The organism is Arthrobacter sp. ISL-65, from assembly GCF_018613795.1.
Classification (GTDB): domain Bacteria; phylum Actinomycetota; class Actinomycetes; order Actinomycetales; family Micrococcaceae; genus Arthrobacter.
Window position 1 is genome coordinate 1 of record NZ_JAGGPN010000050.1, and the last position, 43,788, is coordinate 43,788.

Consider the following 43,788-nt stretch of genomic DNA (forward strand, 5'->3'; position numbering starts at 1 on the left):
GTGGCCACCGTGATGCCCGTGCCCGGGTTGTCGGCGAGGAACGCCCCGATGGCCTGTTCGCTGCGGCCGTCCCCGTAGACGTCCGCCGTGTCGAAGAAGGTCACGCCGGCCACAGCAGACGCCGCGAGGATGGCCTGTGCCTGTGCCGGGTCAACGTTGCCCCAGTCCGCGCCGAGCTGCCAGGTTCCCAGTCCAACGACTGAAACGTTCCGTCCGGTCTTGCCTAAGATGCGCTGTTCCATCCCCCGACTATATGTTGCCAACGCCGCGCGGGCTCACTTCGCGCGCCCGTCGCGGTTCATGGGGCGCAAAGTGACTCCGCGTTGCCCGGACCAGCGGAAATGCTCTCACCAGCGGGAACACCGTCAGCCGCAGGAACTAGCCCCGCCTCCTTCAGCCCGAGGTAGATCCTGTCCCGGGCTATCGGCAGCTCTGCGAACCGCACGCCGGTGGCATTCCGGATGGCATTGGCCAGCGCCGGCGCCACGGGGTTGAAGGGGCTTTCGCTCATGGACTTGGCTCCCAGCGGTCCCAGCGCATCGTTGGTGTCGGCGAAGTACACCTCGCTGCGCGGCACGTCGGCGAAGGACGGGATGTGGTACTGCCGGAGGATGTCCGTGGTGACCCGGCCGGCGTCGTCCACGCGGACCTCCTCGTAGAGTGCGGCACCCAGCGCCTGGGCGATGCCGCCCTCGATCTGGCCCCGGCACTGCCGCGGGTTCACCACGACGCCGGCATCGGCCGCCTGCACGCTCTGCAGGATCCGCAGCTCACCGGTCCCAGTGTTCACGGCCACGCGGAAGCCGTGGACGTTGAAGGCCACCGAGCGCGGCGTTCCGCCCCAGCGCCCCTCGGCCTCGAGTTCGACGCCGGCCTGCCGGGCGGCGTCGAACAGTTCACTAAGCGGCACCCTGGTTCCTTCGCAGACGACGGCATCGCCGTCGAGCACGCATCCGGACGACTGGATTTGCCGGACGCCGGCGGCGAACGCCCGGATCCGGACGGCCAGTTCTTCGGCCGCGGCGAGCGTGGCTTTGCCGGCCACCACGGTGCCGGCCGAGCCAAAGGCGCCGGTGTCGTGCTCGATCAGGTCCGTGTCGGACTGCCGGACCGCGACCCGCGCGGCCACGGTGGACAGCGCCGTCGCCGCCAGCTGCGCGTGCACCGTGGTGGTGCCGTTGCCGAATTCGGCGGTTCCGACGTCGGCGGCGTACGTTCCGTCGGCCAGGAGCCGGATCTTCGAATGGGCGAAGTGGCCCCGCGGCGGCACGGTGTCGATCATGGACAGCGCCGTGCCCTCCCCCGTAACCCAGTCCGGCCCCAGGTCATCGAGGCCGGCAGCCCGGTAGCGTTCGCGGCCGCGTTCCAATGCGTCCTGCACCAGGCGCGTGCATTGGTCCAGCCCGTAGCTTCCGTAGTGGACGTCCTCCTCCGGTTCGGAATGGGTGGACAGCATGTCGTCGCCCTCGCGGACCATGTTGCGGCGGCGGAACTCCAGCGGGTCCATGCCGATGCCGGCGGCCAGTTCGTCGATGGCCGATTCGATGGCGAAGATCATCTGGCTGAGCCCGTAGCCGCGGAACGCTCCGGAGGGCACGGTGTTGGTGTAAACGGCGAGCGCGTCGACCTTCTTGTTGGCGCACTTGTACACGGCAAGGGATTCGCCGCAGCCGTGGAACATGACGCCGGGGGCGTGGTTGCCGTAGGCGCCCGTGTTGGTGAGGACGTCCAGCTGCAGCGCCGTGAGCCTGCCGTCACTGCTGGCGCCCGCCTTGAGCTTGATGGTGAACGGGTGCCGCGTGGTGCTGGCGGTGAACTGCTCGGTCCGGGTGAACTCCAGCTGCACGGGGCGCCGCAGCTTCAAGGCTGCGAGGGCGGCGATGTCCTCAGTCAGGACTTCCTGCTTTCCGCCGAAACCGCCGCCCACCCGGCCCGCCACCACGTGGACCTGCTCCTCGGGCAGCCCGAACACGCGGCAGAGCGTGCGGCGCACCAGGAACGGAACCTGGCTGGACGTGCGCACCTGCAGCCGGCCGTCGTCGTCCACCGAAGCGATCGCAGCGTGTGTTTCCAGCGCCACGTGCTGGACGCGCTGGGTCCGGTAGGTCTGCTCGTGGATGAAGTCCGCCGCCGCGAAGCCGTCGCTGACGCTGCCAAGTTCGGTGTGCAGCCCCGCCACAATGTTCCGCTCGGGCTGGGCGATCCGCGCCATGCCGGCGTCCTTGTCCCCGTGCACGGCGGGGGCACCGGGCCGGATGGCATCCTGCGGGGTGAACACCGCGGGCAGTTCCTCGTACTCAACGCGGACCGCGCGCACGCCCGCTTCCGCCGCGCCCACCGATTCGGCGACGACGGCGGCCACCCGCTGGCCGCGGAACCTCACCACGGTGTCCAACAGCCGGGTGTCGTCGGGGTCGTCGGTGTAGAGCTCGTGCTGGGCGCTGGAATACAGCTGGGCGGGGGCGTCCTCGGCGGTGAGGACGGCCACCACTCCAGGCACCTCCATGGCACCCGCGGTGTCGATGGACAGGACCCGGGCGTGCGCATGCGGCGAGCGCACGAGCTTCAGGTGCAGCAGGCCGGGCAGCGCCTCGGCCGGGACGTCCAGCGTGTAGCGCGCCTGCCCCGTGACCACTGCGCGGCTGGCCGGGGCCGGAACGTTGTCGCCCAACCGGCCGGGCTCCGGGGCGGGCTGCCCCTCGCCGGCGATCCCCGAACCGGGGCCCTCCGGGGCCGGGTGGCCTTCGTGGCCGCAGACGGCGTCCGCGATGGCCCGGTACCCGGTGCAGCGGCACAGGTTTCCCTTCAGGTTGCGCGGCAGGTTTCCCTTCTGCGCGTCGTCGAACGTGGCCGCCGTCATCACCATGCCCGCCGTGCAAAAGCCGCACTGGAAGCCCTGGCGGTCCAGGAACTGCTGCTGCACCGGGTGCAGGTCAGCTCCCTCGCTCGTGGCTGGGAGGCCTTCGATGGTGGTGACGGCATGGCCTTCGGCGCGCACGGCCGGGTAGATGCAGCTGTGCACCGGAGTGCCGTCCACGTGCACAGTGCAGGCACCGCAGTCGCCGCCGTCGCAGCCCTTCTTCACGCCGAGGTTGCCCTGCTCCCGGAGGAACGTGCGCAGGCACTGGCCGGGCCACGGCTGTGCCTCTACCGGCGCACCGTTAATTTCCATGGCCATGCTCAGGCCTCTCTCTTCGTCTGCCGGGTTGGCTGCGTCTGCCGGGCCGGCTGCTGTGTCATTTCCGGTGGCCAGAAGTCGCCGGACACTGCTGCCGGCGCCCCTGCCGGCATGCCCAGTTCTGCCCGGATTTCCTCCGCGAGCCGGCCCGTCATGTCGTGGCGCCACGCTGGCAGCCCGTGGATATCGTCGTGATAGAGGCCCGCCGGGATGGCGGCCTCGAGTTCGCCCGCCAGTTCCGGCGCGTCCGGCAGGGATCCGAACCGGAGCTGCACGGGCCGCTTCGTGGCGGCGGTGACGGTGAGCGCAAACCGGCCGTCGCCGTCGAGCCTTCCGATCAGCAGCACCCCCGACCTGCCGAGGTTGCTCAGCGAGAGCCGGCGGAACGCCACCCGGGAGGACAGGGCCGACGCCGGCAGGTTGACGCTGCGGAGCAGCTCGCCGGGCGCCAGTGCGTTTTGCCCGTCCCCGGTGATGAAGTCGGCCACCGGGAGTTCCCGGCGGGATCCTCCCGGGCCGAGGACCGTGGCCGTGCCGTCCAACCCGGCGCACAGCGAGATCATGGGCCCGGCGGGCAGGGATGTGCACAGGTTGCCGCCCACGGTGGACATGTTCCAGACCTTGAAGGACGCCACGAAGGAGTCGCAGCAGGGCCGGACCAGGTCCAGGCCGGGCCAGTCCCTCGTGCCCTGTTCTGCCAGCTTCTCCGGGAGCGCGTACAGTTCGGCGACGGTGCAGGTGGCGGCCAGCTCGATGCCGTTCGCGGTCACGGTGACGGCTTGCCAGCCGGCCGAGCCGAGATCCAGCAGGCGCCGCAGCGGCTCCGGACCGAAAGCCGTGCTGCCATAGGAAAAGAGGACGGTGCCGCCCGCGAGCCAGGCGTCGCCGTCGCGCCAGTCGGCGGGGTCGGTGGTGCGGACCACCGCCTCGATGGTGTTCATGTCCATGCGATCTCCTGAGGTGCCTGTTCTGTATTTGATGCCGGTGCCCTGCTGGCTGCCGGTTCTGCCTGGGGTGCTTGTTCCGGGCCGGCGCTCCCGCCGGCGGGCATCGAATGGATAGGGCCGGTGCCGTCCCGCAGCGGGGCGCAGGCGGCGGCACCGGTGCGGGACGCGATCAGCTCGGCCGTAATGGAGACCGCCACTTCCGCCGGTGTGACGGCACCAAGATCCAGTCCGATCGGCGAATGCAGCCGTGCCAGCCGCTCCGGTGCCACGCCGGCCTCGAGCAGCCCGTCGATGCGGTGCCGGTGGCTGCGGCGCGAGCCCATGGCGCCGACGAAGGCAACGTCCAGCCCCAGTGCTTCCTGCAGCAGCGGGATGTCGAACTTGGGGTCGTGGGTGAGGACGCAGATGACAGTGCGGGAGTCGATGCGCCCCGCCACGGCTTCCGCGGCGAGATACCGGTGCGGCCAGTCGGTGGCCACCTCGTCTGCCGCGGCGAAACGCTCCTGCGCAGAGAACGCCGGCCGGGCATCGCACAGCGTGACGCGGTAGCCGAGCAGCTTGGCGGCCGGCACCAGGGCGGCGCCAAAGTCGTTGGCACCGAACACCAGCAGCCGGGCCTGTGGCAGGCGGCTCTCCACCAGCAGGGTCACTGGCTCGGGCGATGTCGCCCCACCCTCCATACCGTGACCCTCCGTACTGCGGGCACCCCGGACAGAAACGCCACAGCCCTGCGGCGGCGCCAGCCGGACCAGTCCCGTCCGGCCCCCGCGCAGCAGCGGTTCGAGCTGGGCCGCGGCCGCCAGGAGTGCTTCCTGTCTGGCCCCAGCGTCCAGGTTCAGAGCGTCCAGGCCCAGCAGTGCCGCGAGCTCCGCCGATTCCGCCGCCCGGAAGCTCCCCGGATCAGGAATCACGACGACGGCGGGCGGCTGGGCGGCCGCAACACCCATTTTCCCGGCAGCCCCCAGTGCACTGCCGGACAGGGTTCCGCCGGTCCCGCTGTCGATGCGCCGGATCAGTGCCAGCGGCCGTTCGGGGTCCCCGCCCGCGAACTTCCAGAGGACCCCGAGCCCGGCGGCACTGCCGTCCAGGGGCTGAATGTGGACCTCCAGCTCACCGCCGCAGGTGAGCCCGACGGCGAATGCGTCCTCGCTGCTGAAGCCGAACGCCTCAAGGCGGGTGCCGCCGTCGGCCATCACTTCCAGCGCCGAGGCAACCACGGCACCCTCAACACAGCCGCCGGAGAGGCTGCCGAGGATCTCGCCCGACTCGGACACCAGCATGGAGGTCCCGGGCGGGCGCGGCACGGAGCCGCTGGCGGTGATGATGGTGGCGACGGCGCACCGTTCCCCGGAGGCCGCCGGGCGCCAGCCGGCCAGAGAAGGCATCAGATCCAGCATGGCAGCACTCCCTCTTCCCGTGCGATGGTGCCCATATTCTCGTTCCTATCCTTGGTTGTGGAAAGCGTACGACGCCGGTCCAGCCCGGCGACGCGCAAACGGTCCGGGGATGCGCGGATTCCCGTATCGTCCGGCCGTTTGCGCGTCGCCGGCATTTTCCGCGTCCCTAAGCCCCGGTGCCTACGCCCCGAGCAGGGCGCTGACCGGACCCCGCGCGAAGTAGACCACGAAGCCCACGGTCACCACCCACATCAGCGGGTGGATCTTCTTCGCCTTGCCGGAGGCCGCGCCGATGACGGCCCAGCTCACGAAGCCCACGCCGATCCCGTTGGCGATCGAGTAGCTCAGCGGCATGGTGACGATCGTCAGAAAGGCAGGCAGTGCCACCGCGAACTTGGTGAACTTGATCTCGCGGATTTGCGCCATCATCATCGCGCCCACAACCACCAGGGCGGCGGCCGCCACCTCTAGCGGCACCACGCTGGTCAGCGGGGTGAGGAACATGGAGCCCAGGAACAGCGCGCCGGTGACCACCGAGGCGAGCCCGGTGCGCGCCCCCTCGCCGATCCCCGCAGCGGAGTCGATGTACACGGTGTTGGAGGAACCTGACGTGGCGCCGCCAACCACTGCGCCGACGCCTTCGACGATGAAGGCGGACTTGAGCCGGGGGAACGTGCCGTTCTTGTGCGCCACGCCTGCGCTCTTCGCGAGCCCGGTCATGGTGCCCATGGCGTCGAAGAAGTTGGTGAAGACGAGCGTGAACACCAGCATGGTGGCCGCGAGTCCGCCGATTCGGCCGAAGGCGCCGAACAGGTCGAACTGCCCCACGAGGCCGAGGTCCGGCGCGGAGACCAGGTGGCCCGACAGCACCGGTGTGTTCAGGTGCCAGCCGCCGGGGTTGGTTTCGCTGGCGGGGCCGATGTGCAGGATTGCCTCGACGACGGCGGCGAGCGCCGTGGTGGCCACGATGCCGATGAGCAGGCCGCCCTGGACCTTCCGTGCCACCAGGATGCCCATGACCAGCAGGCCCACGATGAACACCATGGTGGGGATGGAGGTGATGGAGCCGTTGTCGCCGAGCTGGACCGGCGGGCCGCCGGTGGTGGCCTTGACGAAGCCGGAGTCCACGAAGCCGATGAAGGCGATGAACAGCCCGATGCCCACCGTGATGGCGGCCTTCAGCTCCTTGGGCACGGCCCTGAAAATCGCGGTCCGTGCGCCGGTGACGCCAAACAGGACGATCAGGATGCCGTTGATGACCACCAGGCCCATGGCCTCGGCCCAGGTGACTTCCTGGATCACGGCCACCGCGAGGAAGGAGTTGATGCCAAGTCCCGCGGCCAGGCCGAACGGGAGGTTGGCGATCAGGCCGAACGCGATGGTCATGACCCCGGCTGTCAGCCCGGTGACCGCGCCCACCTGTGCCGCCGAAAGCCAGCCGCCGGCGACGTCCGTCGGGGCGTTGTCCGCGCTGAAGCCGCCGAGGATCAGCGGATTCAGGATGACGATGTAGGCCATCGTGAAGAAAGTGACCAGCCCGCCCCGCACCTCGCGGGCCACGGTGGAACCGCGCCGGGTGATGTGGAAGAAGCGGTCAAGGAACGAGTTCGACGCCGGGGGCCTGGGGCTGTTGCTCCGCTGGGCTTTGCCGGGTGCCGGGTTCTGCCCTGTCTGCCCTGCGCCCGGAAGCGCAGCCTGCTGTTCAGCGGTATTGTCCAGGATTGTCATGTCAGCCACCGGGCCCTAGTAGTCAATCCTGGAGTCGAGCGTGTTCCAGGTGTTGAACGGTTCCAGGATGGCCGGCGCTTCGGGGTGGCCCAGCTCGAGCTTGGAGACCGGCATCAGGGCGTGCCGGTCCTCGTTGTCGAAGTACTCGTAGAAGACGGCGTCGTCGAAGCCCACGGAGGCGGCGTCGTGCCGGTCCGCGGCGAAGACCACGCGGTCGATGCGGGCCCACAGCGCCGAAGCGAGGCACATGGGGCATGGCTCGCAGCTGCTGTAGAGGGTGGCTCCGCGGAGGTCGAAGGTGTCAAGCCCGCTGCACGCGCGGCGGATGGCCGTGACCTCGGCGTGGGCGGTGGGATCGTTGTCGGCGGTGACCCGGTTGACGCCGTCGAACGCCTGACCGTCGGCGGTGACGATCACTGCTCCGAACGGTCCGCCGCTGTTTAGGACGTTGGCGGTTGCCAACCGGATGGACCTGGCCAGGAATGCCTCGGCCGTGACGGTGGTACTCATGATGCGACTCCCTTTGCTGTGGAAGCCGGTACCCCGCGGGCGGAACGGAAAGGACCAGATGCGACGGTTACCAGGCTTCAGCATGTGCTTTTGAAGGTTAAGTTGCGCCTGGTAGATAGCTTCCCCGGAGTCCGGGTGCCCGCCTTTGGCAACTTGAGATTAGCACCGGAATGTGGTTCACGCCATAGTTTTCTGGAAACTTAATTTCGCAATGTGAAATGCGTGTTTCTGGCGGCTCACGACTGGCTGCTTCCGGGGGGCCACTTCCCGTTGTCACAAAGCGCGCCCATTGACCGCGCTCCCGCGCCCGCCTACGCTGGTGCCGACTCGCTGCCGTCGGGCAGCATATCCCCTGGATCAGCAGACAGGACTACTGAGCTGGAAAATCAGCACGCTCAGACAAGGACCCTCATGACCCAGATCTTTGACCTTCCATCGACGCACCCGGCCGCCGAATCCCGGCTCTGGATCCGGAACCCGCTGGCGGCCTTCACCGCCAACAGCCTCGACGCATCGGGCGGACTGGTGGTGAGCGGCGGCAGGATTGTGGAGGTACTTGGCGCCGGACAGACGCCGTCGGATCCCTGCCAGCAGACCTTCGACGCCGGCAACCACGTCCTGCTGCCCGGCCTGATCAACACCCATCACCACTTCTACCAAACGCTTACCCGCGCCTGGGGCCCGGTGGCCAACGCTCCCCTGTTCCCCTGGCTGCAGAACCTCTACCCGGTCTGGGCCAGGCTGACTCCTCGGGATCTTGAACTCGCAGCCACCGTGGCCCTCGCCGAACTGCTGCTCTCCGGCTGCACCACCGCTGCCGACCACCACTATCTCTTCCCCGCAGGCATGGAGGACGCGATTGACGTCGAAATCAGCGCCGTCCGGCGCCTCGGCATGCGGGCCACGCTGACCCGGGGTTCCATGACACTGGGAGAGGACGACGGCGGGCTGCCGCCGCAGTCGACGGTGCAGGCACCGGAGGCGGTGCTGGCGGACAGCGAACGGCTGGTCCGCGAGTACCACGAGCGCGGGGAGGGTGCCGTGATCCAGATTGCGCTGGCGCCCTGCTCGCCGTTTTCCGTCACCAAGGAGATCATGGCCGAGAGCGCCGCGCTGGCAGAGCGGCATGACGTCCGGCTCCACACCCATCTCGCGGAAACCCTCGATGAGGAGCAGTTCTGCATCGAGACGTTCGGGCTGCGCACAGTGGACTACCTGGACAGCGTGGGCTGGCTGACGGACAGGACATGGCTGGGCCACGGCATCCATTTCAGCGATGCTGAAATCGCCCGGCTGGGAGCGGCGGGAACCGCCGTCGCCCACTGCCCGACGTCGAACATGCGACTCGCGTCCGGCACAGCACGGGTGCTCGAACTGGAGGAAGCGGGAGTGCCCGTGGGGCTGGGAGTGGACGGATCGGCGTCGAACGATGCCTCCAACATGATTCTCGAGGCGCGGCAGGCGCTGTACCTGCAGCGGCTGCGCTACGGCGCGCACGTGCCGGTGGAGCGGGCACTGGGCTGGGCGACGCGCGGATCCGCGGCGGTGCTGGGCCGGCCGGACCTGGGCCAGCTGGCACCCGGGATGCAGGCGGACCTGGCCCTGTTCCGGCTGGACGACCTGCGGTTCTCCGGCAGCCACGATCCCCTCGCCGCCCTGCTGCTGTGCGCCGCCGACCGCGCCGATCGCGTGATGGTGGGCGGCGAGTGGCGGGTGATCGACGGGCAGATTCCCGGACTGGACGTGGCCGGCCTGATCGCGGAGCATTCGGCGGCGGCGCGGCGGCTCGTGAACGGCTGACGCCCCGCCGTTCCGGTGAGGTTTGCCAACTGCTAGCGTGGCGCCATGACTCCGTCGAAGACGCCGGCCGAAATCCTCGACATTGCCGGCACCGAGGTCCGCATCTCAAGCCCGGACAAGGTGGTGTTCCCGGAGCCCGGACTGACGAAGCTCGACCTCGTGCGCTACTACCTGGCCGTCGCGGATGGTGCGCTGCGCGGGGCATGCGGCCGGCCAATGGTGCTCAAGCGCTTCCCGAAGGGGATCGACGGGGAGGCGTTCTTCCAGAAGCGCGTGCCCGACAACCATCCCGATTTCATCGACACCACGACGCTGCACTACGCGTCGGGGACGTCCGCGGAGGAGGCGGTCATCCGGGATGCCGCGGGCCTGGCCTGGGTGGTGAATCTTGGCTGTCTCGACCTCAACCCGCATCCGGTGCGCGCCGAGGACCTCGAACATCCGGACGAGCTGCGGGTGGACCTGGATCCGATGCCGGGGGTCGACTGGTCCCAGATCGTTGACGTCGCGTATGTGGCGCGGGAGGTGCTCGACGACGCCGGGCTCGTGGGGTGGCCGAAGACGAGCGGGTCGCGGGGTCTTCACATTCTGGTGCGCATCGCGCCGGAGTGGTCTTACCGCGATGTGCGGCTCGCTGCCGAGACCCTCGCCCGGGAGGTCGAAAACCGCGCCCCCGGCCTCGCCACCGCGCGGTGGTGGAAGGAGGAGCGCGGTGAGAGTGTGTTCGTCGACTTCAACCAGAACGCGAAGGACCGCACCGTGGCATCGGCGTACTCAATCCGGCCGCTGCCTGACGCCCGGGTCTCGACGCCGCTCACCTGGGACGAGGTCCGCTCCGCCAGGCCGGAACAGTTCACGGTGCTCACAGTGCCGGAGCGCTTCGCCGGGGCGGGCGACCCACACACCGGCATCGACGACGCCGTCGGTAGGCTCGATGGGCTTCTCGCCTTGGCCGCCGAGCTCGGCCCCGCCGAGAAGGCGCCACGCGCGGGCAACGGCTCCGGCCGCCGGCAGTCCATAATGCCGCTCATTGAGGTGGCCCGCACTAAAACCAAACCGGAAGCACTCGCCGCGCTCGGCGAATGGAAGTCCCGGCACACGGACGTGGTGCCGTCGTTGCATCCGGCCGATGTGCTGGTCGACGGAATGCGCGGGTCAAGCTCGCTCTGGTACAGGGTGCGGGTGAACCTCCAGCATGTCCCCGAGGCGGAGCGTCCCCCGCAGGAGGAGCTCATCGCCGACTACGACCCGTGGGCCGGCAAGGAGTGGCCGGGCCGTCCCGGATCCTGACAGCCCTGGCAACGCGGACGTTACCGGAAAACGCGGAAATGGTCTGGCGACACAGAAATGGTCCGGCGACACCTGTATTCGGGTGTCGCCGGACCATTTGCGCATCGCGCGGCGGATACTGCGTCTTTGGCTGCGGCTATGGCCGCCTGCCGAAGACGGGAAGCGCCCGGAGCCACCGCGACAGGCCGCCGGAGCGCCGGTCGCAGTCGGCCGGGATGTAGAAGTCGGGATCCGTGGCGCCGAACGGCAGGTACAGCTCCTGGCCGGGTGCCGGAAATTCCGCGACGTTGTTCTGATCCTGCGAGTCCATCTGTTCCTCCTCGTTTCTTGCCTTGCCCGCTTTATATTTTCATAGAACGGAAATTAGTTTTTGATATGTGAAATCTTAGGGACACGCTCGAGGGTGCGTCAAGACCCCCAGCCGTAGCGTTCCGCACCAGCCCGGTCACAATCCGTTTTTTGAATTTGTGATGTACACCACCGGCATGCTGCGCTACGCTTTAGGTTAATTCGTGGCGCACGTCACGTAACCTGGGAGCAGCAGGCAGGGTCGTAATGAGCTGGCATCAACTACTGATGTCGGCTCATTTTTTGTTTGGGTCGACGCCACACGAAATGCGTGGGAAACACGCACTTAATTTCTATGTGGGACTTTCGTTCCACATACGGGAAGTTGGGAACAGACCATGAGCAACAAGATCGTCCTCGGCCACAACCAGTACGGCAAGGCCGAAGTCCGCGTCGTCAAGATCACCCGCGACACCGACCGCCATGAGATCGAGGATCTGAACGTCACCTCGCAGCTCCGCGGTGACTTCGAAGCTGCCCACCTTGAGGGCGACAACGCCCACGTGGTGGCCACCGACACCCAGAAGAACACCATCTACGCCTTCGCCCGCGAAGGGGTCGGCTCCCCCGAGGCGTTCCTGCTGCGCCTCGGCGAGCACTTCACCTCCAGCTTCGACTGGGTCACCGGCGGCCGCTGGGAAGCCGAGTCCTACGCCTGGGAACGCATCCAGGCGCACGGCAGCGCACACGACCACTCCTTCGTCCGCAAGGGCCAGGAAGTCCGCACCGCCGTCCTGGTCAGGGAGGGGGCAGCCACCCACCTGATCTCCGGGCTCAAGGACCTGACCGTCCTGAAGTCCACGCAGTCCGGCTTCGTCGGCTACCCGAAGGACAAGTACACCACCCTGCCCGAGACCACTGACCGCATTCTGGCCACCGACGTCTCGGCCCGCTGGCGCTTCAAGGCCGGCACCGATTTCAGCTCTCTGGACTTCAACAAGAGCTACGAGGACGTCAAGAGCCTCCTGCTTGAGGGCTTCACCGAGAACTACTCCCACGCCCTCCAGCAGACCCTGTTCGACATGGGCGCCAAGGTCCTGGAAGCCCACAGCGAGATCGAGGAAATCAAGTTCTCGATGCCCAACAAGCACCACTTCCTCGTGGACCTCTCGCCGTTCGGCCTGGACAACCCCAACGAGGTCTTTTTCGCAGCCGACCGCCCGTACGGACTCATCGAGGCCACCGTCCTGCGTGACGACGCCGAAGCAGCCGACGCCGCCTGGTCAGGCATCGCCGGCTTCTGCTAAACCGCAGCCAGCGGGCCCGCGGACACCACGCTCCGCGGGCCGGCCGGCCGGCACCAGCATTACCCCAAGGGTCCCGGGTTTTTGTACAGATATCGCGATTTAGACACCCCTTAGCCCCCGATAAGTGGACAAAGACTCCGGCCCCGGCCCGCACCACAAAACTCAAATTGTTAGCCAGACATTGTTAGCCAGACGAAGGCGTCTGCCATGAACCAAGAAAGTCTGCCATGAACATCACCAAGAAAAGCCGCCCAGCGGCAACCCGCCCGGAAGATCAGCGCCTCTCCATCGGCAGCACTTTCGCCTACGGATTCCAGCACGTCCTCACCATGTACGGCGGCATCATTGCCCCGCCCCTCATCATCGGCGCCGCGGCCGGCATGTCGTCCCAGGACATCGGCCTGCTGATCGCAGCCTGCCTCTTCGTCGGCGGCCTGGCCACCATCCTCCAGACGGTCGGCATCCGGTTCTTCGGCTCCCAGCTCCCGCTCGTCCAGGGCGTCTCCTTCGCCGGCGTCTCCACGATGGTGGCGATTGTCCACGGCGGCGGCGGAATCCAGGCGGTCTTCGGTTCGGTGATCGCGGCATCGCTGATCGGGCTGCTCATTACTCCGCTGTTCTCCAAGATCATCAAGTTCTTCCCGCCGGTCGTCACAGGCACGGTCATCACCACCATCGGCCTCACCCTGATGCCGGTGGCCGCCAACTGGGCCATGGGCGGCAACAAGGCCGCCCCCAACTACGGCAGCATGGCCAACATCGGCCTGGCCGCCGCCACCATGGCGATCGTCCTGCTGCTGAGCAAGGTGGGCAACGCCGCCATCTCCCGGCTGTCCATCCTGCTCGCCATGGTTCTCGGGACCCTCATCGCCTTCGCCTTTGGCATGGCTGACTTCTCCAAGGTGGGCACGGGCGAGATCGTCGCGTTTCCCACCCCGTTCGCCTTTGGACCGCCAACGTTCGAGATCGCGGCCATCATCTCCATGCTGATCGTCATCCTGGTGACGCTCACCGAGACCTCCGCGGACATCATCGCCGTGGGCGAGATCGTGGGCACCAAAGTCGATTCCAAGCGGATCGGCGACGGACTGCGGGCCGACATGCTCTCCAGCGCCATCTCCCCGCTGTTCAACTCCTTCACCCAGAGCGCCTTTGCGCAGAACGTGGGCCTCGTGGCCATCACCGGCGTCAAGAGCCGGTTCGTCGTCAGCGCCGGCGGCCTGATCCTGGTCATTCTCGGCCTCCTTCCGGTCCTTGGCCGGGTGGTCGCGGCGGTGCCGACGCCCGTCCTGGGCGGGGCCGGCGTCGTTCTCTTTGGAACTGTTGCCGCCAGCGGCATCCGGACGCTCTCCAAGGTGGAGTACCGCAACAACATGAACCTGATCATCGTGGCAGCGTCCATCGGCTTCGGCATGATCCCGATCGCGGCGCCGGCCTTCTACGACCAGTTCCCGTCCTGGTTCAGCACCATCTTCCACTCCGGCATCAGCTCCGCAGCGATCATGGCCATCCTGCTGAACCTGCTCTTCAACCACTTCAAGGCAGGCAACTCGGACAACCAGTCCGTCTTTGTGGCCGGCACCGGGCGGGTCGTCAAGGAGGAGGACCTGCACTGCCTGTCCAACGGGGACCGCTTCGAAGGCGGGAAACTGATCGACTGCGACGGCAAGGAAGTCCCCATCCAGACGTCATCCAGCTCCGAGCACTAGAAATCGATTAAGCGCGAACGGACAGTTGAGCCCCTCGAGATCGTGGGGCCTCAACTGTCCGTTCGCGCTGCACAGAAGGACGACGGAGGGGGTCAGTTTTGGTTGAGCTCGTCCGAGATGGCCTGGGCTGCTTCGCGGAGGAGCGGCACGGCGCGGTCGGCGAAGGACTGGTCCACTCGGGAGACCGGCCCGGAGACGGAGATGGCGGTGGGCGTGGGAGCGTTCGGCACGGCCATGGCGAAGCAGCGCACGCCGAGCTCCTGCTCCTCCTCGTCGATCGAGTAGCCGCGTTCCCGGATACGGTTCAGGTCCGCGATCAGGGAATCGAAGTCGCCGATGCTCTTGGCCGTCGGCGTAGGCATGCCGGTGCGGGTCACGATGCCGCGCACCACCTCATCGTCCAGCTGCGCCAGGATCGCCTTGCCGACGCCAGTGTCGTGGGTGTGGGCGCGGCGGCCCACCTCGGTGAACATGCGCATCGAGTGCAGCGACGGCACCTGGGCCACGTAAATCACCATGTCCGAGTCCAGCACGGCCATGTTGGACGTCTCCCCCAGCCGGTCCACGAGGGACTTCAGCTGCGGCCGCGCCAGGGCACCGAGCTGCTTGTTGGCGCCTTCGCCGAGCCGGATCAGCCGCGGGCCAAGGGCGTAGCGGCGGTTGGGCAGCTGACGGATGTACCCCAGTGCTACGAGCGTACGCAGCAGCCGGTGGATCGTGGGCAGGGGCAGGTCCGTGGAGGAAGAGAGCTCGCTGAGCGTGACGTCGCCGCCGGCGTCGGTGATCAGTTCCAAAAGTTCAAAGACGCGCTCTACGGACTGCACGCCTCCGGTGGCCTTTTCAGCCATGTAGCACTCTCCTGTTGCCTCGAATACGACAACTCTTATCCGTATCGTGAAAAAAGTTGCTTAGACAGCCAAAGATACAGCAAGACGCCGAGCGGCGTCGAGGAAGCAAGAAGGGCTTGTATTTCCATAAAGTAGATAATAATATCCATAATACGAAAACATTCAGGAGAACCGTCCGCCGCAGCGGCGGGCCCTATCAGGAGGACATTCAATGGCGAACCCGAGCCCCGGAAACTCAATCACCCTGCGCGTGGAGGCACCCTCGAGCTTCACGGCCACCAGCGAGCTCGCGGCAGCCGTCGGTGCGGCCGGAGCGGCCATCACCGCACTGGACGTCACCGAGTCCCACCACGAGACGCTGGTTGTCGACGTCACCTGCAACACCACTGACCAGGACCACGCGGACCGCGTAAAGGACGCGCTCAACGCGCTCGACGGCGTCACCGTGCGCAACGTCTCCGACCGCACCTTCCTGATGCACCTCGGCGGCAAGCTCGAGGTGGTGCCGAAGGTGGCGCTGCGCAACCGCGACGACCTCTCCCGCGCCTACACCCCCGGCGTCGCCCGCGTCTGCCTTGCCATCGCGGAAAACCCCGACGCCGCCCGGAACCTGACGGTCAAGCGGAACACGATCGCCGTGGTCACCGACGGCTCGGCCGTCCTGGGCCTCGGCAACATCGGACCGGCAGCCGCGCTTCCGGTCATGGAGGGCAAGGCCGCGCTCTTCAAGCAGTTCGCCAACGTTGACGCCTGGCCCGTCTGCCTGGACACCCAGGACACCGAGGAGATCATCAAAATCGTCAAGGCCCTCGCTCCCGTCTACGGCGGCGTGAACCTCGAGGACATCGCGGCCCCGCGCTGCTTCGAGATCGAAAACCGGCTCCGCGATGAACTGGACATCCCCGTCTTCCACGACGACCAGCACGGCACCGCCATCGTCACGCTCGCTGCCCTGGTTAACGCCCTCCGGGTCGTGGGCAAGAAGCTCGCGGACGTCCGCATCGTGGTCTCCGGCGTCGGCGCCGCCGGCTCGGCGATCATCCAGCTCCTCAAGGCCCAGGGCGCGCAGCACATCATCGCCGCCGGCCGCTCCGGCGCCATCCACGCGGGTGAGAAGTACGACGACGAGCACCGCGCCTGGATTGCCGCCAACACCAACGAAGAGGGTTACTCCGGCACGCTGCACGAGGCCCTCAAGGGTGCCGACGTCTTCATCGGCGTGAGCGCCCCGCACGTGATCGGCGAGGAGCAGGTTGCCTCGATGGCGGACAAAGCCATCGTTTTCGCCATGGCCAACCCGACGCCGGAAATCGACCCGACAGTGGCCTCCAAGCACGCCGCCGTCGTCGCCACCGGCCGCAGCGACTTCCCGAACCAGATCAACAACGTCCTGGCCTTCCCGGGCTTCTTCCGCGGGCTGCTGGACGCCGGGGCATCGGACATCACGCCGGAGATGCTGGTGGCCGCCGCCGAGGCGATCGCCAACCGGGTTGCTGACGACGAGCTCAACGCCAGCTACATCATCCCCAGCGTCTTCGACCCCCACGTGGCCGCCGACGTCGCGGCCGCAGTCGCCGCCGCGGCCCACGCCGCAGCGGGTACTGGCATCGCGACGGCAACAGCGGAAGACTCAACAGAAGCAGCAGCGCCCGCGGACGCAGCTCTTGCCAACGCCTGAATCAGCCCTGGAAAGGACCCACAATGGCTATCACAGTCACAGACACCCGGCCGATCGAGCGTGCGGAGGAGATTCTCACCCCGAAGGCCCTCGCGTTCGTTGAGGAGCTCCACAAGCGCTTCGCCGGCCGGCGCGGCGAGCTGCTCACGGCCCGCAAAGCCAAGCGTGAGCACGTGGCCCGGTCCGGCAGCCTGGATTTTCTGCCGGAGACCAAGGACGTGCGCGACGGCGACTGGAAGGTTGCGCCGGCACCGGCGGCCCTGCAGGACCGCCGGGTCGAGATGACCGGCCCGGCTTCGCCGGCCAAGATGGCCATCAACGCGCTGAACTCCGGCGCGAAGGTGTGGCTCGCAGACCTTGAGGACGCCAGCACCCCCACATGGGGGAACGTCATTGACGCCATCCTCAACCTTCGCGATGCCGCCACGGGATCGCTGAGCTACACCTCCCCCGAGGGCAAGGAGTACCGGCTCCGCACCGACGCCCCGCTGGCCGTCGTGGTGGCACGCCCCCGTGGCTGGCACATGGAGGAGCGGCACCTGCTGCTCGAGGGCGAACCCGCTGTCGGCGCGCTGGTGGACTTCGGCCTGCACTTCTTCCACATCGCCAAGCAGCTGGTGCTCAACGGCCAGGGCCCGTACTACTACCTGCCGAAGATGGAGAGCCACCTCGAGGCCCGGCTGTGGAACGACGTGTTCGTCTTCGCCCAGGACTTCCTCGGCCTCGGCCAAGGCACCATCCGCGCCACCGTCCTGATCGAAACCATCCCGGCTGCGTTCGAGATGGACGAGATCCTCTACGAGCTGCGGGACCACGCCTCGGGTCTGAACGCCGGCCGCTGGGACTACCTGTTCAGCATCATCAAGTACTTCCGCGACGCCGGTGCCAGCTTCGTGCTGCCGGACCGCGCCACCGTGGCCATGACGGCGCCGTTCATGCGGGCCTACACGGAGCTGCTGGTGAAGACCTGCCACCACCGCGGCGCCTTCGCGATGGGCGGCATGGCTGCGGTCATCCCCAACCGGCGCGAACCCGAGGTCACCGCGCAGGCCTTTGAGAAGGTCCGCGCGGACAAGACCCGCGAGGCGAACGACGGCTTCGACGGCTCGTGGGTGGCCCACCCGGACCTCGTGCCCGTCTGCCAGGAGGTGTTCGACTCCGTGCTCGGGGACCGGCCCAACCAGCTTGACAAGCAGCGCCCGGAGGTCTCGGTCACGGCCGGCCAGCTGCTGGACATTGCCTCCGCCGAGGGCCAGGTCACCGAAGCCGGCCTCCGCCTGAACCTTTACGTCGCCGTGGCCTACACCGCCGTCTGGATCTCCGGCAACGGCGCGGTGGCCATCCACAACCTGATGGAGGACGCCGCGACGGCGGAAATTTCCCGTTCGCAGGTCTGGCAGCAGATCCGCAACGAGGTGGTCCTCGCGGACACGGGCAACAAGGTCACCCGCGAGCTGGTCACCCGGATCCTCGCCGAGGAAACCGAAAAGCTGCGCGGCGAGGTGGGCGAGGAAGCGTTCGCCCGCTACTACCAGCCCGCGAGCGCCCTGATCGGCGACATCTGCCTCTCCGAGGACTACACGGACTTCCTCACCACCCCCGCCTACGAACTGGTGGGCTGAGCAATGGCGGTACCCGAAACATCGCTGACCGCAGCGGACCTCGCCCGGATCGACGGGCAGCTGGCGGACACCGACCGGCTGCTGGAGCAGAACTACCCGGGCGACGACGGCTCCCGGCAGCCGGTCCACACCGTGTACGTCCCCGCTGACCGGTTCACGCCGTCGCTCGCCGCCGACTGGGGAACCCAGGCGCTGGCGACGGCGGCCGCCCACGGCGGGCTGGCCCGGCTCGGTTCGCTTCTGGGCCAGGACGCCGACCTCGCTGAGTCAGTGGCGTCCCGGGTCCAGACGAAGCTGGAAAGCGAGCCGATCGAGGACCTCCGGCTCGACTTCGAGGACGGGTTCGGGGACCGGGGCGACGACGCCGAGGACGCCGCCGCCGTTGCCGCGGCGTCCGCCGTGGCCGCCGCAGTTTCGGCCGGCTCCGCGCCGCCGTTCATCGGAATCCGGTTCAAGTGCTTCGAGGCCCCCACCCGCGCCCGCGGGCTGCGCACCCTCGACCTGTTCGTCTCCCGCCTGGCCGCGGCGGGAGAACTTTCCAAGGGCCTTGTCCTGACGCTGCCCAAGGTCACCACCGTGGCGCAGGTGCAGGCGATGGATTACGCGGTTTCCCGGCTCGAGGAGATCCATTCCCTCCCCGCCGGCCGGCTCCGGTTCGAGGTGCAGGTGGAAACGCCGCAGCTCATCCTCGGCCCGGAGGGAACGTCCCCGGTGGCACAGCTGCCGCATGCCGTTCCCGGCCGGATCAGCGGCCTGCACTACGGCACTTACGACTACTCCGCTTCCCTGCAGATCTCCGCCGAGTACCAGTCGATGGAACACCCGGTGGCCGACTTCGCCAAGGAGGTCATGCAGCTGGCCGTGGCCGGCACCGGCATTCGGCTGTCCGACGGATCCACCAACATCATTCCCGTGGGCGACAACGTGGAAAACGCCTGGCAGCTGCACGGCCGCCTGGTGCGCCGTTCCCTGGAGCGCGGCTTCTACCAGGGCTGGGACCTGCACCCGGCCCAGCTGCCCAGCCGCTTCGCGGCAACGTACGCCTTCTACCGCCAGGGCCTGCCGGCCGCGGCCGGCAGGCTGCGGAACTACGTGGAGCAGACGGAAGGCGGCGTCATGGACGAGCCGGCCACGGCGCGCGCCCTCGCCGCGTTCGTGCTGCGCGGCGTCCAGTGCGGCGCGGTCGGTGCCGACGAGGTGCTGGCGCTGGCCGCCGTCGGAATCCCCCAACTCACCGGGCTGGCCCACCCACGGCTGGCCCAGACCACTTCAAAGTAAGGATCCAATGATGGGCAAGTACTACTCCCCTGAAGGCGGACTGCCGCCCCAAACGCACCTCACCACCGAGCGCGCGATTGTCAAAGAGGCCTACACCGTCATCCCCAAGGGCGTGCTGACCGATATTGTCACCAGCAACCTGCCGGGCTTCACCAACACGCGTTCCTGGATCATCGCCCGCCCGATCTCGGGGTTCGCCACCACGTTCTCGCAGCTAATCGTTGAGATCGGTCCCGGCGGAGGCGCCCCGAAGGCCGAATTCGAGGCCGGCGTCGAAGGCGTCGTCTTCGTCACCAAGGGACGGGTCAATCTGACGCTCGACGGCGAGCTGCACCAGCTTGAGGAGGGTGGCTACGCCTACCTCGCAGCAGGTTCAACCTGGGGCCTGGAGAACGTCTCAGATGACATTGTGTCCTTCCACTGGATCCGCAAGGCCTACGAGCGGCTTGAGGGTTACGAGGCCAAGTCCTTCGTGACGAGTGATGCTGAAGTTGAACCGAGCGAAATGCCGGACGTCGACGGCGTCTGGAAGACCACCCGCTTCGCGGACCCCAACGACCTGGCCCACGACATGCACGTGAACATCGTGACCTTCCAGCCGGGCGGCGTGATCCCGTTCCCGGAGACCCATGTCATGGAGCATGGCCTTTATGTCCTCCAAGGCAAGGCCATGTACCTGCTCAACAACGACTGGGTGGAGGTGGAAGCCGGCGACTTCATGTGGCTGCGCGCCTTCTGCCCGCAGGCCTGTTACGCCGGCGGCCCGGGCGAATTCCGCTACCTGCTCTACAAGGACGTCAACCGCCAGATCCGCCTGACGTAGTCTTCACCCACCGCGGACCTCCTGCCGCCGAAATCGCCGGAAGCCACCAGGCTTCCGGCGATTTCGCGCGTTTCCGGGGACTTCGGCGACTCGGTTTTCCGCCCACCCTTGCATCACAACTGCACGCACGGAAGCATGAAGGCATGCTGACGATAGGAACGACTGTCCTTGGCGTCGACGACGTCGCCCGCGCCACCGCCTTCTGGTGCGACGCCCTCGGCTATATCCCCCGGGAGGACGGCGACGAAACGTGGGTGGTGCTCGTCCCGCAAGAAGGCGACGGCGCCCGGCTCGCCCTCATGCTCAGCGAGACTCCAGTGCAATCCCATCCGCGCCTTCACCTGGACCTCTACGCCGATGACCAGGCAGCCGAGGTGGAACGACTCGTCGAGCTCGGGGCGGCACGGGTGGACTGGGACTCTTATCCGGATGACCCGGACTTCATCGTGCTGGAGGACCCCGACGGAAACCGCTTCTGCGTCGTGGATGCGGCAGCCTGACCCTAAATAGGGACGCACGGAAGGACGCACCATGGAATTCTCGCCCCGCACCGCCATCGTCACCGGTAGCGACTCCGGGATCGGCCGCGCCACTGCGGTAGCACTGGCCCAGGCCGGACTGGACATAGGCGTCACCTGGCACTCGGACAGGGACGGCGCCGAGCGAACGGCAGAAGAGGTCCGGGCCGCGGGCCGGACCGCGGTGGTCCGGCAACTCGACACCACCCACCTTCTGACGTGCGCCGGTGTCATCGACGGCCTCGCGGAGGACCTGGGCGGCGTGGACGTGTTCGTCAACAACTCCGGCATGGGCGACGGCACCAAGTTCCTCGAGCTTAACTATGAGACCTGGGCGAAGACCCTGGACACCAACCTCAACGGCGCCTTCCTCTGCATCCAGGCGGCAGCCCGCCGGATGGTCGACGCCGGGCAGGGCGGCCGCATCATCGCCGTCACGAGCGTCCATGAGACGCAGCCGCGGGTGGGCTCGTCGGCCTACGACGCGTCCAAGCACGGGCTGGGCGGACTGATCAAGACCATTGCGCTGGAGCTGGCCAGCCACGGCATCACAGCCAACTCCGTAGCCCCCGGCGAAATCGCGACGCCGATGACGGGCCAGACCGATGAAGACCCCCGCACCAAGGACCGGCCCGGCGTTCCCCTCGGGCGGCCCGGCGATGCGCGGGAGGTGGCCGCGGTCATCGCGTTCCTTGCCTCTCCGGCGTCGAGCTATGTCACCGGGGCGTCGTGGGCGGTCGACGGCGGGATGCTCCAGATGGGCCCGCAGGCCGGCTCACACATCACCGGCCACGAGTGGCGTGAGGGCTGAGCGGGTGCGCTCGGCTAGGAGCTCAAACGGAAAGCGGCTGGCGGGTGAGTCGCCCGCCAGCCGCCGTCCCGGACCTCGCTGCTAAAGCCCGGTGTCTATGAATCCCGTCAGGGCTTAAGGACTACCTTGATGCAGCCGTCCTCTTTCTTTTGGAACTTTTCGTAGAGCTCCGGCGCGTCGGCCAGCCCCGCGGTGTGGGTGACCAGATCCATCACACCCAGCGGATCGGCGTCGTCCTCCACCAGCGGAAGCAGCTCATCCGTCCACCGGCGGACGTTGCACTGTCCCATCCGTACCTGGATCTGTTTGTCGAACATTGTGAGCAGCGGCATGGGACTGGCCGTGCCGCCGTAGACACCGCTCAGGGATAGCGTGCCCCCGCGGCGGACCGTGTCAACGGCCATGTGGAGGGCGGCGAGCCTGTCCACCCCGGCCGTTTCCATAGCCTTCTGCGCCACCTTGTCCGGGAGGAGGCCGAGCGCCTGGTGGGCGAAGCCCGCCACCGGAGAGCCGTGCGCCTCCATGCCGACGGCGTCCACCACGGCGTCCGGTCCCCTCCCACCGGTCATCTCGCGCAGCTCGTCCGCGATGCCCTTGGAATAGTCCAGCACCTCGACGCCGTGGCGCGCGGCCATCTCGCGGCGTTCCGGAACCGGATCAATGCCGATCACCCGCTGGCCGAAGTAGGTGCCGATCCGGGAGGAAAACTGCCCCACCGGTCCGAGCCCGAAGACCGCCAGCGTCCCGCCGGCCGGAGCATCGGCGTATTTCACGGCCTGCCAGGCAGTGGGAAGAATGTCCGAAAGGAACAGGTAACGCTCGTCCGGCAGCTCCTGTCCCACTTTGACGGGGCCATAGTCGGCGAACGGCACCCGCAGGTACTCCGCCTGGGCGCCGGGAACGGAGCCGTACAGCTCCGAGTATCCGAATATCGCACATCCCGAATTCTTTGCCCGGACCTGGCTGGTTTCGCACTGCGACTGCAGGCCCTGCGAGCACATGTAACAGTGGCCGCAGGAAATGTTGAACGGAATGACCACGCGGTCGCCCTTGGCCAGGTTGGTGACGGCGCTCCCCACCTCTTCCACGATGCCCATGGGTTCGTGACCCAGCACATCGTCCTTGTGCATGTAGGGGCCCAGCACCTCGTACAGGTGAAGGTCCGAGCCGCAGATCGCCGACGACGTGATCCTTACGATCGCATCCGTGGGCTCCTGGATGACGGGATCCGGTACTTCCTTCACGCTCACCGAGCGCTTGCCCTGCCAAGTCAGTGCCTTCAATGGAGTGCCTTCCTGTAGCCGCACGTCGCGTTCTTTCGACCGTAGCCGGATCCGGCTCCGATGTGAAGGTCAGTATGCTTATCAATTTTTGGGGATTCAAAGGCAGAAGGTAAGCGTCCTTGCTTTTCTCTTGTTTCGGCCAAGGATCGCTCCTAGCGTAGGAACTGTTCCCGCCCCCAAGGAAAGGCGCCCGTCATGTCGCTCTACCAGCCCGAACCCGTGGAAATCTCCACGCGAATGCGCCCCGGTGAGTGGACGGAGGCCAGCCTCGAGGAGCTGGTCACCACCTACCAGGCGAAGATCCTTGCCATGGGGGCGGCGGTGTCGGAGGTGGTCACCGAGGTGGTCCGGAACGACGACGGTTCCGTCGCCGTTGCGGTGTCGTGGAACAGGGGATCCTACGCCGACGAACCCGAAGGTGGCGGGTTCACGAACACCGAGTCCGGGGTGGACACGGCCGGGACCTGACTGCGCACGGACGCTTTAAGCCGGGAAACCTAGCCGGCCAGCAGCTTTCCGATCGCACTGCGGCCGAGGTTGTCCAGGAGATCCCGGGGACCCTCATAGACCTCCACGGCCCCCGCTTCGCGCAACTCCGCCTCGCTGGTGCCGCCGCACGTGAGGGCGATGGTGGGGATGCCGAGCCTGCTGGCCGCCATGACATCCCACACAGCGTCCCCGACATAGACCGCGCCGGAGGCCTGAATCCCCACAGCCTCCAGCGCCGCCACCAGGATGTCCGGCTCCGGTTTGCTGTTTTCGGCGTCGTTGGAGCTCGTCGCTGCGTGGATGAAGTCATCCGCCGACAGGGCCGCCCGCAGCGCCCCGAGATCCTGCTCCCGCGCAGACGAGGCCAGGGCCACCGCCAGTCCGTTCTCACTACACCTGGCCAGCAGGTCCCGGGCCCCGTCGAAGGCTCGCAGCGAGGACCAGTACGTGCCGAAGATCCCCGAATGCGCAGACAGAACATCCTCGTCCACGTCCGTGTTCCGGGAGTCCGGCAGCAGGTGGTCCACCAGTCGGGCGCCACCCATCCCCACGCAGCGGTGGATACGGGCCATGGGCACATCGAAACCTGACTGGCGGAACGCCTGCCACCAGGCGAGCGTGTGGATATAGGCGGAGTCGATCAGCGTGCCGTCGACATCGAACAGGACGCCCTTCTCCCTCCGCTGCCCTGGTGACAACTGATTCTCCGGCCCTTTCCCCTCTGACACTCCAGTGGACCTCAGCGCTCGGCCAGCAAGGGGGATGGCACCCGGTGCGGCGCAGTCCTCGGGGACCCGTAACCGACAGCAACCGTGGACTTCAGCGCCTGCCTTGCGGGTTTGCCATGACGCTTCTGGACGGGGCGCTTCACAGCATCCTTGCAGCAGTCGCGGATTAGGCCCGTACCGGCAATCTCCCTGGCCTGGGCAACCCCGGCAACTGCTGCGCGCTTCGTCGGGAAGGTGACGGACACCGCCATCAGCGCCCCTGTTCCGTCAAGCAGCCGGATCCTGTAACCGCCGTCGGGAGCGTCCACCAACTCGAAATATCCAGCCATTTGGCCCTCCTCCTTCTTCACCCTCCGGTGAGGTGTTAGTAAGTATACTTACTTAGGCGCCGAAGGTGAGAGGTGTCACCCAATTTTGAGCGGAACCGCGTTGCCCGTCACCCGGTCCCGGCCTTCGACGGCAGCGGCTTGTCGCTGCGGTGGGGCTGGCGCTGATTCAGTTCCAGGGCACTGGTCACCAGTGCGAAATGGCTGAATGCCTGCGGGGTGTTCCCCAGGTGCCGAGCACTTTGGACGCCCCATTCCTCACTCAGCAGGCCGACGTCGTTGCGCAGGGACAGCAGCCGCTCGAACAATTCCGTGGCCTCCCTGCGCCGGCCGGCTCCGAGCAGCGCCTCCACGAGCCAGAAGGAACAGGCGAGGAACACCCCCTCGCCCCCCGGCAGTCCGTCGTCGCTCTCCTGGGGCCGGTACCGGAGCACGAACCCGTCCTCCGTCAGTTCGCGCTGGATGGCGTCGATGGTGCCGAGCACCCGGGGATCATCGGGCGGGAGGAAACCCACGCGGGGAATGAGGAGCAGGCTGGCATCGAGTTCGGGCCGGCCATAGCTCTGCGTAAAGGTGTTCCGGCCGGGGTCGAAACCGTTCGCCATGACCTCGGCGTGGATGGTGTCGCGGAGCGCCTCCCAGCGGTCCGCCGGACCGGGAAGCCCAGAATCCCTGACCCCTTTGACCATCCGGTCCGCCGCCACCCATGCCATCACCTTGGAATGGGTGAAATGGCGGCGCGGACCGCGCATCTCCCACAGCCCGTTGTCCGGCTGGTCCCAGGCGCCTTCGAGGTATTCCATCAACGCCACCTGGACGTCCCAGGCTTCGTCCGTGTGCTTCAGCAGCGAGTTGCGGGTCAGGGCAAGGCAGTCCAGCACTTCACCCCACACATCAAGCTGCAGCTGGCCGGCGGCAGCGTTGCCTATTCTGACCGGCGCCGAATTCTCATAGCCGGACAGCCAGGGCAGTTCCAGCTCCGGCAACCTGCGTTCGCCGTGGATTCCGTACATGATCTGCAGGTCGGCCGGGTCGCCTGCCACGGCCCGCAGCAGCCAGTCGCGCCAGGCCGCCGCCTCGGAGGTGTAGCCAGCGGCCAGCAGTGCCTGCAGCGTCAGGGTGGCATCGCGGAGCCAGCAGAAGCGGTAGTCCCAGTTCCGCGGCCCGCCCAACTGTTCCGGCAGCGACGTGGTCACGGCCGCAACGATCCCTCCGGTGGGCGCGTAGGTAAGGGCCTTGAGGGTAATCAGCGAGCGCTGCACGGCGTCCTTGTACGGCCCGGCTACCTTGCACTTATCCGCCCATTCCCGCCAGAACCGTTCGGTGGAGTCCAGGACTTCGTCGGCGTCCACGGACCGGGGCCGGTGGACATGGCTCGGCGCCCATGTCAGCACGAACGGCACCCGTTCGCCGGCCTTCACGGTGAAGTCGCTGACGGTGCGCATGCGTTCGCCGCGCAGCGGGGCAGTGGTCACCAGGTAGGTAGAATCAGGACCGGCGATGGCGTGGAGACCGTGGCTGTCCCGGCGCACCCACGGCATGATGTGGCCGTAGTCGAAGCGCAGGGCCAGTTCGCTTCTCATCCGGACATGTCCGTGCAGCCCCACCACAATCCGCACGATGTCCGCCACCTCGTCACGGGGCGGCATGAAGTCGATAACCCGGACGGCGCCGTCGTCGGTTTCCCACTCGGTTTCCAGGATGAGGGTGTGCCGGCGGTAGCGGCGCCGCGTGCAGCCGCCCCCGGCTGCCGGGGCGAGGAGCCAGCGGCCGGCTTCGGGGGTGTCCAGGAGCGCATTGAAGCAGGCCGGCGAATCGAACCGCGGCAGGCACAGCCAGTCAATCGAACCTTCGGTGCTGACCAGGGCCGCGGTGTGCAGATCCCCGACCACCGCATAATCCTCGATGCGTACCATGCCCTTACAGTGCCACAGCAGGCCCCGCGGCACGAGGGGCGGCCGGGTGTAGCCTGAAGTTAGGCGGAGCGGCCGCCGGAGCCTTGCCTCGTTACCCCGGCGCTGCCGGGTTAAAGGGCGGAAGTGGAGCCTTGCGTGGATAGTCGCCTGAAAGAAGCTGACGTGGTGGGGCATGTCCAGGACATGTTGCTGGACACGCAGGATGTCCAGGATTTCCTTGACGAGTTGGCACGGTTCTCTGCGGAGAGCATGTCGGGGCCGCGCGGCCAGATCTATTGCGGCATCACCCTCCTGCGGCACCGTTCGGCGGCCACCGTGGCCAGCAGCAGCGAGCACGCCCAGGCGGTTGACGAGATCCAGTACCAGTTTGGCGACGGCCCCTGCCTCCGCTCCTGCCGGGAGGGTGTCCTGGTCCACGTTCCGGACTTCGAGCTCGATACGGAGTTTCCGGATTACAACGACACCGTGCTGAAGAACGGCATGCGTTCCGTTTTGGCGGTCCCCTTCGAGCTGCCCGGCGCCGACGCGCGGGCGGGACTCAACCTGTACTCCGAGAAGCCGAATGTCTTTGACGCAGCTGCCGTGGAGAGCGCCGTCAGCTACGTACGGCAGGCCTCCAAAGGCCTCCGTCTCGCGGTCCTTCTGGCCCAGCGCACGGACAACGCCGCCAACCTGAAGAATGCGATGGCGTCGCGGACCATCATTGACATGGCCGTCGGAATCATCATCGCGCAGAACCGCTGCAGCCAGGAGGACGCCATCAACCTCATCAAGTCGGCGTCCAGCACGCGCAACCTGAAGCTGCGCGACGTTGCTGCTGCCATCGTGGAGTCTGCCGGCGGCGGCCCCGTAGCCACCCACTTCGACTGACGTCAGACGGGTGAACATCCACATCGGAACGTCCGGCTGGAGCTACGACCACTGGGAAAATGTGCTGTACCCGCCGGGGCTTCCCACCCGTGACCGGCTGCAGCACTACGTTGCACGGTTCAGCACAGTGGAGCTTAACGCCAGCTTCTACCGTTGGCCGCGGGACACGACGTTCGCCGGCTGGCGGACCAGGCTGCCGGCCGGTTTTGCCCTGTCCGTCAAAGCCCCGCGCGGCCTCACGCACGGCAAGAAGCTGTACGGTCCCGAAGTCTGGATCGAACGGATCTCGCGGTGCTGGCACGAACTCGGCGACAAGCGCGCCGTGCTGCTGGTCCAACTGCCTCCCGGCATGGCGAGGGATGACGCCCGCTTGGATTATTTCCTCGGCGCCATGCCCGAGTGGATCCGGGTGGCCGTGGAATTCCGCCATCCGAGCTGGGAGCAGCCGGAGGTGTACAGGCTGCTGGAATGGCACGGGGCCGCGTACACCGTCATGAGCGGCGCCAACCTGCCCTGCAACCTGCAGGCGACCGCCCCGTTCGTCTACGTCAGGCTGCACGGGCCCGACCACCAGCACCTGTACGGCGGCTCCTACTCGGACGAGGAACTGGGCTGGTGGGCGGACAGGATCCGGGAGTGGCGCAGCTCCGGACGGGAAGTCTTCGCGTATTTCAACAACGACGGCGGTGGCAACGCCGTGCGTAACGCCGCCACCCTGCGCGGCATGTTGGGAGACGGCGGCGAGTAACAGAGAGCAGGACGGCAGCCCATGGGCCCCTGCCCTGTGGCAGAGTGAAGGCATGGACATGGCGTCACAGGAATCACTGTTGTCAGGGACGCGCGTCTTCCGCCTGGCCCACCGGCTCTCGGATGCGATCAATACGTCGCGCCTGAAGGTCGCCCGGCGCTGGAAGTTCGAGCCCAAGACCATCGCCTACCAGGGCTACGGCTCCACGGAATGGGTCCGGGTCCTGGGCAGGGTGGTGCTGGCCAGCAAGCCCGTGCCCGGCAGCCGCGCCGACCATGCCGCCCGGAACGGCACCGAGAATGTTCGCGGCTGGCGTGCCTTCACCAGCGTTCCCATTCCCGGCTCCGACGTGGAGATCGAGATCGGCGGAACAGTCACGAAGGTCAAGGCAGACCGCGGCGGGCTGGTGGACATCGATATTCCCGTGTCCCTGGCCCCGGGCTGGCATACCGCCATACTTCGCTCCGCGGGCACCGAACCGACGGAAGCCAGCATCTTCGTGATTGGCCCTGACACCAAGTTCGGCATTGTCTCCGACATTGACGACACCGTCATGGTGACGGCACTGCCCCGGCCGTTCCTGGCGCTCTGGAACACCTTTGTGCTGAGCGAGCGGGCCAGGATGGCCACCCCGGGCATGGCGGTGCTGCTGGACCGGCTCACAGTTGAGCATCCGGACGCGCCGGTCATCTACCTCTCAACGGGCCCTTGGAACGCAGCGCCCACGCTCGCACGGTTCCTGACCCGGAACATGTATCCGGCCGGCCCGCTGCTGCTGACGGACTGGGGACTGACCCAGGACCGCTGGTTCCGCAGCGGCCAGGAGCACAAGCGCCGCAACCTTGAGCGGCTGGCGGCGGAATTCCCGCACATGCGTTGGTTGCTGATTGGCGACAACGGCCAGCATGACGAGCAGATCTACTCGCAGTTCACGCAGCACAACGCGGACAAGGTGGCGGCCATCGCCATCCGGCAGCTGTCCGTGAGTGAGGCAGTCTTCGCCGGCGGCCACTCCGAAGACGGGGACCACAGCGCCTCGACGGTGCCGTGGATCTACTCCCCCGACGGGGCGGGCATAGCCCGCAAGCTCAGGGAGCTCGAACTGCTGTAGGTGCCCGACCTCTAGGCGACGGGTCCGCCGTCGGACGTGGCGCCGTCGGACATCCCGACGTCTGTCAGCATTCCATCAGTAACGGCGCCGTCCGGCCCTGCCGCGGCAGCTGCGACGGCGGCATCCGCGGACGCTGCCAGCCTCCGTTCCTCCTGGAGTTCCTGGAACCAGTAGAAGGAGGCCTTCGGCGTGCGCACCTGCGTCTCGAAATCCACGTGCACCAGGCCGAACGGCTGCTTGTACCCGCCCGACCACTCGAAGTTGTCCATGAAGGACCAGACGTAATAGCCGCGCAGGTCGATTGCCTCAGCCTCGCCGCCCGGGGCCGTGGCACGGAGGGCGGTGCCAAGGTGGTCCGAGAGGTAGCGGACCCGCCGCTCGTCGGGGATGAAGGTCCGGTTGGTGGACTTGTCGAGGACCCTGATGTCCTCGAAGCTCGCCCCGCCCTCCGTGATGATCACGGGCGGAAGGTTCGGGTACCGTTCGGCCATTTCCTTGAGCGCCACGGCCATGTATTCCGGCTTCACGGGCCAGCCGTAGGCAGTGGTTTCGGTGTCCGGCCACGGTTCGATGTGCAGCGGGGCACCGGGCGTGGCGTCCTTGAGGTCATCCCCCATCGCCTCCGCCATCGCCGCCGGAACGGGGCTGTCTCCCCCGCCTGCCGCCACCCGGGTAGGCATGTAGTAGTTCAAGCCGTAGAAATCCAGCGGCTGGGAGATGACGGCCATGTCCTCTTCCGGATGGTCGAAGGACGAGAAGAACTTCGCCGCCCGGATCAGGTCCGGATATTTTCCGGTGAGCACCGGATCCGCGTAAAGCCGGTTCTGTGCCACGTCCATGGCTCCGGCACTGATCCAGTCGAGCGGGTGGCCGGAGTTGGGCACCACGGGCGAGTATACGTTGGTCATGCCGATTTCGCCGGGCACCTTGGCGGCCCGCAGGGCCTGAAGGGCGAGGCCGTGGCCCAGCAACTGGTGGTGCACGGTGGGCAGGCCGTTGGCGAGGTCGGCCTTTCCCGGGGAATGCAGGCCCAGGGCATAGCCGTTGGTGGTCACAGTGGCGGGTTCGTTGATGGTCACCCAGCGGGCCACCCTGTCCCCGTACGCCGCCGCGGCGATGGCGGCGAACTCGCCCAGCCGGTAGGCGGTGTCCCGATTGAGCCAGCCGCCGTCCTCATCAAGAGCCAGTGGCGTGTCCCAGTGGTAGAGCGTCACCATCGGCGAAATTCCGTTGGCGAGCAGTTCGTCCAGCAGCCGGTCGTAGAAGTCCAGGCCGGCCCGGTTCACCGCTCCGCGGCCGTCCGGCTGGATCCGCGGCCATGCCAGTGAGAACCGGTAGGAATCGATGCCCAGTTCCTTCATCAGGGCCACGTCCTGCGGCATGCGGTGGTAGTGGTCGCATGCCACGGCGGGGCTGTGGCCGTCCACGATCGTCCCGGGCCTGGCTGCGAAGACGTCCCAGCCGGCGGGGCCGCGGCCGTCCTCATCGAGGGCCCCTTCAATCTGGAACGCGGCTGTAGCCACCCCCAGGGTGAATCCCGTCGGAACCATGGCGGCCAATTCTTTGGCGGAAGGATGCATCTCTGGACCTCTGTGACATTGTGAAAGGCCGGTGGGCCAAAACTTCAGATTGCCGGAGTCTACCGCTCAGGGCGCCGCGCTGCCCGGATTTATCACGGAAATCACGTTGCCGGCCGGGTCCTTGAACCATGCGATATCCGGGCCCATCCCCCGGGCTATTCCTTTTTCGTCCGTGGGCAGGCCGGGATCGTCGTAGATCTTGGTCTGGACGCCAGCCGCGTTGAGCTCGTCAACGGCCGCTTCGACGTCGTCAACCACCAGGTTCAGGACGGTGAAGGTGGCTGGCTCATGGTTGTCCTTGGGGTAGACAAAAATCCTGTGGCCCTCGGGCATGGAAAGCTCCAGCGTGCCCATCGCGCCGTCGGACAGGGCCAGGCCCAGCGTCTGCCCGTAGAACTCCCGGGCGCGCGCCACGTCGTCAACGCTGAAGCTGGAAAACGAACCCTTGGGCGCAAACATGGCCTTCTCCTTCGACGGCTCCAGTCCTTCCACAGCTCGAGGCGACTGCGGTACCGCTGGACTGCGGTACGTCCCAGAATGGCACAGGCCGGGACCGCTGACGAGGGACCCGGAACGGGTTCCTGGCGACGCCCCGCCTCCGGCCGCGGCATGGCCTTGACCGCCGCTGGTAGGGTCTGCGGCATGGATGAAAAACTGGGGAAGTTCATCGATGATTTCGCGCAGCTGATGCAGATCGCCCAGTCCGGGCAGCACCGCGTAAAGGCCGGACGGCAGCTGCTGACAACAATCACCGAACATCTGGCAGTGCCGGCCGAATCACTCGCTGTGGTGGTGGAGGAGGTGCCGGCGCACCGGTTCGTGGACGCAGACATCCTGATGGCCGAGCTCGCCGCCGAGGACGCGGAGTTCCGGCTGGTGGGCATCGGCGGCGGTGACCAGCGCCACCATCAGACCCTGAGCGACATGTTGCAGCAGTCGCAGTTTTTCCCACAGTTTCCGTTGTCGCAGCCCGATTACATCAACCTGGCTGTGGGGCCGGAGGAACAGCGGCAGGCCGTGGCCCTGGGCCTGTGGCTGTTCCGGCATGCCGGCAGCCCTGTTGCTGTCCTGCAGCGGGACGCGGCGCCGCGGTACGGGCGGCAGACGGCGTGCCTCGAGGTTCTGGCTGCCGACGCCAAGAACGCCGCGGACTTCCTGGCCGAGTTCCGCCGGCGCATGCAGCGCGGCAGCGTCCTGAAAGGCCAGGTCATTTCCCTGGTCATGGGAGAGTACGGGCCCAGCACCGGAGGCGTGACGTTCCACGCCCGGCCGGAGCTCACCGCCTCCGACGTCATCCTGCCCCAGGGGCTGCTCCAGAAAGTGACCGATCATGCCCTCGGCATCGCCGCGCACCGGGAGTCGCTGAAAGAGTACGGCCAGCACCTGAAGCGGGGCATCCTGCTGTACGGCCGGCCGGGGACCGGCAAGACCCACACGGTGCGGTACCTGCTGAGCCAGAGTGCCGGCATCACCGCGATCCTGCTGTCCGGAGGATCCCTGGCCAGGATTTCCGAGGCGGCCGCCATGGCCCGGGCCCTCCAGCCTTCGATCGTTGTGCTTGAGGACTGCGACCTGATCGCCGAGGACCGGAGCTTCGGGCACGGGCCCCAGCCGCTGCTGTTCGAGGTGCTGGACGCCATGGACGGCCTGGACCACGACGCCGACGTCGCGTTCGTCCTCACCACCAACCGCGTGGACATGCTCGAACGCGCCCTTGCCCAGCGCCCCGGCCGCGTGGACCTCGCGGTGGATATTCCGCTGCCGGCCGCGGACGAGCGCGTCGGGGCTGGTGACGCTGTATGCGCGCGGCATTCCGTTCAGCCCGGATGCTGTCCGGGACGCCGCCGCCCGCACCGAAGGAACAACGGCCTCGTTCGCGCGCGAACTCGTCCGCCGTGCCGTCGTACGTGCCGCACTGGACGCCGCACCCGTGTCGGACAGTCACCTGCTCGGGGCGGTGGAAGAACTGATGGCCGACGGCGAGACCCTCACCAGGAGCCTGCTGGGCAGCGGCCCCGCCGGCGGCGGCGGGGCCGGCCAGGGCGGCTTCGGCGGTCTCGGCTTCCCCGGTCCCGTAGTTGGCAGGCCGGGTTTTCCCCGGCCGGGCTTCTTTCCCGGGCCTGACTTTGGCAGCATTGGTTTCGCCGGGCCGGGTTAGTCCGCCAGCGGGTCAGTCCACCAGTGGGGTTAGTCCACTTACAGGTCAGTCCACCAGCGGTGGCGGGCCGAAGAGGAATTCGTTTGCGTGGGACACGGCCTTGCGGAAGGCATCATTCCGCAGGCCCACCAGGTTCGCGGAGCTGGCCTCGCCAGGCTCAAGGAACTGTGTGCGGCCAGGGCGAAGCACCCAAATGTCCCCGGCCGGCGGCAGGTAGAACACTCCGAAGGTACGGTGCTGGCGATCGTCGTCGGACCAGATGGGCACCACGGCCAGGGCGGCACCGGTTGTGGGATTGATCCACTGTGCGCGGGGAAGTGGCTCCTCATGGGCCTCGGGGTCCAGGAACGGCGCTGTGCCCTTCCCCCAGCGCTGCTCGAAGCGCTCATGGAAGGCCGGGATCAGGTGGGAGTCGTAGCGGCGCCAATCGCTCATGGCTATGGTTCTCCTCTGACGTTCAGGTTGGATTCAGGCCCACGGTCCGCTTTCCCACCGGACGGGGGTGACGCGCAGCGGCGGTTCACGGTGCCGGACTACGTGGACTGGAATGCTTTGTGGCTGGCTGGCGGATGGGTCTGGAGCCCCGGCACGAAGGACCTCGCGATCGTAGGCGGCGCGGCGCTTCGGGTCCCGAAGCACGGAGAAGGCCTGCATGACGAGTTGCAGTTCGGCTGGTACCGCTTCACCGTTGGCGAGATCCGGATGGTGGCGGCGCATCAGCGCACGGTAGGCGCGGGCGACTTCCTGCTGCGACGCGCGGTGCGGAATCTGCAGCACCGCATAGTAATCCGGTGCGGGTGTGGTCATCACTGAAGCCTGTTGAAGTAATTGTTCCTGTTGCCGTGGCTGGGGCGGCCTTCGGGCATGTGAAGGCCGCCCCAGCCAGAGCGGCGGCCAACTACGTCCCGATCTGATGCAGTTGGCCCTTGCTTTCGATCTCGATCTTCCGTGGCTTTGCCTGCTCGGCTACCGGGATCCGGAGTGTCAGCACGCCAACGTCGTAGCTGGCCTTGATGTTGTCCGTGTCCAGCGTGTCACCGAGAATGAGCTGCCGGCTGAAGACGCCGCGTGGCCGCTCGGAAACCACCAGCTCAACGTTTGGCTGGGTGGCCTCCCGGCGTTCCGCCCGGACAGTGAGGACGTTCCTTTCAACGTTCAGATCCACGGCGTCCGGCGAAATCCCGGGCAGGTCAAAGGCCACCACAAACTCCCCGTCTTCCTGCCACGCATCCATCGGCATGGCCGCCGGACGGGCTGCTGTTCCGAAGACCTGCTGGGTGAGCCGGTCCAGCTCACGGAACGGGTCAGTACGGATTAGCATCATTTCCCACTCCCTTCAGCATGTAGGTTCTATGGCTACCCATCCCCAGTTATCTATGGTGGTGGATATAGATTTTTTATAGCACCGGTGACAAACTGGGGCAAGAGGAAAATCAAGAAAAATCTGGACGGGGACTCACATGGCCAACCGGAACAGCACCGGGCGCGGGCTATACGCCATTTCGGTGGTGGCGGAGCTCGTGGGAACAGGCCAGCAAAACATCCGGCTGTATGAGCGCCGAGGCCTGCTGACCCCGGAAAGGACCGACGGCGGCACCCGGCAATACAGCGAATCTGACCTGGCGGTCCTGCGCCGCATCGCTGAACTCCTGGACGAAGGGCTCAACCTGGCGGGCGTGGCTAAGGTGCTGGAACTGGAACTGGACAACGCCCGTCTCCGACGGCAACTCAAGCTTGCCCGGGCCCGCGCCCGGAGCGCCCGCCCGGACGACGGCGATTGATCCCTGCCGGCTACAGCCGGCCGCCGGCGAGCAGGAAGGAGTCCTCGAGCAGTTCGGCGAGCTGGCCGCCGTCGACCCTTGAAAGCCGGACGAGGACCAACTGCGGCGAACGCTCATGATGCGGCGTCCAGAAATACGTCTCCGGATCCGTGCCCGCGAGAGCCTCGCGCTCCCCCGTCTTGACCGTGAGCACGTCCGTTTCCCAGATGCGGGCCATCAGGGTTTTAGCAAACCAGGCTGGCTGGTTCCAACTGGCGCGTTCGGTCACGCCCGGCAGTGCAAGGCAGATCCTGCGGACATCGGTTTCGGTGGCCATGCTTTCAGTCCGGGGCGTCGGCTTTGGATAGCTCGCCCGTGACTTCCTCGCCCGGCACCCGGGCGGTGCGCCAGGTGTCGATGGCTATCACGGCGCCGAGCACCACCAGCGAGAGCGCCACAGAAGCCACGGCGTCGCTCACCCAGTGATAGCCAAGGTACAGCCGGCTGACGGACGCCAGGATTACTCCGATGATGGCGCAGACGAAACCGACCACCGTCGTCTTTGGTTTCCGGTGGCGGGAAAAGACCAGGAACGCCGTTATCAGCAGGAAGTCCGAGGCCCCCAGAACGTGGCCCGAGGGAAAAGAAAAGGTGTGGTCTGCGCCGAACAGCATCTGGGCCACGGGAGGGCGGTCCCTGCCGACCGACCTGCCGATGAGCTGCGCCAGTCCCACGCCGGTGAGCATTGCCGCCGCCAGCAAAATCGGCCGCCACGCATGCTTTGCCAGGATGCCCCATGCCACTGTGACAACAAGGACGATAATGGGCAGCGCCACGGGCCCGAAGATGACAGCCAGGACAATCATCACCACGGTCAGCACCTGCGAGCGGGTCGTCAGGAGCCACCTCCATGCCTCGTCATCGGCGCTGGCCAACCCGTCACGATCCAGAACACCTGCGAGCGTTACGAAGAAGACGGCTGCCCCCACAACTGCTAGGACGATCGCCGTCACGTAGAGCGCTTTCCGCGCGCTGGGTTCCATGTAGCGTTCTTCGACCACAAACTTGTCGTGGAAGACGCGCCACCAGCCCTGTTTGCCCGTTGATTCTTCTGCCACCTGAAAGACCGCCTGTGCGCTCGGGAACGGATCCTGAATTGAAGGTTATCCCTGTTCCGCACCCGCCGGGCAGAAATCCGGAGCCCCCTTACGGATGTCCTTCGCCGCTGTTACGGTAAAACTTCCAGCCCACGAGGTCTCAGGAGACGACATGAGCACTGAAGGAACCGGCCAGGACGACCAGAACCGTGCAGCATCACAGAAGACCACAGGAGATGGCGTTCCGGACTCCGGCGACGGCGTCGCGGTGGGAGCAGGCGAGCCGAACACCTTCGAACCGGAGGAAGGTACGGACAGCACTCGGACCGGAACGCCAGGCAGCGACCAGATTGCCACGGCGGAGGACACCCCGGACGTCGAGGAGACACCGGTGGACACCACCGAACCCAGCTGACCTGGCTGCGGGCCGGCTTGCGCTGGTGCCGGCCCGGCTGAAGCCCGGACACGCTGCCCGGCAAAACCGATCGACCCCCGTTCCGGTAGCCCTGTCCTGAATGACAGGCGCGGTGGATAATTAGTCACACATTGAAGTGGCAACGGGGCTACGGAGGCTGCCGTGAGGATCATCGGATTGCTTGTGGTCATCTGGCTCATCATCGGCGTATTCGCTGCGTTTCAGCGGGGCTACTTCGGCGGCTCCCCGGACTCGTGCACGGAGGCCGGAACCGTGGCGATCACCATCGCCGCCGGACCGCTGAACTACATGGGCGCCAACCCCAAGCTGACCTGCGAAGTGCCCCAGCCTTCCAAGTAGCAACAGCCTTCCAGGGCGCGGTCCGCCGCTTGCCCGAAGGACGTGCCGGACCGCACCCCAAGAAAAGCGCGAACGGACAATTAAGCCCCCCGGCCACCCATGCTGCAGGGGCCGCAAGTGTCCGTTCGCGCTCAGTCCTCCCGTTCGCGCTAGTCCTCGGTGGGCGCTCAGTCCTCGGTGGGCGTCGTGCGGGTCGAGTGGTAGTTCCGCCAGCTGTGCTCGGGCGCGTAGCCGAGGAGCCTTGCGGCCTTGTCGATGGACAGCAGGGTCTCGTGCTCGCCCAGCTCCTTTGTCACCTGCACCCGCGGGAACACCTCCGCCGCCAGGCTGGCACTGGAGCGGTTCATGACGGTGTCCTCGTTGGCGATGATGAAGGCCTCGAACCCCGGTGTACGGTATTCCAGCGCGCGCGCCACCGCCTGCGCACCGTCGCGCGCGTCGATGTAACCCCAGAGGTTCCACTTGCGCAGGGCGGCGTCCGAGTCAAAGGACGGAAACTCCTCATAGTCCTCAGGATCCATGACGTTGGAGAACCGGAGGCCGACGATGCTCAGCTCCGGATCCCAGCGCGTCATCTGGATGGCCATCTGCTCCTCGAGGTGCTTCACCAGCGAGTAGGTGCTCTCCGGCCGGGCCGGATACTCCTCGTCCACCGGGATGTACGGAGGCTCGACGTCGAACGGCAGTCCCAGCACTGTCTCACTGGAGGCGTACACGATTTTCTTGATGCCGGCCCTGCGCGCCGCCTGGAACACGTTGTAGGTGGACAGCATGTTGTTTTCGAACGTGGCGGCGTCGGGCACCAGGCCCGGAGCCGGGATGGCACCCAGATGGACTATTGCGTCGAAGCCCTGGTGCCGGTCATCCAGGCCCATGATGACGTCAACAACCTGCCCGTAATTACGCAGGTCCACGGCGGCGAACTGTGGACTTCGGCTGCCCGTCCGGTCCAGGTTGAGGACCGAATGCCCGTCCGCCACAAGCCTGCGGACCACATTCTGTCCGAGCTTTCCGCTGCCTCCCGTTACGGCTATTCTCACTGCGGCCTCCTCCTGTTTGTTGCTGGCTCTGCCCTGGCCAGCCATGCTGCGTTAGCCGCAGCGGCTCCGCCGCCCGGCACCTTTCCCCCAGCCTAGGGCCCGCGGCTGTAACCGCTGTCATGGCTCGTGAAGAACTGGTGTATATTTTCTCGGTACGGTTTAGCAGAAGGCCGTTGGATTGTTGTTCGATCCGGCACCTTGCTCGCTGTTGTCCGCCCCGGCCATGGGGCTCCTGCGGTGCGCCCGCTGGTTCGTCATGACCCGAGCGAAACGGTACTGAAAGATCGTGGCCAGCGAGTCGACCGCAAAACCTGAAACCTCAATCACGGAGCATCTGAACGAGCTTGTGCTCACCAGCTCCGACGTGGGCGAATTCCTCCACGAGCTTGCCCGGGTCTCTGCCCGCAGCCTTTCCGAACCCGGCGACGAGGTCCTCTGCGGCGTGACCCTGCTGCGGCACCGCAAGGCGGCCACCGTGGCGAGCAGCAGCCCTGAGGCTCAGGCAATGGACGAGATCCAGTACGATTTCGGCGACGGTCCCTGCATGACGGCCTCGCGCGAACAGGTCACCATCCACATCACGGACCTCAAAGACCACGACCGCTGGAAAAGCTATGCAGAGACGGTGCTGGGGCAGGGCGTACGCTCCATCCTCGCCGTTCCGTTCGTGCTCGAGGGCGAGACCCGGGCCGCCCTGAACCTGTATTCACACCGGCCGGGCCGTTTCGAGGGGCGGGTCCTGGAACTGGCGCAGGACTTCGTCAGCCAGACCTCAATGGCCCTGCGGCTGGCCGTGCGCTTCGCCCACGTCAGCGACGCTGCGGCCAACCTCAAGGCCACGCTGGAAACCCGGACCGTCATTGACGTCGCCGTCGGCGTGATCATGGCGCAGAACCGGTGCAGCCAGGAGGAAGCCTTCGAACTGCTTAAGGCAGCGTCGAGTACCCGCAACATTAAGCTGCACAGCGTTGCGACATCGATCGTTGACTCGCTCGGCCAGGGCCCGGCGAAGACCCACTACGAGGGCTGAGCTGCCGGCCTAGGGGCCACCGAAACTCTGGCCCTCGGGCTCCTGCCCCATGTCCCGTGAAGAGCCGCCAGTTCCGGCGCCACCAGTTCCGGCACCGCGGGAGACGCGGACCTTCCGGCCTCCGGCAGCGGGCTCCTCGGGCAGCGGGACGCGCACTTCCAGAACGCCGTCGGTGTACGAGGCGCGGATGTCCTCCTGGTTCACCGGGGCGGGAAGGCTAACCGTTCGCGAAAACGTGCCGAAGCGGAATTCCGAGCGGTACCCTTCCTTGTCCTTGTGCTCCGATTTTTCTTCACGGCGGACTGTGATCTGCAGCTGGCTGCCGGCGAGGGTGATGTCGACATCATTGTCCGGATCGATGCCCGGCGCTTCGGCCTTCACCACCAGGGAGCCGGCCTCCCGGTATTCCTCCACCCGGAGCCACGCCTCCAGATCCCCCTCCAGGAGACGGCGGAAGGGTTCCGGGAAATCCACGCCAGCCCGCCTGAATATGTTGGTCATCGCTGCTACCTCCTGTCAGCTTCCGGCCCCACTGCAGGATGCGGAAGCGGGAACGGGTCCCAACACCACAAAACTACGCCCTTGCGGAGCGCTTGTTAAGGCGCCCGCCGGGGCGCTTGCCAAGGGCTGCCCATGCAGCCTCCGGCCCCGCCAGCAGGATCCTGAGAGTTTCCTTGTGAAAATCCGGGAAGTTTCCGGCGCAACCGCCGGCCCCCGCGCCAAAGCGGGCGTTTTCGCCACCCTTGCCCCCCAAATTCCGCGCGGAACCTTCTATCGAGGGGTGCGGGCACCGAGCTTTTCACAGGAGGCATGCTGCACATTGGCCTCATGCAAGGGATCAGGCAGCCAAGGGAGGAGCCCCAGTGAAGACGCTGTTACTGCTGTGTATTCCGGTGGTTACTTTCGCAGCACTCAACGTCTGGAACCAGGCGGTTGCGGAGCCCGCGCCTCTTCAGGGGCCCGGCATAGTGGTGGCGGAGTTCTCCCCATCAGCCAAAGCCGAATTCCTGGAGGGAAACGCGATCATTCACGGAGGTCCTGATGGACGGTAGCATTACCACCCCTGGTGAGCCCGGTCCGCTAAACGTCCCCTCTGAAGGTGGGAGATGCCCCGCGGATGCAGCGGACGAGCTGGATGACTTCTGCAGCGAATCGCTGAGGTCGATCGACAGGACGGTGATGCGCGCCCAGGTCATCGAACTCATCCTGGACATCCTCGCCACCACGGATGTGCAATCGGAAGCCAGGCACCGGCTGCTGCAGCACCTGGCCTCGCATCCGGGGGCCCCCGAGCAGGCGCTGCTCTGCCACCTGAGCGAGAACGCCTGCCTGCCGCCGGCTACGGGCGCCGACTCCCTGCCGGCGGGCGGCTTCCTCCCGGCGGGCGGAGACTACTTCGCAGCTGGGGCGGCGGACCGGCCGGCGCAAGGCAGCGGCGACTCGGGTGAAGGATCGAAGTCGAGGTGGCTCCCGGCCCCGCTGCGGAACCTGTTGCGGCGCGACTGATTTGGACCGGCAGCTGAAGAGGGCCGCCGGCGGCCGGCCGTCGGAAGTGTCAGCTCCGGTGGTGCTCGATCAGCCAGCCGGCCATCTGCTGCGCCCGCTTGGAAGCGAGGAAGTCGCCTTCAGTAGCAGAAATGATGGAGCCCTTCATCAGGATGTGCCAGGAGCGGGCGAATTCGTCAGGGCGTTCGAGTCCCGCCTCGTCGGCGAGCGCCTGGATGTGGCCGCGGATTCTGGCGAGGTAGCCGATGCTGGCCTCGCCAAGCGGATGCTCCGGGCCCATCTCCAGAAGGACGTTGATGAAGGTGCACGCCTCGAAATCGTCGCGCTGGAACCAGTCACCGAAGACGTCAAAGATGGCCAGCAGGCGCCCTTCGGGCGTGGTGCCCCGGCGCCTCGCCTCGGAGACAATCAGGTCCACGGTCCACACCTGGTCGCGGAGTGCCAGGAATGCCAGAACCAGCGCATCCTTGGAGGGGAAGTGGCGGTAGAACGTGGACTTGGCCACGCCGGAACGTTCGATCAGCTCATTGATTCCGACGTCGCGGACACCGCGGTGGGAGAAAAGCTCGTAGGCAGTGGCGAGGATCCGGTCCACTGGTTCACTATGGCCGGTACGCACCCCTGGAGGAAGCAAGGCATCCCCGGTTGCATCAGGAGCACTCATTAGAGAATCAGTGTACCTTGGTACTGGTAGAGACAGACCTGTCTGTCTTATTGTTTTAGGAACACGACACTTCGTCTTGGGAACGGCGTCCTGGCAACAGCGCCGGATCACGGGCCGTTTGGCGTCACTGCAATGGGGCAGAAACAGGAGGGTACCGATGGACGAAGATATCCGCGCGGTGGAAGAGGCCGCGGCTACGCTGGAATCCGCAATAGTGGAGCACGACCCTGCAGCTGCAACCCTGCAATATGCAGTCGCGGCGGCCGTAACCCACGGCAAGCCGATCCGCGAAGTAGCGGCGGCCGCGCACATGACAGCGCTGGAGGTCCTGGATGCAGCCGATGCCGTGACATACCCACGGCAACCTTTGCAGCCCTGGATGCTCACCCCGTAGGTGCGTGCAAAGACCTCGCGGAAACTTGATTGGATCCCGAGGTAAACCTGCGGCAAGCCTGATCGGCCCGCGCCACCCTTAAGCATCAGCCCCTGGAGGAGCGATCTTTCCGGGGAAAGCATGCAACTAGGACCGCTAGGAAGCGGAGGGCGCCATGAACCAGTCAGCAACTCTTGAGGAAGTCGTCGAAGTCGGCGGTGTCATCACCGACCGTCAGCCGCTGGACTTTTACCGGCTGGGGCTCGCTGGCTGCATCGACAGGCTAACAGTCCCCCTTCGCCGCCAGGGCACCTGCGTCCGCTGGGAGACTCCCCATCACGGCGTTGAGATCTCGTCCGGCTGCGCGTCCCTGCTGTACCAGTCCGCGCAGGAGGCGCTGAGCAACACGTTCAAGCATGCGCACGCCACCGATGTCACCGTCCGGCTTGCCGCCGTGTTCCACGGCATCCGCCTCATGGTCGCCGACAACGGCACCGGCTTCGAATCGGTCCCGCCAGCAGCGGAACAAGTCAACGGCCACGGACTCAGGACCATCTCACAGGCGGTCGAGGAAGCGGGCGGGACGGTGGACATCACCTCGGCTCCGGGCACCGGCACGGCCATCACCATCACCATTCCGCTCGACTGAACCTCAGCGCATCGCAACACACCTGTGTCCCGGGCCTCGCTTAGGATGCTGTGCATGACCCTTCCGAAAGTTGAGCCCTGCGCCGTCCGGGCTTTCGAATCCGTGGAAATCCAGCACGCCGTCGCCGGACTGCGCAGCCGGATGAGCGCCGGAAGGCGGATTCTCCTCGGCGTGGCTGGTTCCCCGGGGTCCGGCAAATCCACCTTCTCGGCCTGCCTGGCCGACGCCCTCGGCCCGGTTTCCGCCCTTGTGGTCCCCATGGACGGTTTTCACCTGGGCAACGCCATCATTGACGGCACTCCGCTGCGGCAGCGCAAGGGCGCACCGGACACGTTCGACGTCGGTGGTTACCTTTCGCTCCTGCAGCGGCTTTCGCGCCGGGACGAGGACGTCGTGTACGCACCCGACTTCCGGCGGACGATCGATGAGCCCGTGGCCGCTTCGCTGGCCATCCCGGCCGCCGTCCCCGTCATCATCACCGAGGGCAACTATCTGCTCAGCGACGATGCGCGCTGGCAGCAGGTGCGGGCGCAGCTGGACGAGGTGTGGTTTATCGACACACCGCGTGAACTGCGCCTTGGCCGCTTGGTTGAACGGCACATGCTCTATGGCATGGACCGCGCTGCGGCCGAGGCCTGGGCCAACGGGCCGGACGCGGCCAACGCGCGTCTGATCGAAGCCACGCGTTCCCGGGCGGACAGGATGATCCCCTGGCTTTAGCTACCTGTCCTCGGCGTCCCACATGCCGGATTCGTCCGCGGCCTCTTCCGGCTTGTGTTCGCTCTCCGGCGCTCCACTGCCCACGTAGCTCGCGGGTACTGTTCCGCCCGGCTGTGTCATCTGTTCCTCACGGATGTTGCGTGCCGTGCCCGCCTCGGGATGGGGCTGCTCCTGTTCGACGGCTTCCGGGTCGCCAGGGCCCCGAAGGTCGCTGGGCTCTTCCGCGTTGCGCTTGCTGTCGGTCATGCCACTGCCTCTCACTAGGAAATGCCGGTCGCGTCCCAGTCTAGGCACAGGCGCCGGCCCAGCTACCCAACGGCGCTGCCCAAGCCGAGGGTCCCGCACGCCGCCGGCCGCGGACCCCAGCACCAGCGGAACGTGATTAGTGTCCAAGGAAACCGCCCCTCCGGGAGGAAGCGTCCTTGATGCCAGTAGATTACGCCCGCACGGGTGCCCATCCCAGCGCCGGGGCCACATGGCGGGCTATGTTTCCCAGCAACTTGGCGTTGTACTCCACGCCAAGCTGGTTGGGGACGGTGAGCAAGAGCGTGTCCGCGGTCTGCACCGCGGCGTCGCCGGCCAGTTCCTGAGCAATGACGTCCGGCTCCCCGATATAGCTCTTGCCGAAGCGGGAAAGGGTGCCGTCGAGGGCGCCCACCTGGTCCCTGCCTTCGCGGAGGGCGCTCAAGCCGAAGTACTGCCGGTCCTCGTCATCGGCCAGCGGCAGGACGCTGCGGCTGACCGAAACACGCGGCTCATGGCCATGCCCGGCCGCCGCCCATGCCTCGCGGAACATTGCGATCTGCTCGGCCTGGAGCTCGTGGAACGGCACCCCGGTATCCTCGGTCAGCAGGGTGGAGCTCATGAGGTTCATCCCCTGCTCGGCCGCCCAGACCGCGGTCTTCCGGGTTCCGGCGCCCCACCAAATCCGCTCGGGCAGCCCCTCGGACCGGGGCTGGACCGGCAGCAGCCCGGTGGCTCCCCCGGCGTACCGCGGGTCGGCCTCCACCACGCCGGCGCCGGCGATGGCCCGCCGGAACTCCTCGGCATGCCGGCGCGCCATGTCGGCATCTGTCTCGCCCTTCCGCGGCACATGGCCGAACGCCCCCGCACAGTTCCGTGCGGGCTCGGGTGAACCGCGGCTGATGCCGAGCTGGAGCCGGCCGCCGCTGATGAGGTCCGTGGCCGCAGCCTCCTCCGCCATGTACAGCGGATTCTACTAAGAAAACGAAG

At 66.8% G+C, this 43,788-nt stretch carries 46 protein-coding genes and 1 pseudogene; 23 read left to right on the forward strand and 24 right to left on the reverse strand.

Going from position 1 to position 43,788, the window contains the following annotated elements:
* From J7I85_RS21060 to J7I85_RS21085, 6 genes are all read right to left on the reverse strand, one after another.
* A partial coding sequence (locus J7I85_RS21060) for an aldo/keto reductase (RefSeq protein ID WP_214856918.1) occupies nucleotides 1-242 on the reverse strand: 242 nt, incomplete at its 3' end.
* 56 nt (nucleotides 243-298) lie between these two features.
* Complete coding sequence (locus J7I85_RS21065) at nucleotides 299-3,178, reverse strand: molybdopterin-dependent oxidoreductase (RefSeq protein WP_214856919.1); 2,880 nt, start codon at nucleotides 3,176-3,178, stop codon at nucleotides 299-301.
* Between the two features lie 2 nt (nucleotides 3,179-3,180).
* Nucleotides 3,181-4,125, reverse strand: a complete 945-nt coding sequence (locus tag J7I85_RS21070; protein ID WP_214856920.1) for an FAD binding domain-containing protein — start codon at nucleotides 4,123-4,125, stop codon at nucleotides 3,181-3,183.
* Nucleotides 4,116-5,522 carry an XdhC family protein gene (locus tag J7I85_RS21075; protein ID WP_214856921.1) on the reverse strand — a complete coding sequence of 469 codons (1,407 nt, stop codon included), beginning with the start codon at nucleotides 5,520-5,522 and terminating at the stop codon, nucleotides 4,116-4,118. Before J7I85_RS21075 ends, J7I85_RS21070 begins: the two co-directional genes overlap by 10 nt.
* A 180-nt stretch (nucleotides 5,523-5,702) precedes the next feature.
* Nucleotides 5,703-7,250 (reverse strand): NCS2 family permease, encoded by a 1,548-nt coding sequence (locus tag J7I85_RS21080; protein ID WP_214856922.1) that lies wholly within the window; start codon nucleotides 7,248-7,250, stop codon nucleotides 5,703-5,705.
* 15 nt (nucleotides 7,251-7,265) lie between these two features.
* Nucleotides 7,266-7,760 carry a nucleoside deaminase gene (locus J7I85_RS21085; protein ID WP_214856923.1) on the reverse strand — a complete coding sequence of 165 codons (495 nt, stop codon included), beginning with the start codon at nucleotides 7,758-7,760 and terminating at the stop codon, nucleotides 7,266-7,268.
* A 411-nt stretch (nucleotides 7,761-8,171) separates the two neighbouring features.
* Between J7I85_RS21085 and J7I85_RS21090 the strand changes: the two genes are divergently transcribed.
* Entirely contained in the window at nucleotides 8,172-9,560 is a 1,389-nt protein-coding gene (locus tag J7I85_RS21090; RefSeq protein ID WP_214856924.1) for an 8-oxoguanine deaminase, read from the forward strand.
* A 45-nt stretch (nucleotides 9,561-9,605) separates the two neighbouring features.
* Nucleotides 9,606-10,850 (forward strand): non-homologous end-joining DNA ligase, encoded by a 1,245-nt coding sequence (ligD, locus tag J7I85_RS21095; protein WP_214856925.1) that lies wholly within the window; start codon nucleotides 9,606-9,608, stop codon nucleotides 10,848-10,850.
* Between the two features lie 136 nt (nucleotides 10,851-10,986).
* On the opposite strand, the gene J7I85_RS21100 is transcribed toward ligD, so the two are convergent.
* Nucleotides 10,987-11,160, reverse strand: a complete 174-nt coding sequence (locus tag J7I85_RS21100; RefSeq protein ID WP_214856926.1) for a hypothetical protein — start codon at nucleotides 11,158-11,160, stop codon at nucleotides 10,987-10,989.
* 376 nt (nucleotides 11,161-11,536) lie between these two features.
* Here J7I85_RS21100 and pucL point away from each other — a divergent pair, with 376 nt between their 5' ends.
* Both pucL and J7I85_RS21110 read left to right on the forward strand, forming a co-directional pair.
* Nucleotides 11,537-12,445 carry a factor-independent urate hydroxylase gene (gene pucL / locus J7I85_RS21105; protein ID WP_214856927.1) on the forward strand — a complete coding sequence of 303 codons (909 nt, stop codon included), beginning with the start codon at nucleotides 11,537-11,539 and terminating at the stop codon, nucleotides 12,443-12,445.
* A 227-nt stretch (nucleotides 12,446-12,672) separates the two neighbouring features.
* Nucleotides 12,673-14,154 carry a nucleobase:cation symporter-2 family protein gene (locus tag J7I85_RS21110; protein ID WP_214856928.1) on the forward strand — a complete coding sequence of 494 codons (1,482 nt, stop codon included), beginning with the start codon at nucleotides 12,673-12,675 and terminating at the stop codon, nucleotides 14,152-14,154.
* 92 nt (nucleotides 14,155-14,246) lie between these two features.
* Here the strand turns inward: J7I85_RS21110 and J7I85_RS21115 are convergent, their stop codons facing one another.
* Nucleotides 14,247-15,002: an IclR family transcriptional regulator gene (locus J7I85_RS21115; RefSeq protein WP_214856929.1), complete on the reverse strand. Its 756-nt coding sequence runs from the start codon at nucleotides 15,000-15,002 to the stop codon at nucleotides 14,247-14,249.
* A gap of 211 nt (nucleotides 15,003-15,213) precedes the next feature.
* On the opposite strand from J7I85_RS21115, the gene J7I85_RS21120 reads away from it, so the two are divergent.
* The 6 genes from J7I85_RS21120 to J7I85_RS21145 all read left to right on the forward strand — a co-directional run bounded on the left by J7I85_RS21120 (nucleotide 15,214) and on the right by J7I85_RS21145 (nucleotide 21,732).
* A complete protein-coding gene (locus J7I85_RS21120) occupies nucleotides 15,214-16,680 on the forward strand; it encodes an NAD-dependent malic enzyme (protein WP_214856930.1) in 1,467 nt (488 codons plus the stop codon).
* 23 nt (nucleotides 16,681-16,703) lie between these two features.
* Nucleotides 16,704-18,302 (forward strand): malate synthase A, encoded by a 1,599-nt coding sequence (gene aceB, locus J7I85_RS21125; protein ID WP_214856931.1) that lies wholly within the window; start codon nucleotides 16,704-16,706, stop codon nucleotides 18,300-18,302.
* 3 nt (nucleotides 18,303-18,305) lie between these two features.
* Nucleotides 18,306-19,580: an aldolase gene (locus J7I85_RS21130; RefSeq protein ID WP_214856932.1), complete on the forward strand. Its 1,275-nt coding sequence runs from the start codon at nucleotides 18,306-18,308 to the stop codon at nucleotides 19,578-19,580.
* A 10-nt stretch (nucleotides 19,581-19,590) separates the two neighbouring features.
* Complete coding sequence (locus J7I85_RS21135; protein ID WP_214856958.1) at nucleotides 19,591-20,403, forward strand: bifunctional allantoicase/(S)-ureidoglycine aminohydrolase; 813 nt, start codon at nucleotides 19,591-19,593, stop codon at nucleotides 20,401-20,403.
* 143 nt (nucleotides 20,404-20,546) lie between these two features.
* The gene (locus J7I85_RS21140) at nucleotides 20,547-20,903 is read left to right on the forward strand and encodes a VOC family protein (RefSeq protein WP_214856933.1); all 357 of its coding nucleotides are present in this window, start codon (nucleotides 20,547-20,549) and stop codon (nucleotides 20,901-20,903) included.
* Nucleotides 20,904-20,934: 31 nt separating this feature from the next.
* A complete protein-coding gene (locus J7I85_RS21145) occupies nucleotides 20,935-21,732 on the forward strand; it encodes an SDR family oxidoreductase (protein WP_214856934.1) in 798 nt (265 codons plus the stop codon).
* A 107-nt stretch (nucleotides 21,733-21,839) separates the two neighbouring features.
* Here J7I85_RS21145 and J7I85_RS21150 read toward each other — a convergent pair whose 3' ends face one another.
* Nucleotides 21,840-23,015, reverse strand: coding sequence for a zinc-dependent alcohol dehydrogenase (locus J7I85_RS21150; protein WP_214856935.1), 1,176 nt, complete (start codon nucleotides 23,013-23,015; stop codon nucleotides 21,840-21,842).
* A gap of 195 nt (nucleotides 23,016-23,210) precedes the next feature.
* Between J7I85_RS21150 and J7I85_RS21155 the strand changes: the two genes are divergently transcribed.
* On the forward strand, nucleotides 23,211-23,483 hold the full coding sequence (locus J7I85_RS21155; RefSeq protein ID WP_214856936.1) for a hypothetical protein: 273 nt from the start codon (nucleotides 23,211-23,213) through the stop codon (nucleotides 23,481-23,483).
* A 29-nt stretch (nucleotides 23,484-23,512) separates the two neighbouring features.
* Here J7I85_RS21155 and J7I85_RS21160 read toward each other — a convergent pair whose 3' ends face one another.
* The 3 genes from J7I85_RS21160 to J7I85_RS21170 form a co-directional block, all read right to left on the reverse strand.
* Nucleotides 23,513-24,202, reverse strand: a complete 690-nt coding sequence (locus J7I85_RS21160) for an HAD family hydrolase (protein WP_214856937.1) — start codon at nucleotides 24,200-24,202, stop codon at nucleotides 23,513-23,515.
* Nucleotides 24,203-24,243: 41 nt separating this feature from the next.
* The gene (locus J7I85_RS21165; RefSeq protein ID WP_214856938.1) at nucleotides 24,244-24,561 is read right to left on the reverse strand and encodes a hypothetical protein; all 318 of its coding nucleotides are present in this window, start codon (nucleotides 24,559-24,561) and stop codon (nucleotides 24,244-24,246) included.
* Nucleotides 24,562-24,668: 107 nt separating this feature from the next.
* Entirely contained in the window at nucleotides 24,669-26,474 is a 1,806-nt protein-coding gene (locus J7I85_RS21170) for a glycoside hydrolase family 15 protein (protein ID WP_214856939.1), read from the reverse strand.
* A gap of 135 nt (nucleotides 26,475-26,609) precedes the next feature.
* On the opposite strand from J7I85_RS21170, the gene J7I85_RS21175 reads away from it, so the two are divergent.
* From J7I85_RS21175 to J7I85_RS21185, 3 genes are read left to right on the forward strand one after another with little or no spacing between them, the layout of a single operon-like run.
* Nucleotides 26,610-27,344 carry a GAF and ANTAR domain-containing protein gene (locus J7I85_RS21175; protein WP_308159589.1) on the forward strand — a complete coding sequence of 245 codons (735 nt, stop codon included), beginning with the start codon at nucleotides 26,610-26,612 and terminating at the stop codon, nucleotides 27,342-27,344.
* Between the two features lie 10 nt (nucleotides 27,345-27,354).
* On the forward strand, nucleotides 27,355-28,092 hold the full coding sequence (locus J7I85_RS21180; protein ID WP_214856940.1) for a DUF72 domain-containing protein: 738 nt from the start codon (nucleotides 27,355-27,357) through the stop codon (nucleotides 28,090-28,092).
* A 52-nt stretch (nucleotides 28,093-28,144) separates the two neighbouring features.
* Nucleotides 28,145-29,203, forward strand: a complete 1,059-nt coding sequence (locus J7I85_RS21185) for an App1 family protein (protein ID WP_214856941.1) — start codon at nucleotides 28,145-28,147, stop codon at nucleotides 29,201-29,203.
* Nucleotides 29,204-29,214: 11 nt separating this feature from the next.
* On the opposite strand, the gene J7I85_RS21190 is transcribed toward J7I85_RS21185, so the two are convergent.
* Both J7I85_RS21190 and J7I85_RS21195 read right to left on the reverse strand, forming a co-directional pair.
* Nucleotides 29,215-30,783, reverse strand: a complete 1,569-nt coding sequence (locus J7I85_RS21190) for a GH1 family beta-glucosidase (protein WP_214856942.1) — start codon at nucleotides 30,781-30,783, stop codon at nucleotides 29,215-29,217.
* A 66-nt stretch (nucleotides 30,784-30,849) separates the two neighbouring features.
* Nucleotides 30,850-31,242, reverse strand: a complete 393-nt coding sequence (locus J7I85_RS21195; protein ID WP_214856943.1) for a VOC family protein — start codon at nucleotides 31,240-31,242, stop codon at nucleotides 30,850-30,852.
* 183 nt (nucleotides 31,243-31,425) lie between these two features.
* Here J7I85_RS21195 and J7I85_RS21200 point away from each other — a divergent pair, with 183 nt between their 5' ends.
* Complete coding sequence (locus J7I85_RS21200) at nucleotides 31,426-32,907, forward strand: ATP-binding protein (RefSeq protein WP_251024667.1); 1,482 nt, start codon at nucleotides 31,426-31,428, stop codon at nucleotides 32,905-32,907.
* 79 nt (nucleotides 32,908-32,986) lie between these two features.
* Here the strand turns inward: J7I85_RS21200 and J7I85_RS21205 are convergent, their stop codons facing one another.
* The 3 genes from J7I85_RS21205 to J7I85_RS21215 form a co-directional block, all read right to left on the reverse strand.
* A complete protein-coding gene (locus J7I85_RS21205; protein ID WP_214856944.1) occupies nucleotides 32,987-33,376 on the reverse strand; it encodes a hypothetical protein in 390 nt (129 codons plus the stop codon).
* 33 nt (nucleotides 33,377-33,409) lie between these two features.
* Nucleotides 33,410-33,748 carry a J domain-containing protein gene (locus J7I85_RS21210; RefSeq protein ID WP_214856945.1) on the reverse strand — a complete coding sequence of 113 codons (339 nt, stop codon included), beginning with the start codon at nucleotides 33,746-33,748 and terminating at the stop codon, nucleotides 33,410-33,412.
* Between the two features lie 91 nt (nucleotides 33,749-33,839).
* Nucleotides 33,840-34,262 carry an Hsp20/alpha crystallin family protein gene (locus J7I85_RS21215; RefSeq protein WP_214856960.1) on the reverse strand — a complete coding sequence of 141 codons (423 nt, stop codon included), beginning with the start codon at nucleotides 34,260-34,262 and terminating at the stop codon, nucleotides 33,840-33,842.
* A 139-nt stretch (nucleotides 34,263-34,401) separates the two neighbouring features.
* Here J7I85_RS21215 and J7I85_RS21220 point away from each other — a divergent pair, with 139 nt between their 5' ends.
* Nucleotides 34,402-34,722: a MerR family transcriptional regulator gene (locus J7I85_RS21220; protein ID WP_214856946.1), complete on the forward strand. Its 321-nt coding sequence runs from the start codon at nucleotides 34,402-34,404 to the stop codon at nucleotides 34,720-34,722.
* 10 nt (nucleotides 34,723-34,732) lie between these two features.
* Here the strand turns inward: J7I85_RS21220 and J7I85_RS21225 are convergent, their stop codons facing one another.
* A complete protein-coding gene (locus J7I85_RS21225) occupies nucleotides 34,733-35,038 on the reverse strand; it encodes an MmcQ/YjbR family DNA-binding protein (RefSeq protein WP_214856947.1) in 306 nt (101 codons plus the stop codon).
* Between the two features lie 4 nt (nucleotides 35,039-35,042).
* Complete coding sequence (locus tag J7I85_RS21230; protein ID WP_308159591.1) at nucleotides 35,043-35,819, reverse strand: phosphatase PAP2 family protein; 777 nt, start codon at nucleotides 35,817-35,819, stop codon at nucleotides 35,043-35,045.
* A 151-nt stretch (nucleotides 35,820-35,970) separates the two neighbouring features.
* Here J7I85_RS21230 and J7I85_RS21235 point away from each other — a divergent pair, with 151 nt between their 5' ends.
* Nucleotides 35,971-36,213, forward strand: a complete 243-nt coding sequence (locus tag J7I85_RS21235; protein ID WP_214856948.1) for a hypothetical protein — start codon at nucleotides 35,971-35,973, stop codon at nucleotides 36,211-36,213.
* 162 nt (nucleotides 36,214-36,375) lie between these two features.
* Nucleotides 36,376-36,573, forward strand: coding sequence for a hypothetical protein (locus J7I85_RS21240; RefSeq protein WP_076800319.1), 198 nt, complete (start codon nucleotides 36,376-36,378; stop codon nucleotides 36,571-36,573).
* A 167-nt stretch (nucleotides 36,574-36,740) separates the two neighbouring features.
* On the opposite strand, the gene J7I85_RS21245 is transcribed toward J7I85_RS21240, so the two are convergent.
* On the reverse strand, nucleotides 36,741-37,613 hold the full coding sequence (locus J7I85_RS21245; RefSeq protein WP_214856949.1) for an NAD(P)-dependent oxidoreductase: 873 nt from the start codon (nucleotides 37,611-37,613) through the stop codon (nucleotides 36,741-36,743).
* Nucleotides 37,614-37,899: 286 nt separating this feature from the next.
* Here J7I85_RS21245 and J7I85_RS21250 point away from each other — a divergent pair, with 286 nt between their 5' ends.
* Nucleotides 37,900-38,643, forward strand: coding sequence for a GAF and ANTAR domain-containing protein (locus tag J7I85_RS21250; RefSeq protein ID WP_214856950.1), 744 nt, complete (start codon nucleotides 37,900-37,902; stop codon nucleotides 38,641-38,643).
* A 9-nt stretch (nucleotides 38,644-38,652) separates the two neighbouring features.
* On the opposite strand, the gene J7I85_RS21255 is transcribed toward J7I85_RS21250, so the two are convergent.
* Nucleotides 38,653-39,144, reverse strand: coding sequence for an Hsp20/alpha crystallin family protein (locus J7I85_RS21255; protein WP_214856951.1), 492 nt, complete (start codon nucleotides 39,142-39,144; stop codon nucleotides 38,653-38,655).
* 540 nt (nucleotides 39,145-39,684) lie between these two features.
* Here J7I85_RS21255 and J7I85_RS21260 point away from each other — a divergent pair.
* The gene (locus J7I85_RS21260) at nucleotides 39,685-40,149 is read left to right on the forward strand and encodes a hypothetical protein (RefSeq protein WP_214856952.1); all 465 of its coding nucleotides are present in this window, start codon (nucleotides 39,685-39,687) and stop codon (nucleotides 40,147-40,149) included.
* A 49-nt stretch (nucleotides 40,150-40,198) separates the two neighbouring features.
* Here J7I85_RS21260 and J7I85_RS21265 read toward each other — a convergent pair whose 3' ends face one another.
* Nucleotides 40,199-40,813 carry a TetR/AcrR family transcriptional regulator gene (locus J7I85_RS21265; protein ID WP_214856953.1) on the reverse strand — a complete coding sequence of 205 codons (615 nt, stop codon included), beginning with the start codon at nucleotides 40,811-40,813 and terminating at the stop codon, nucleotides 40,199-40,201.
* 157 nt (nucleotides 40,814-40,970) lie between these two features.
* On the opposite strand from J7I85_RS21265, the gene J7I85_RS21270 reads away from it, so the two are divergent.
* The 3 genes from J7I85_RS21270 to J7I85_RS21280 all read left to right on the forward strand — a co-directional run bounded on the left by J7I85_RS21270 (nucleotide 40,971) and on the right by J7I85_RS21280 (nucleotide 42,555).
* The gene (locus tag J7I85_RS21270) at nucleotides 40,971-41,207 is read left to right on the forward strand and encodes a hypothetical protein (protein ID WP_214856954.1); all 237 of its coding nucleotides are present in this window, start codon (nucleotides 40,971-40,973) and stop codon (nucleotides 41,205-41,207) included.
* Between the two features lie 154 nt (nucleotides 41,208-41,361).
* Nucleotides 41,362-41,835: a sensor histidine kinase gene (locus J7I85_RS21275; RefSeq protein ID WP_214856955.1), complete on the forward strand. Its 474-nt coding sequence runs from the start codon at nucleotides 41,362-41,364 to the stop codon at nucleotides 41,833-41,835.
* Nucleotides 41,836-41,889: 54 nt separating this feature from the next.
* The gene (locus J7I85_RS21280) at nucleotides 41,890-42,555 is read left to right on the forward strand and encodes a nucleoside/nucleotide kinase family protein (RefSeq protein ID WP_214856956.1); all 666 of its coding nucleotides are present in this window, start codon (nucleotides 41,890-41,892) and stop codon (nucleotides 42,553-42,555) included.
* On the opposite strand, the gene J7I85_RS21285 is transcribed toward J7I85_RS21280, so the two are convergent.
* Together J7I85_RS21285 and J7I85_RS21290 are read right to left on the reverse strand one after the other, a co-directional pair.
* Entirely contained in the window at nucleotides 42,556-42,801 is a 246-nt protein-coding gene (locus J7I85_RS21285; protein ID WP_214856957.1) for a hypothetical protein, read from the reverse strand.
* Nucleotides 42,802-42,991: 190 nt separating this feature from the next.
* Nucleotides 42,992-43,771, reverse strand: a pseudogene (locus J7I85_RS21290) (LLM class flavin-dependent oxidoreductase); the annotation flags it as partial.
* Nucleotides 43,772-43,788: the final 17 nt, after the last annotated feature.

Coding starts and splice junctions, on each gene's coding strand:
- J7I85_RS21085 (WP_214856923.1), bottom strand. CDS start 7,760: ATGAGTACCACCGTCACGGCCGAGGCATTCCTGGCCAGGTCCATCCGG.
- J7I85_RS21265 (WP_214856953.1), bottom strand. CDS start 40,813: ATGAGTGCTCCTGATGCAACCGGGGATGCCTTGCTTCCTCCAGGGGTG.
- J7I85_RS21110 (WP_214856928.1), top strand. CDS start 12,673: ATGAACATCACCAAGAAAAGCCGCCCAGCGGCAACCCGCCCGGAAGAT.
- J7I85_RS21275 (WP_214856955.1), top strand. CDS start 41,362: ATGAACCAGTCAGCAACTCTTGAGGAAGTCGTCGAAGTCGGCGGTGTC.
- J7I85_RS21255 (WP_214856951.1), bottom strand. CDS start 39,144: ATGACCAACATATTCAGGCGGGCTGGCGTGGATTTCCCGGAACCCTTC.
- J7I85_RS21115 (WP_214856929.1), bottom strand. CDS start 15,002: ATGGCTGAAAAGGCCACCGGAGGCGTGCAGTCCGTAGAGCGCGTCTTT.
- J7I85_RS21090 (WP_214856924.1), top strand. CDS start 8,172: ATGACCCAGATCTTTGACCTTCCATCGACGCACCCGGCCGCCGAATCC.
- J7I85_RS21140 (WP_214856933.1), top strand. CDS start 20,547: ATGCTGACGATAGGAACGACTGTCCTTGGCGTCGACGACGTCGCCCGC.
- J7I85_RS21285 (WP_214856957.1), bottom strand. CDS start 42,801: ATGACCGACAGCAAGCGCAACGCGGAAGAGCCCAGCGACCTTCGGGGC.
- J7I85_RS21225 (WP_214856947.1), bottom strand. CDS start 35,038: ATGGCCACCGAAACCGATGTCCGCAGGATCTGCCTTGCACTGCCGGGC.
- J7I85_RS21080 (WP_214856922.1), bottom strand. CDS start 7,250: ATGACAATCCTGGACAATACCGCTGAACAGCAGGCTGCGCTTCCGGGC.
- J7I85_RS21280 (WP_214856956.1), top strand. CDS start 41,890: ATGACCCTTCCGAAAGTTGAGCCCTGCGCCGTCCGGGCTTTCGAATCC.
- J7I85_RS21185 (WP_214856941.1), top strand. CDS start 28,145: ATGGACATGGCGTCACAGGAATCACTGTTGTCAGGGACGCGCGTCTTC.
- J7I85_RS21190 (WP_214856942.1), bottom strand. CDS start 30,783: ATGCATCCTTCCGCCAAAGAATTGGCCGCCATGGTTCCGACGGGATTC.
- J7I85_RS21065 (WP_214856919.1), bottom strand. CDS start 3,178: ATGGCCATGGAAATTAACGGTGCGCCGGTAGAGGCACAGCCGTGGCCC.
- J7I85_RS21135 (WP_214856958.1), top strand. CDS start 19,591: ATGGGCAAGTACTACTCCCCTGAAGGCGGACTGCCGCCCCAAACGCAC.
- J7I85_RS21215 (WP_214856960.1), bottom strand. CDS start 34,262: ATGCTAATCCGTACTGACCCGTTCCGTGAGCTGGACCGGCTCACCCAG.
- J7I85_RS21130 (WP_214856932.1), top strand. CDS start 18,306: ATGGCGGTACCCGAAACATCGCTGACCGCAGCGGACCTCGCCCGGATC.
- J7I85_RS21070 (WP_214856920.1), bottom strand. CDS start 4,125: ATGGACATGAACACCATCGAGGCGGTGGTCCGCACCACCGACCCCGCC.
- J7I85_RS21270 (WP_214856954.1), top strand. CDS start 40,971: ATGGACGAAGATATCCGCGCGGTGGAAGAGGCCGCGGCTACGCTGGAA.
- J7I85_RS21100 (WP_214856926.1), bottom strand. CDS start 11,160: ATGGACTCGCAGGATCAGAACAACGTCGCGGAATTTCCGGCACCCGGC.
- J7I85_RS21205 (WP_214856944.1), bottom strand. CDS start 33,376: ATGAGCGATTGGCGCCGCTACGACTCCCACCTGATCCCGGCCTTCCAT.
- J7I85_RS21210 (WP_214856945.1), bottom strand. CDS start 33,748: ATGACCACACCCGCACCGGATTACTATGCGGTGCTGCAGATTCCGCAC.
- J7I85_RS21165 (WP_214856938.1), bottom strand. CDS start 24,561: ATGGCTGGATATTTCGAGTTGGTGGACGCTCCCGACGGCGGTTACAGG.
- J7I85_RS21200 (WP_251024667.1), top strand. CDS start 31,426: ATGGATGAAAAACTGGGGAAGTTCATCGATGATTTCGCGCAGCTGATG.
- J7I85_RS21170 (WP_214856939.1), bottom strand. CDS start 26,474: ATGGTACGCATCGAGGATTATGCGGTGGTCGGGGATCTGCACACCGCG.
- pucL (WP_214856927.1), top strand. CDS start 11,537: ATGAGCAACAAGATCGTCCTCGGCCACAACCAGTACGGCAAGGCCGAA.
- aceB (WP_214856931.1), top strand. CDS start 16,704: ATGGCTATCACAGTCACAGACACCCGGCCGATCGAGCGTGCGGAGGAG.
- ligD (WP_214856925.1), top strand. CDS start 9,606: ATGACTCCGTCGAAGACGCCGGCCGAAATCCTCGACATTGCCGGCACC.
- J7I85_RS21120 (WP_214856930.1), top strand. CDS start 15,214: ATGGCGAACCCGAGCCCCGGAAACTCAATCACCCTGCGCGTGGAGGCA.
- J7I85_RS21145 (WP_214856934.1), top strand. CDS start 20,935: ATGGAATTCTCGCCCCGCACCGCCATCGTCACCGGTAGCGACTCCGGG.
- J7I85_RS21235 (WP_214856948.1), top strand. CDS start 35,971: ATGAGCACTGAAGGAACCGGCCAGGACGACCAGAACCGTGCAGCATCA.
- J7I85_RS21195 (WP_214856943.1), bottom strand. CDS start 31,242: ATGTTTGCGCCCAAGGGTTCGTTTTCCAGCTTCAGCGTTGACGACGTG.
- J7I85_RS21260 (WP_214856952.1), top strand. CDS start 39,685: ATGGACGGTAGCATTACCACCCCTGGTGAGCCCGGTCCGCTAAACGTC.
- J7I85_RS21075 (WP_214856921.1), bottom strand. CDS start 5,522: ATGCTGGATCTGATGCCTTCTCTGGCCGGCTGGCGCCCGGCGGCCTCC.
- J7I85_RS21155 (WP_214856936.1), top strand. CDS start 23,211: ATGTCGCTCTACCAGCCCGAACCCGTGGAAATCTCCACGCGAATGCGC.
- J7I85_RS21220 (WP_214856946.1), top strand. CDS start 34,402: ATGGCCAACCGGAACAGCACCGGGCGCGGGCTATACGCCATTTCGGTG.